The sequence below is a fragment of the Aneurinibacillus sp. REN35 genome, assembly GCF_041379945.2.
Classification (GTDB): Bacteria; Bacillota; Bacilli; order Aneurinibacillales; family Aneurinibacillaceae; genus Aneurinibacillus.
In genome coordinates this window covers 228,035-285,705 of the sequence record NZ_JBFTXJ020000002.1, presented here as the reverse complement: position 1 = coordinate 285,705, position 57,671 = coordinate 228,035, and the positions used below count along the sequence as shown (strand labels likewise).

The following is a 57,671-nucleotide window of genomic DNA, read 5'->3' as shown; positions in this document are numbered from 1 at the left end:
GGTAATGGCATACGTAATCGGCTGCAGTACGACATCGGCTGCTTTCATTGCGGCGGCTACGATGGCGGGCGGCTCAACGCCATGCGTTTTTCGCGGCGTAATCACCGTAAGTACCGGCTCAGCCCCCATCGCCGCCACGCAAGAAGCAAACACCTCTCCAATCTCGGATGTGTTCGTATCAGCAACAATACACACATTCTCTCCTGCCTCAAGCTTCACCGCTTCCGTCAAAATCCGGGTAGCTACCGCATACAAGTTAAAGTTCTCCATCATATCCCTCCATTAGCTTTGTTTCAATTTTCTTGCAACTTGCAGCATTAACGTGGCGGAATCGCGAATATGTTCTTGCGCCCGCTTGTGAGCTAAAGCAGGCTTACGTTCAAGAATAGCCGCCAGAATGTCTTCATGCTGACAGATGGTTACACGCGGACGCTGTTTATCTCTCTCCCATAGCATGATGCGGAGCAGATTGAAGTTCGAGCGCTGTTGTACCAGCGAATCAGCCAGTGCTTGATTGCCGCTTGCCTGAGCAATCAGTCCATGAAAATCATGATTGTGCCGGATCGTATCCAACTCACGCCCGGGTGCACTTGCCATATGCATACGTGCTGTATTCAGCACAGCTGTGAGTGCGGCTAACTGCTCTTCCGTTGCCCTCTTGGCAGCCAGCTTGGCAGATAATCCTTCAAGCTCTGTGCGCAGCTCATAGAAATCCTCAATCTCTTTAATTGAGAGCCGCCGAATCCGCACACCATGATGAGGCACCGATTCAAGCAGTCGCTCCTGTACCAGCATGCGGAGCGCTTCACGAATCGGCGTACTGCTAACGCCAAGAATCTCCCGAATATGCCGCTCCCGAATCCACTCGCCCATCTCAAAATGCCCGGATGCGATCAATTCACTCAAACGGTTGTACACTACGGTGGTTGTCGTTTCTTTTATAAGCTTTTGTGACATGTCAACCATCTCTCTTCTTATGCATAAGCGCACGAAGATAGGAAGGCTTAACCGGAATCTCATTAATTTTTATACCCCACGGCCGCAGCGCATCTTCGACAGCGGATTGAATGACCGCAGGCACAGGAATGGTACCGCTCTCACCCGCCCCCTTAGCACCTAATGGATTTAGCGGAGACGGCGTCTCGATATGACCGATCATCATTTCGGGACTCTCCGTAGCGGAAGGAACCAGGTAATCCATTAACGTACTCGTCAAAAGCTGTCCCTGCTTGTCATAGATGACTTCTTCAAATAGCGCGGTACCCAAGCCATTGATAATACCACCCTGCATCTGTCCGTTGACTACAAGCGGATTCAGCAGACGACCGCAATCATGCATGGATGTATAATGAAGTACGTTGATCCTGTATGACTCCATATCGACTTCCACAACGGCAATATCGGCCATTGACGAAATTGCCGCCGCTTTTGGGGCAAAATAATCCGTTGCTTCAAGACCCGGAGATACGGGAAGTGAATAGGTTGTACCGGGATAGACGCCCCTTGCTTCGCGGGCCACTTCACCCAGCGTAACTTCATCGGAAGGATGATGTTTGCGGCGAATGACGCCACTCTCAAGCTCAAGTTCTTCCTCTTCTGCCTGCAGCATGTGAGCGGCAATCCGCAGCGCCTTTTCTCTCACCGCTTGCGCAGCACGATAGATGGCCGTACCAGTAATCGTTGCGATACGGCTTGCGAACGTACCGGTACCATAGGGAATAAGCTTCGTGTCCCCTTGTCGGACTGTGACCCGTGCAAGCGGTACATCAAGCACTTCAGACGCCACTTGTGCCAACGTTGTCTCATGTCCTTGTCCTTGCGAAGCAGCGCCGGTAATTACCGTGACATCTCCATCCGCCTCCACACGAACCGTGGCGCCTTCAAATGATCCAAATCCTGTGTTTTCAATGGCACATGCTATCCCGATGCCGATATGGCGGCCCTGCTTCCGATACTCCTTCTGCCGTACTCTCCATTCATGGTAGCTGCTGTTGTGTACAACTTCATCGAGAAGCCTTGGATAATCTCCGCTGTCATATACTTGCGGTGTACCATCACGCGATAGAAGGCCCGTGCGATACGGAAATGCATCCGCTTGGATCAGATTCTTACGCCGGATCTCTACCGGGTCCATCCCAAGCTTTTCTGCCGCCTGATCGAGCAGCCTGTTAAGAATCAGCGCAGCTTGCGGCCGGCCGGCGCCGCGGAAAGGAGCATGCGGCATTGTATTGGTGTATAGAACCGTGACATCACACAAATAATTCGGAACTTTATACGGGCCAGGAATGAGCGTAGAGGTCATCAAAGGCACGATAATTCCCCAGGGAACATAGGCGCCTGTATTGGCAAGCATCGTATCTGTTACCGCGACAATTTCTCCGTCCCAAGTAACGCCAAGCGCAGCCTCATGTACCTGCTCCCGCTCATGAATCGATGCCATCATATGCTCCATCCGATCCTCGATCCAGCGCACAGGCATACCAAGCTTGCAGGAGGCCCAACACACAAGAAAGTCTTCTGCATAAAAAGGTGCCTTTGCTCCAAATGCACCGCCCACATCCGGTGCGATGACACGGACTTGATTTTCAGAGAGACCAAGCAGCTTGGCAAGAATGTTGCGCATTTCGTGCTGATTTTGCGTTGTGGCATAAACTTCAAGATGCGACTCCATGCCGCCGCTGTCATGCCAATGGGCAAGCATGCCTCTCGTCTCAATTGGCAGGCAGCTAACCCTGCCGATTTTAAAACGGTGTCGTACAATCACGTCGGCCGTTTTCATTGCCGATTCAGCATCGCCAACCGTCTGAACAAAGTGTGCGGCCTCATTGGAGGGCAGATGCTCATGCGCAAGCGCTGCGTCTTCACGTACAGCATCTTCTAGCTGGGCTATGGCGGGCAGAGCCTTATACGCAATGTCAATCATATCGAGCGCGTCTTCGGCAATATAACGATTCTCCGCAATCACCATCGCCACCGGCTCGCCCACATGGTGCACCGTCCAATTAAACGGCCGCTGTGTAACTGGCGTCAGATTCCCGTGGGGAAAAAGAAGCGGCAGAGATGGAAATGCCTCTCCATCCTCCGGTCCGAATACGGCCACTACGCCTGGCAAATGACGAGCTGCATCCAGCTTCATCTCCGTTATACGTGCATGCGCATGCGGACTGCGTAAAAACGCGACGCTCAACGTACCCGGAATCCGAAGATCGGCGATATAGCGTCCTTCCCCGCGTACAAGCCGCGGATCAATTTTTCGCTTCAGCGGCTGTCCAAGCGTCTTCATGAAATCACCTCCGATGTCTTCTCGCCGCGCTCCATACGCCGAATGGCCGAACGGATGGTCTGTGGCCGAATCGGCAGCGAAGTAATTTTAAAATCGTAAGCGGCAAGGGCATCACATATCGCATTGGCCAATGCAGGCGCTACCGCTACGGTTCCGCCTTCGCCTGCCCCCTTGACCCCGAGCGGGTTGAGCGGGGAGGGCGCATGCTCAAAGATATCCACATCAATATCCGGCACTTCCGTAGCGCTTGGAATCAAGTAATCCATAAAAGTTCCTGCAAGCAGCTGTCCCGCTTCGTCATAGCGGAGATCCTCGTATAAGGCACCCCCCAATCCCTGCGCCATTCCGCCGATAAGCTGCCCTTCTACCAGCATCGGATTAATGGCACGTCCGATATCATAGCCGATGTAATACTTTGGAATCCGAATGCAGCCGGTATCCTTATCGATTTCTACTTCAGCAGCGTGTACACCGTACGGATACGTCATATGAGCGGCAGAAAATGTGTATTCTTCCTGCAAGCTGACACCTTCTTGATAACATCGGGCAACCAATTCCTGATATGAGAGCAATGCGCATCCGCTCTCTCTCTCAATCAATGCATCCTCACACAGCATGAGCTTTTCTACAGGCAGGCTGTACCAGCGGGCGGCTGTGCGCAACAATCGATCCTTCAGGGATGCGGCGGCTAACCATGCAGCTGAGCCTCCCATCACAGTTCCCCGTGTAGCGAAGGAGCCGTTTCCTTTTTTCACCGTATCCGTATCACCATGTACGACGCGCACTCTCGTATATGAAATACCAAGCTGGTCGCCGCACACCTGAGCGATCATCGTTTTCACCCCTTGGCCAACGTCTGCAAGGCCAGTTTTTGCACATACGTCACCATTGCTGAGAATGTCGATGGCCGCATATTCCCACGGACCAAGCCCTGACTTCTCCACAAACATCGCAAGGCCAAGACCCAGCAGCTTTCCCCTTGACGCCGCTTCCGCCTTCCGATGCTCAAATCCCCCCCAGTCTACGGCATGACGCACTTGTTGCAGCAGGTGCGGATAATCGCCGCTATCAAACTCAACAATTTGGCCAAGTGCGGCAATCCCATTCGTATAAGGCATCTGCTCCGGCTGTACGACGTTTCGTTCCCGTACTGTTACCGGATCAAGCTGCAGTTGACGGGCAATCATATCGATAACTCGCTCGCGGACAAATGTCCCCTCAAATCTACCCGGCCCCCGGTAGGTGCCTGTCGGTGTTTTATTTGTTGCAACAACATGTGTGATGAATTCCAACGCTTCGATATCATATGGACCGGGGAGCATCGCCTGGGTCAATGCTGGAACGGTGACGCCGTGCGTGCGGATATACGCGCCCGTATCGACGAAAATCTCATCGCGCAGCGCATGAATGCGCCCCGTGTCATCGAAGCCAACCGTAATATGATGCTTCTGCTCCCTCGAGTGGTTGGTCGCAAGCAAATGTTCGAGTCGATCCTCCACCCAACGAACCGGACGACCAAGCTTTATTGCAGCGTAAGGGATTAAATAGTCTTCTGGATAGAATTCACCGCGCGGACCGAATCCGCCCCCGACATCCGTTTCTACGTACCGGATTTCACTGCTATCCTTCCTAAGCAGGCGACTGAGAATCTGATGGTTAAAATGAACAACCTTCGTCGCCCCATATACCGTCAAACGGCCGTTTGCCTCATAGGAAGCAACCAGCCCTCGCGTCTCTAGCGGCACACCTGTATGGCGCTGCACATACAACTCTTCGCACAAAATATGGGGACACCTCGCAAATACATCATCCACAGAGCCTTTAGTAGAATGAATGCGAAAGATATCGTTGCTTGCGATCAATGGATGGAGGAGTGGAGCCTCACTTGCAAGAGCGCAATTCGTGTCAGCCAACGGTGTAAGCGGCTCATATTCAATCTCAACCGCCTCTGCCGCATCTTCAGCCACATAACGATTAATAGCGACAAGCAGCACCACCGGTTCGCCAACATACCGGACTCGTTCCTTGGCGAGCGGATACTGCAAGGCATGCGCAAGTGCTTCATCCGGTGATAACCGCATGGGGATGGGCTGTAGATCCTTCGGCAAATCGGCAGCGGTCACAACCAATAGAACCCCTGGCATACGAGCTGCCTTATCATATCGAATAGAGCGGACATACGCATGTGCATGGGGACTGCGGATCACGATGGCCTCACATTGATCTGGAAGCTTAATGTCTCCTGCATACCGTCCTTGTCCGGTAAGCAGCGCACGGTCTTCCACTCGCTTTACGCTTGCTCCGATTGCCACACTTTCACCCCTTCCCCTGCCGCATAACTCGCGCGGCATGCTCTACCGCATCAACAATGGATTGATAGCCGGTACAGCGGCACAGATTGCCGGAGATGCCGTCACGAATCTCTTCCCGAGACGGATGCGGATTTTCTTTAAGAAAATGATAGGCTGACATCAGCATGCCCGGCGTACAAAATCCGCACTGCAACCCATGCTTCTCCCAGAAAGCATCTTGAAGCGGATGCAGTGAACCGTCCGCTTGGGCAAGCCCTTCCACCGTCATCACCTCGGCACCGTCCGCCTGTACCGCAAACATCAGACAGGAACGAGCCGGGCGATGATCGACTAGGATCGTACATGCACCGCAGATGCCATGCTCACATCCGACATGTGTACCCGTTAGGCCAAGCTCGTCACGAATTACATCGGAGAGAAGCATACGTGGTTCTACCCAGACGGTATACTCCTCTCCATTAATCGTTAATGTGATGCTTTTGAGTTTGCTGCCTGTACTAGCAGACGTTTTTGTCGTTATCAAATGATCAGCCATGCTTCCACCTCTCTCTATGCGTAGCTGTACTGCTCTTTCGCACGCGCTACCGCTTTTTCGATGACACGCCGACTCAATGTGACGCTCAAATCCTTGCGATACTCCACGCTGGCATGAATATCCGGCTCCGGATCGATCTCATCTCGAATACTTTCACAGCATTCAGCAATCCAATCGCTGTCAGGCTCAGTATCCTCTAGTTCATCCTCTATATCCTCCAAGCGAATGGGCGCACCATCTACACCGCCTAAGCCGATACTCACCGACTTCATCTTGCCCGCTTCATCAAGCGTAACGGAGGCTGCCGCCAGGACAATGGCGAAGTCTCCCTTGCGCAGCGCAAACTCCTCAATCGCATGACCTGTGCGGGGGGTAATTTTCGGAAAGCTAGTAGCTACAAGCATTTCATTGGGCTCGATTGTCGTCGTCATATACGTGAAAAAGAATTCTTCCGCCGCAACCGTCCGCTCCCCTGCAAGCGAGGCTAACGTAACCGCGCCTCCTAACGTACGCAGAATCACCGGAAGTTCCGCCGTCGGGTCCGCATGAACCAGACTGCCGCCGACCGTTCCACGGGAACGAATCTGTGAATGACCAACCAGCCGGATTCCTTCAGACAGCATCGGACATACTCTTGCAATCTCTGCGGACTGCTCGATCTGATAGTGAGGTGTGGTAGCACCCACCTGCACATCGGTATCGGCAGCCCGGATATAAGTAAGATCATGCAGCCTACCAATATCGACCAGCACCTGCGGACGTGCCAGCCGCATATTCATCGTGGGAATAAGACTTTGTCCGCCAGCGAGAATTTTTGCATCATATCCGTACTTCTCTATCAATTCGAGCGCTTCATCCAGCGTATGCGGTGTGTAGTAGTCAAAAGCTGCCGGCTTCATCGGCATTCCCTTCCTTTCGTTCTATGCTTTATATGTCTTCTGAACGGACGGTGCGACAAATTCACCTAGCACACCACGCAGTGCCTCGCGCTGCAAAAAACATATCTGCGTATTGCTAGCACCCGGTCTAGGCTTCGTATCAGTCACAGGAATCCCCTTAGCCAAGACACGATGCCATTCGGTATGCAGATCATCGACAGCAAATGCCAGGTGTTCAATCCCTTCGCCTTGTCGCTGCAAAAAATCCCACGCATCACTGCCCGGCTTTAGAGGCTGGATTAACTCTAGCAGCACATCACCAAGCGGAAGAAACGCAATGGATAGCAATCCTTCTCCATAATCTTCAATACGGTCGACGGTAAGCCCTAGCACGCGTTCATACGTCTCAACCGCTTCATCCAGATCCGATACAATAATTCCAATGTGATCAAGCTTCTTTACTGCCAATCCCATCCCTCCTTGCCCCATATAGCAGACGATCATAAAGGACGGGGAAGCGCGTTCCCCGCTTTCATCTCAGTCACTTGCCCCTTTAACTAATCAGCGTATAGTGTTGCGGACAGCGGTCTCTTAGCAGATCATTATGAGTCCCGACACGCTTGTCTTTAGACAATGACACATCCACATCCGCAAGCAGGCGGTCCGCATCGTATTTTGCGGCCGGTCCTGCTGCTACACGCGACATGGAATCAACGATGATGCTTGCGCCCATGTACCGCACATCCCCTTCTTTACCCGCACGGTCTGCACACGCAATAGCCATCCGGTTACTGTACGTATGAGCCAGTGCCAGATAGTTTGCCAGACAATACCCCTGCTCATCCCACAGCACCGCTTTGCCGATGGAGGTCCATGTAGTCGGGACAAGCAGAAGATCACACTGCGCAAGAGCCATAGAGCGTACAGCTTCAGGAAAGCGCAGATCATAGCAGATCAACATCCCTACATTTATATCCAATTCTCCGATGTGAAAAATCGGAAATCCAATATTACCAGCCGACAGAAATTCTTTTTCCCAGTTAAAACGATGCACCTTGCGATAATGTCCGATGGGTCCATCCGGTCCGACCAATACGGCCGTATTATAGAAAACGCCTTCATCACGCTCGATGATTCCACCGACAATATAGCCCCCATGTGCGGATGCTAAAGCGTGCCATCTACCTACGCTCGGTCCATCCAGCGTTTCCGCATACATACGAACATCCTCTTGGGAGTGCATAACATATTGGTGATTTGAGCATTCAGGCAGTACAATTATCTGGGCTCCATCATTGAATAGAGCTTCGATCGCTTGGTCATTACTCCGTCGATTCGCATCAACAGCGGCCATACCCGGTGCATTGTTCGTCTGAACCACACCAATCCTCATGTCTTCTTACTCCGCCGCGACGGTCAATCGCTGCTGCTTACGGTCTAATATGTCCTTCATCTGCCCGCCGTCAATGTTGACTACTGAGTTATGGACGAAGCTTGCGCGATCTGAGGCGAGGAATACGACAACATCCGCTACCTCTGCAGCTGTAGCAATCCGGCCAAACGGCATGGATTTGCTTGCGGCTTCATTCGCTTCCTCAACGCTAATCTTCACATCCCGCGCATACGCTTCAGTCAGCGTCTCCCAACGACCCGTATCGACAGGACCAGGATTTACACAGTTGATGCGAATATTATCGTTGCCGTATTGATTTCCTAGCGCCGTCATCACTGCCAAATCCGCCGCATTGACTGCCGTACCGGTCAGCTCCCACCAGGACGGTTTAACACCGTCATTTCCAACTACGTTAACAATCACCCCATGTTTTTGCTTAAGGAACTGTGGAATGGTTGCTTTCGCCATACGGACGTACCCACGGAATTTAAGCCCCATGGCAAAATCCCAATCCTCTTCCGTCAGCTCAAGCAGCAATCCACCCGGAGCGGCACCTGCACAGTTGATTAACACATCGATTTTCCCGAAATACTCGACTGTTTTCTGGACCGCATCGACCGCACCGGCCTCCTGCTGCAGATCGGCCTGAATCGTCAATACATCCGCCTGCGGCACTTCGCCTTGCAGCGTGTCCTTGGCTTTCTCCAAATCCTCACCATTGCGCGCCACTAATGCTACCGACGCACCTTCTTTTGCAAATGTAAGCGCCGTCTGGCGGCCAATCCCTTTGCTTCCCCCAGTGATAAGTACCACTTTGCCCTCTAGTCCTAGATTCATTATGCATCGCTCCTTTTATATAATGTATATAGATTACGGCTTCTTGAAGCCGGTATTACTGAACCTGCGTCTTTGTTTCCTTTGCAATTTTTTTGAAGAAATCTTTGACAATCATTTTGGCTACGCCCGAGAGCATGCGCTGACCTACACCGGCCACCTTACCGCCTACCTGTGCTGTACCATCATACTTGATGTATGTTTTAGCATCTTCATACATCAACTCTACAATCGCATCACCCTCGACAAATCCGACAGGGCTGTTCGCATTCATGATAAGGCGGTAGCGGTCTGGCTCAACTTTATCGAGAATTGCGATGGTAGATTCATAGTCGCCCCGCACGGCTGCAATCCCCACACTGATCTCTGCCTTGTAGCGATCTGGCTCCACCTCGGTCAATGATTTACACCCGGGGGTCGCCTTTTTTAATGTTTCCGGATCGTTCAATGCCTTCCATACATTTTCCTTTGGTGCCTTTACAACTACTTCACCAGCCACATTCATGTTATAATCCTCCTCACTCTTCGATTCTCGCCACAACACGCGCCGGAGATCCGTCTCCGCCTACGACAGGCAGAGGCAGCGCAATCAAAGTGAATTCACGCGCATCAATCGCATCTAAATTCACCAGATTCTCAATCAAAGGAATCTCATTGCCTAATAAGATCGGGTGGTTTGGGTACGGAGCGGCACCATCCACCGCAAAATCCAACCCTACGGCTACGACACCCGCGTCGCGAAGCCACGTTGCCGCTTCCTGCGATAAATACGGATTATTCTCATACAACTCCTTCGATTTCCAATGCTTCGCAGCCCAATCCCCCCATAACACGAGCCGCTTTCCCCGTACCAACTCCTCCGTCAGCCCTCCTACAGATTTCAACTCTTCAAGCGTAATCTCATGATTTGGAGCTGCCACCTGCCGCAAATCTACCAGCAAAGCGGGACCAATGAATACATCTAGCGGAATCTGTTCAATGGTTTTTCCATCCGCAAAGAAATGATAGGGGGAATCAATATGGGTACCGGTATGAATACTAAATAACACTTCCGTATTAGAACGCCGCTCTATCTCATGGGTGGTAATCGGTGTAAACGTGATAGCCGGGTGTCCGTCGAGCGGCTGCACGTCCGGCCCCCACGGCATCGTCAAATCAACCAATCTAGCCATGCTTGTCCTCCTTTACATCGTGTTTTTTACCGTTACGATCTCTTTTTCTTCCGTCTGCTCCTGTCCTTCCACCTCTTCAAAGTACGGGGCTCGCACGCGTGTTTCTTTGCCCAGAATCAGGACATTGAGTGCCGCAATCAGACAGGATACGAAGAAGATAGAGAAAATGATCGTAAATGATACTTTAGCTGCTACCATATAACCTACAGCAAGCGGCCCGATAATCGCCCCGATGCGTCCGGCGGCATTCGCCAAGCCTGAAGCTGTGGCCCGAATGTCCGAATCATAGTGATCGGTCGTATATGCATATGTTGTTCCGGTAACACCTAGATAGAAGAAAGACAACGCCATACCGGATGCGATAAGGACAGGAAGCGTCTCTGCCGTTCCGAAGAAAAACGCGCTTATTGCGGCAAATAACAAATACGTAACAAGCACGAATTTACGCCCGATCTTCTCAACCAGCCATGCGGCACTAAAAAATCCCGGAAGCTGTGTAAGCGTCATCAATAAGACATAACCAAAGCTTTTAATCAGTCCAAAGCCCTTCATTACCATAATGGATGGCAGCCACAGAAACATACCATGATAGGAAAACATAACGAACAGCCAGAGAATCCACAGCATCGCAGTAGCACGAGCATATTTAGGCGACCATACAGCTTTTATGTTTTTCCATATTGTAGTTTTCTTCTTATCCCTGTTGTGAAAAGAGGGAGAATCCGGCAGGCCCCAGCGCATGTAGATCGCCAGCAGTGCAGGCAGCGCTCCAATAACCAGCGCCGAGCGCCAGCCCCAATACGGCATAATGAAGTAGGCAATCACCGCTGATAATATCCAGCCAACCGCCCAGAAACTCTCCAGCAGAACGACCATACGGCCTCGCTTATGTGCCGGAACGTGTTCGGATACGAGCGTCGATGCGACAGGAAGCTCTCCCCCCAGACCAAGGCCGATAATAAACCGTAGCACCAAAAACACGGCAAAGGTGGTCGATAGTGCCGCAAGCCCGCTGGCAACAGAAAATAACAGCACGGTGTACATCAATACTTTATTACGTCCAATCCGATCAGCGAGCGATCCAGCTACCACCGCCCCGATCAGCATGCCGATTGCGTTAATACTGCCAATCCAGCCAGCTTCTGTCGGCGTCAAATACCACTCTTCGATCAACGCAGCAGCGATAAAGGAGATAATCCCGACATCCATGGCATCAAATACCCAACTAAGTCCCGCGACGACAAATATCTTGCGAAAGGACACTGGTTTTGTATGATCGGAACTCACATACATCCTCCTTCTTTACTTCCCGACATAAATGGTCTACAAGCCACGCTTCTCCTTCATCACGTCTGCGTCATCTCTGTTCTTTCATCTTCTGTCTGCTTTCATCCCCCTTTATAGGTAATATCTCAAATCTTTCTAAAAAAACTAAATTTTCTATTTGTTAAGAAAAATATAATATACATTCTATATAATGTTAAATATCAGATCTTTATACTTTCATAAATTTGATAAATGTCGGAGAAAAACCAAACAAAAAAAGGCCAAATCCGGCCTTTATCATGTTCCTTGAAATCCTAGCATACGAGAAAGCGACAGACACTCCTGTTTAAGAAGAGACACGGTATCTGAATCATCGGAGGTGTCAAGCACTCCTAGCAGACCAATCACCGTCACCGTCGCCACGATCACTCCTTCTCTATTAAAGATAGGGCAGCCGATCGCAACAATTCCAGGCACAAGACTCTCTGTCGTTCGCGCATATCCCCTCTCTTTAATGGTGGCAAGCACCCTCTTAAAGTCATCTGCACGATCCGGTGCCTGCTGTAGTTCATGCATAATCAACTCCTCCACTTGGGTACCGGGCATATAGGCCGCAAACAACTGGCCCGCTGTCGTATTCAGCATACTGCCGCGCGACCCGACCCGAATGCCGATCGTAATCTGGCGGTTGCTTTCCTCGATGTGAATAAAGTACGGACCTCTCTCGCCCCAAATGGATAGAGCAACCGTCTCATTTAACCTCTCCCGCAGACGTACAAGCGCAGGCTTGGCCTGTTCTTTGATGTCAATACGCTGAGAGGCTTTAAGACCCATTTGGATTAATGCATCACCAACTGTATACCGAAGCGAGTCATCCCGCTCCAAAAAGCCCGTACGCCAAAAACTCGTAAGATAACGGTGCAGCTTGCTTTTTGAGATACCTGCAAGCTCGGCAATTTCTGAGATCGAAAGCGGTTTTTCTGCTTCCCCTATTTTTTTAAGGATATCAATCCCCTGCTCCAATGATTGAATGCCCTGACCTTTCATCTCCACATCGTTTCTCATTGTATCTCCTCCCTCTCACCCTATCAATTCTACTTGATCCACGTCATACCTTTCTTGGTAAGACGCCCCACATAACACGGAAAAAGAAAACACCCGCAAGCACTGCGATGCAGGCTTGCCGGCGTTTTACGATCGTGTGCTGGATTCAATTGAGTGTCCCTGCTGTGTACCATGTGCTTTTTACATAGTCCAGTACTTCTTCGCCCGTGCTCATGGTCATCGCCTTTTGTGCATGCTGCTTCGCCTCTTCCCTTACAAGCCCTTGAATCATGCTGCGCGCTGGCAGTATGGAGGAAGCACTCATACTGAATTCATCAAGGCCTAAGCCAAACAGCAGCGGGATTGCCAGCGGATCACCCGCCATCTCTCCACACATACCTACCCACTTCCCTTGGCGATGGGCCGCTGTGATCACCATATGAATCAGCCGCAGAACAGCCGGATGATACGGTTGATATAGATAGGCTACGTTCTCATTCATTCGATCGGCCGCCATCGTATATTGAATAAGGTCATTGGTGCCGATGCTGAAAAAATCTACTTCGCAAGCCAGCACATCAGCCATAAGCGCTGTGGCAGGAACCTCCACCATAATACCAACATCAATTCTTTTGGCAACCGGAACACCTTCCGCTTGCAGCTTCGCACGCTCCTCTGCCAAAAGCTGCTTCGCCTGCTTTAGCTCTGTCATCGTCGCGATCATGGGAAACATGATTTTTAGCTGACCATATACGCTCGCCCTCAGCAGAGCACGCAGTTGTGTGCGAAATACGTCGACCCGCTCCAGACATAGACGAATGGCGCGAAAACCGAGAAATGGATTCATCTCTTGCGGAAGAGACAAGTACGGCAGTTCTTTGTCACCGCCAATATCAAGCGTACGAATGATAACAGGTTTTCCATTCATGCGCTCAAGCACCGTTTTATAGGCAGCAAGCTGCTCCTCCTCTGAAGGAAGATGACCGCGACCCATATAAAGGAATTCCGTACGATAAAGCCCAATGCCTTCTGCACCGTTCTTCAGCACATTGGCGATATCAGCGGGCGTTCCGATATTTGCAGCTACCTTTACTTGTACGCCATCACGCGAAATTGTCGGCTTATCTACAAGCTCACTCCATGCAGCTCGCTGCGCTCTATACTGAGCCTGCCTTTCCCGATAGACCGCAAGTTCCTTCTTACTCGGATTGATGATAACCTTCCCTTCAATCCCGTCCACAATCAGCCATGCTCCATGCTCTATCGCTTTCGTTCCCTGCCTTGTTCCTACGACAGCGGGAATTTCAAGCGAACGGGCCATAATGACAGCGTGGGAGGTATGAGCGCCGCTATTGGTTGTTACCCCTTTGATATAGCGAACATCCAATTGGACGGTATCAGACGGGGTGATATCCTCTGCCACAATGATCACCTCTTCGGTAATGGCTCCTATATCAAAGCGCTCAATCCCTAACAGATGAGTGAGCACCCGCTGAGCCACATCGCGAATATCCGCTGCCCGCTCCTGCATATACTCATTATCCATGCGCTCAAACATCGCAGCAACTTGATCCGCTACTTTATGCACTGCAAAGTCCGCATTCACATGTTCCGTCAAAATCTTATCTTCAATCGGCCCGATAAACTCTGGGTCCTGTAAGATTAACAAGTGCGCGGCAAAAATATTCGCATACTCCTCCCCCATCACCTTTCGGGTACGCTGTCCAATCGCTTCAATTTCTTTTTTAGCCTGAGTAACCGCCCGCATAAGCCGCGTCTGCTCATCAACAGCCGAATCAATCGTTCGCTTCTCAATCGGAAATGTACGGTCTTTTAGGACAAACGCTTTGGCGATCGCAATTCCAGCAGATGCACCCACACCTTGCAGCGTCCGCGACATTACACCCCAAGCCCTTGACTCTTCATTACATGTTCAATCCCTTCTATCGCTTCCACTTCATCTACACCTTCCGCAGTTACTGTAACGACCGCACCTTTTGAGACCGCAAGCGACATCACACCCATGATCGATTTCAGGTTTACTTTTTTATTCTTATATTCCAATTCAATGTGAGAAGAAAAACGGCTCGCGGCCTGTACCAGAGCGGTTGCAGGACGTGCATGCAATCCGGATTCATTTTTGATTTCAAATGTTTTTTCAACCATGTTCCTCTTCCTTTCTTTGTTTAAGTCTTTCGATCCGCCTCTTCTGTAGGTGGCTGAATCGGCTTTTTCAGCAATCCGACCAGAAGAGCTGTCACACAGGCCCCGGCTACAATGGCCAGCATATAAAGAAGAATACTTCCCTGCACAATCGGAATCACGAAGATCCCTCCATGCGGAACGCGCAGCTTAATACCAAAAGCCATCGCAAGCGCACCTGCAAGAGCCGATCCCGCCATAGCCGCAGGCAGCACACGTACCGGGTCAGCAGCGACAAACGGAATGGCTCCTTCCGTAATGAAGGAGAAGCCTTGTATATACGCAACCTTACCTGTCTCTCGTTCCTTATGGGTGAATCGATTCGCAAAAAACGTTGTAGCAAGCGCCAGTCCAAGCGGCGGTACCATTCCGCCAGCCATAATAGCGGCAAACGGCGCATACTGTCCCGCATCGATCATAGCAAGACCGAACGTATAAGCGATTTTATTCATTGGTCCGCCCATATCGACCGCCATCATACTACCCAGAACCAGCCCGAATACTATCAGATTGCTCGTACCCATATAAGACAGCCAGGCTTTCACTCCCTCATTAACAGCTTGAGCAGGAATAATCACCACATACATCATAAGCAAGCCTGTACAAAGAATACCCAATAGAGGATAGATAAGCACAGGCTTTACATCGTCTAGCACAGAAGGCAGTCCGGCACAGACTTTCTTTACTCCTCTACTAATATAACCGGCCGCAAATCCGGCAAGCAATCCACCAAGAAAACCTGCCTCACCAACCGCAGCCATCAACCCGCCTACCATCCCCGGCGCAAAGCCCGAACGATCAGCGATACTCATTGCGATAAATGCTGCCAGTACAGGAATGGTAAGCGTCAGCACATATTCTGACCCAATCATTTGAAGCGCTGCCGCCACCGGATGCTGTGCAATTGTATTCGGATTCGCCCCCTCAAATCCAAACGCATGCGCAAGAGCGACCAATATGCCCCCGCCAATCATAAAAGGAAGCGTATGAGAGATGCCATTCATCAAATGCCGATAAAGACCATGCATCAGCCCACCCGCCTTCTCCCGGCTGCCCTGTTCCCCGCCGCAGCAAATCGGTCCATCTTGTTTTACCGCTCTCTCCAGCAGCTCCTGCGGCTTATGGATTCCCATTGTGACAGGAACTTGAATCACACACTTCCCTGCAAAGCGGGACAAATCAACCTGCTTGTCCGCCGCTATAATAACAGCAATGGCTTGATCAATCTCTTCCTTGCTCAATTCATTTTTAATGCCGCCTGCGCCACTCGTCTCCACTTTAAGCGGAATTCCAAGCTCTTGTGCTTTTGCTTTCAATGCATCGGCCGCCATGTACGTATGAGCGATTCCTGTCGGACAAGCCGTGACAGCGAGCACTTGAGCTGCAGGTGCGTCTGCTGAAAGTGGATCTGTGGCGGCGTCTGCCGTCTGTTTGTCCCGTTCGTTTTCTTTATCGCTAATTGCGTGCAGCACTTCCTCTTGCGTAGATGCTGTAAGCAGGCGGTGCCGCAGGGCTTCATCCCTGACTAAAGAGGATAAACGGGAGAGGGTCTCTAAATGTACCGTATCTGCGCCTTGCGTAACCGCAATCATAAAGAACAAATGACTGGGCTTCCCATCTAACGCATCGTAAGCCACTCCTTTTGACGAGCGGCCGAATGCAATCGCAGGTGTTTTCACCGCATCCGTCTTGGCATGCGGGAATGCAACTCCTTTGCCGATGCCTGTCGTGCTCTGCGCTTCACGCGCAAAAATCGCTTTTCGAAAGCGCTCTAAATCGTACAGCTTACCCGCCCGCTCCAGCTTCTGGCTTAATTCGTCGATTACCCCCTGCTTTGTGGTGGCGGATAGGTCTAGCACAATCGTATCCGCTTCCAGAAGCTCTGTAATCCTCATCGTATCTCACCTCGCTCGATTGGCGTGAACATTCCGTGCAGCAGCATATGAATAAGCGACGTTTCTTTTGTATACATTACCCCATTAAATATCCTTCAGTATACCGTTCTTTATGTATGTTAGAAAGCGGCATCAGCTTCATGCTGTGCCGCTTCATGCTGTGCCGCTTCACTCGTCTGCCGCTCCCCAGCCTATCTTGGCGAATATGTGGTGAGCGGCGCGGTGCCGCCAAATGGATAACTGTAAGCGATCGGCTCATCGAATGTTATATAATCTAAATACACGGTCAACAGTAAATATCGCTTACCTGTAGATGGTTCACTGAGAATGATATGGTCACGTCCGGCTGCCTCAATTACACCCCGAAATATTTTGGACTGACTGCCGCCTTCATGGTCGAACGTCATATGCACATCAGCCGTCTTGCCACGATTAAGACGAAGAATGTTTTCGATATACGATTGTTCAATCGGAAGCATGGTGCCACCCTGCCCCATAGAAGGTGTAGTCTGCACGGGTTGCGATGTTGAGGGCGTCCCGCTCTGTGTACCCGGCATACTCCATCCATATCCGTACTGCGGAGACTGTACGTTCATTCCACCTGGATTATACATGTAAGACATTGTCATCCTCCCTAATATACTGTAGGACATTCGCCTTGATTTGGTTGGAAAAAGCAGTGCGACTTATACCGACCCGAATTCGGTTGATTGTACCATCTATCCGGACAAGCACCTGATGGTCTGAAAAACCAGAGCGCAAACCGGGCTGGATCAAATCGTTCTCCGTTGATTACTTTTCTTGCTAATCGAATCTCATTCGGCCTTGCCCTCTGGTAGAAATATCCTTTTTGTGTCGCTTCAAACCCTCCTGGTGTTTGAAAGACCATCTGATTCATATTTGTGATGGGCTTAAAATCCAAACAATCGCCCCGAATCCGATTTACCCCTACATTTCCCACCATAAGCATACCCAGATCGCCTTCACCTTCTGCTTCTGCACGCATGAGCCTTGCCAGCAATTTGACGTCGTTCTCCGTTGCACGCACAACAGCCACATCTGCCACCTCCCTGCTCTGTACTTATCATATTGAAGAAGAGAAAAAATGGTGATTCGCCTATGTAAAAAAATAACCTTTCGCCGTGTACTATTTTATACAGCAAGCTGCCGATCTTTGTCATCTTGCTCTTACATTCGCAGAAGCAGACACGTATCAATCATTCGGGTTATACTGTCTGTGGAGGTGATGTTATGGATACCAAAACACTCGATGAAATCGGGGCGCATCCTATACCGGCCGAATGGTGGCAAGCCATTATCCACAATGACGCATCCTATGACGACAAATTCTATTATGCGGTAAAAACCACGGGGATTTTTTGTCGTCCATCCTGCAAATCGAGACCTCCTAACATACACAATGTACGAATCTTTTTGCATGCGCAGCAGGCCCTATCAGCTAAGTTCCGCCCATGTAAGCGATGCAAGCCAAACGGTCTCCAACTCCCCGATGAAGAATGGGTAGCACAAATCATCGACTTCATCGACACGCATTATTACGAGGCACTCACACTGAAAACATTGGCCGATATGTGCCACGGGAGTCCCTATCATTTGCAGCGTACATTCAAACGCATTAAGGGAATCACTCCGATTGACTATATCCAGCAAATAAGAGTTTCCAAAGCCGCTCACTATCTTATGGCTACGAATAAAAACATTACTGAGATCAGCCTCGCGATAGGTATGCCTAATCCGGCTTATTTTGCAACGCTATTCAAAAAGATGACAGGGTATACACCTACAGGCTATCGGCATATAAACGGCGGAAAGCACACGATGGAGGGATTGTCTAATGGAGGGAAATAGCAAGCAACATCTCTATTGGAACTTGTTTGTGTATAATCAGTGGAAGATGTATATGGCTGCAACAGAAGACGGGCTATGTTATGTAGGTTCTCAGAACAAGGGATTTGACGAGTTGGCACAATGGGCTAAGAGCCGACTGCCAACGTATGTTTTGGAACAGGATGCACACAGGCTTCAGCTCTATACGAATCAATTCATCGAATATTTTCAAGGGCAGCGCACCGTTTTTACATTTCCGCTTGATTTCTATGGAACCCCATTTCAAGTAACCGTATGGAACGCATTATGCAATATACCATACGGCTGCACATACTCTTACTCGGATATTGCAACACATATTCAAAAACCATATGCCGTACGTGCTGTTGGATCTGCTATTGGGGCCAACCCCTTGTTAGTTGCGATCCCATGTCACCGTGTCATCGGTAAAAACGGAAAGCTGACAGGCTATAGAGGAGGGCTTCGCATGAAGGAAGATCTGCTGTTTTTAGAGAAAGCAAAACCCGCCGTAAAAACAGGCGGGCTTGATCTGCCTTCTGATCCAAAGGTTCTTATTTGAAATTCTTCGCTTCTTGCGGCACCTCGATATTTATTGCTTCGTTGATGTCATAAAAAGACACATCGCGATCTGTTATGGTTTCACGTACCGGCCCTGCTTTTTTATTGTTTGGATTTACCATTACTTTTTCTTTAATACAGGCCTGTACGATCCGTTTCTTAGACGCATCAAGCGTCAGCGTACCTTCTACCGTAACCGATGCGAGCGATGCTGGGACTTGATCTTTGCGTTGTCCATGAAAAGCAATACGCTGGGGGCTAACCTGCGTAAATCGCAACTGGCTTACATCACTGAATGGAAATGGCAGTACATTTGCCTCAAAAGCAGGTACGGCATAATCCTGAGGCGTTTTCATATTCTTCCACTGCCATCCATCCGCCCCCTTTTCTTGACTGCCCATATAAAGGTGGCTATCTGCATAATAGATTTCCTTGTGCAAGGGTTCTTGTTCTTCATCTAGCAATTGCGATGTTTCATGGTAGCCTTTCTTTGTATATTCACCTGTTGATTTAATGGTCGATCCTTCTTTTTTACCGTCGGTATATACAGATGTAACCAATATGGTAGTGTTGTGGCGGAATGAAGCAAGGGCGGTCTGATTACGCATCGCTTGTACGGCCAGCTGCTTCGCCTCCTCCTGCTGCTGTGGAGAAGGAATGGGACCGGATTTATTCGGAGAAGGTTTAGAAGATACTGGTTCGACAAAGGCGGCACCCTGGCCGCTTCCCAGAGAAAGAGCAAGAACGCCGGCAACAAAAAATTGCACTTTTTGTCTCATATGAAGGTTCCTCCGTTTCTTTTTCCAACTCTACCCTTTTTTACCTCTTTGCTACACTATAACGCAACATTCATTGGAAAAAGCGCACGAGAAGAAAATTCCTCCAATAGTACGGTCATTCTCCTCCTTTTTTCATACGGCTCTACAGCCACCTCCACTAAGCTCTTCCACCAAATATAAGGCGCTGCAACACTTCGGTCCGATATACGTATTCAGCATGAACCAACCTTCCCGGAGCAATCTGCGTGCGGAGCATATTTCCCTTGCGAAACACAGCATGAATACGGCTCCTGTCCTGTTCATGCTTCGATACTGCTTCTTTAATCCAACTCCAATCTATTCCCGCAGCCGGTGTTCGCAAAATGACCGTATACGTTGTCGTGATGTTTTCTATTGCGGCTTTTACGGCGGTATACATGCTGGCATACGGGGTGTTTGCAACGTGTAATATTGTCCCAAACCTCTTTTTTACGGCATCTGCAAGCCGACCCGCATCCCCGTATGGTGAAGCAGAAAGCAGCCATACCTGACTGAATGCAGTAAGTACCGGATACAGTTGAAGGAAGACCTCTACTGTCGGCCTTTCTAGGTCTTCAATAAAATACAGAACGGTTACGTCCACACGTTCTTTCTGTAGCGTATGCGCTACGGATGAAGAGGACTTGGCGGAAGTAACCTCCACAACATGCGTCTTCCCCCATACATTCGATGCGTCCACAAACGGGCTGATCTGTCCTGCTATCAACAAAGACCTGCTCCCCTTCTTTCTGCGTCGTTTTGCTTCAGTCTGCGCTATGCGCATCTCCTTCCAGAGAAATTCTTCCTTCTCTTTCGTCTCCTTTGCCTGGGTAGTAAGACTGTACTTGGATTCTACACGGTAGGCCATTAACTGATCTGGAATGTATCTAATTTCACAATAATCTGTCATGCGCAGCCAATAATCATAATCCTGGACAAGGGTGAAACGATAATCACCGACCATCTTACAGAAGGAAACACGATGCAGAAAGGCAGGGCCGATCGTGCAATGGGAAAGAAGACGTTCTTTCGGCTGATTCTGCCACTGGTGCAGTTCATTTAAAAAAGACGGGGGATGGGCAGGCGAGCCATCCGGGAGAATCCGATTAAAACTGCTGTATACGATTCCTACTTCAGGCGGACAACGGGTTATTTCCCGATGCATACTCTCAAGCATATACGGATAGTGCACATTATCACTCGAAACCCATGTAACATATTCAATATCCGGGTTCTTAAGTATCCGCGCAAATCCTATATTTAGCGCATGAGCTACCCCTTGATTCTGTTCATAGAACAGGATATGTACCCTTATATCCCCCTGCACATATGCTTGAATAAGAGGAACCATCTCTTGCGCCCCGTCTACCACAATAATCAGCTCGAAATTCCGGTATGTCTGATCAAGCACCGTCTGAATTGCCGTACGGAGATGATCCGGATTCTGATAATATACCGGCATAACAATACCTATGTCTGCCATCGGCCACCCTCCCTTTTCTTCCATGCTATTCGCTAGGACGAAACAGAGTGTGTGGACAAAAGCTATAGCTCCATCGAACTTTTGCGTGCGAGAATACGCTTATGGATGGAGGCTGCCATTTTCTTAAACACGTCCGGCATTTCTTTGCCCGCGAACTTTTTGCATAGGGTACCGTACAGCGTAAGATCACGCATTCGCATAAATAACGGAATCGATTCATACCACATATCTTCTAATCGATGCTCGGTTTCATACCCGTTCCGCAGAGCGGCTAGCTGCATGCGGGCAAAGGCGGCTCTCTCCGCTTCCGTTCGTTCCTGTCGAAGCAGCGAATAGTACAGCACAATAGCAATATCGTGAATAAAATAATGATACATCGCATCATCAAAATCAAATACGGTGATGTTTCCGTCCATATAATGAAAATTTCCATGATGAATATCCCCATGCACAAGTCCGAAGGTAGCCTTGGTGCGAGGCAGCTTTTGAATGTCCGCAGTAATCTCCTGGGCAATCTCTCTGATTTCAACCTCTTCCATGCTGTGAACAATGTTCCATTCGTTCTCCTGCCAATCCGGCCGCACTTTCGTTTTTGGATAATCCATTGTGATTCGATGAAGTGCTCCGATGGTTTTGCCCCATGTATAAAACAGTTGCTCATTCCATACCGTCGCATCTCCTTCCTGCACACGCTCTCCCGGGGCAAATTCAAACAAGGCCATAAAAAAAACGGTACCGTCCGCCGCTGCTGCCTCTTCGACCAAGTTGCCATCTCGCGAGCGATGCGGACGCGCTACCCTTGCTCCACGGCTTCCCACATATTCAAGAAAGGATAATTCCGCATCCATCTGCGCAAACGTTCGATGTGATGAATGCGTAAACCGAAGCACATATTTCTGTCCGTTACAATCCCTCGCTTCATACAGATAGTTCTCAAAATCCCCCACCTGCTTCCCGGCTATCACCCCGAAGCACTCCGCCCCTTCCTTTATAATTTCATCTGTAAAAACATTCTCTACCGCCACTTCCATTGCACATCGCTCCTTTTTTTACTGTATATGTATAGTTCCTCTCCTTTCCTGCTATTTCCTTTTCTATCTTACTAAAAAAAGAACTGCCGGCTCTTACCTCCGACAGTCCTTCTGCTGTGTTACGTTACTGGGTAATACCCAGCAGTTCTTCAATTTTCGATTTCACATTCTTGAAGCCTTTATCACCTGCAGCCCGATACACGAGCTTGCCTTCCTTATCAAAAAGGAAGAAAGCAGGAACAAATTGGTTCTCAAATGCATCGGTCATGGCGTGCGTATTATCCACAGCTACCGGCTGCACGATGTTATACTGCTCAATGTCTCTTTTTACTTTCGCGACATCAAGGTCACCTTCCTGCTTTGGCATGTGAATGCCGACGACTTTCAGCCCGTGGTCTTTGTACGCATCCACATAGGATACGACTTCATCCATCACTTCATGGCAAATGTGGCACGATACCGCCCAGAAGTGGATCAGCACAGGATGTCCCGCTAGATCTTCTGGTGTAAAGCCTTCATTATTGAACCATTCCGTTGCCCCGGCAAGCGAAGGCATCGGGGTTTTCAGTCTCATTGGCATACGAATCGCCCTCCCGAATTATAATGTGTTCATGCCTGGTTTCCAGTTGGCCGGGCACAGGCCGCCCGCCTGCAGCGCTTGAAGCACGCGGAGCGTCTCATCTACGGAGCGCCCTACATTATCATCGGTTACAACCTGGTATTTTAATTCGCCTTCCGGGTCGATGATGAATAATCCGCGCTGCGCTACACCTTTATCTTCTACTAAAATACCATAATCACGCGCAACTTTGTGCGTTAAATCGGCTGCAAGCGGGAAATTCAGCACACCCAGTCCGTTGTCGTCGCGGGATGTATTGATCCATGCGCTGTGTGTATATACAGAATCGGTGGAAGCACCGAGAATTTCCGTATCAAGCTCAGCAAATCTTTCATACGCATCGCTGATTGCAGTAATTTCTGTCGGACACACGAATGTGAAATCCATCGGATAGAAAAACAGAATCAGCCATTTGCCACGATAATCAGCAAGCGATGCCTTACCGAATTCTTGTCCGTTCCCAAGTACTGTATCCATTGTAAAGTCTGGAGCTTTCTTACCTACTAAACGTTCTGCCATAATAAAAATCCCTCCTGAAATAATGTATCTGTTCATGCTGTATCCTAAGCCGTAGGCCGGATTAGCGCCATCCCAAATCACAATTCTCTACGTACTGGCGCACCGGCTTCATCTCCGTCTGTTGCACCTTTTTCGTAAGTTTTTCTCTTTATAGTTATTGTTCCTTACATGAAATGATTATAATTTAATAACGAAAACAAGTCAAGACTTCTCCACCTTTTTCTTTTCATTTATAGATAAGGAATATCCTCCGGTTTTATTTTTTACTATAAGGGTAAAATACAGGTGAATTTACAGAGGTAGAGGTGATACGTTCCATGGATGAAAACCGCATTTCATTTCGTTTAAACAACAAAGAAGTGCATGCTAAAAAGGGCGAAACCATTCTGTCCGCAGCCGAAGGACATGATTGTTTCATCCCAAATATTTGCTATCATTCGCAGCTCGGCTCAATGCAAACATGCGACACGTGTCTTGTTGAAGTAGACGGGGAATTAAAACGCGCCTGTGTTACAGAAATAGCGTCTGACATGCAGGTAGCCACTACTTCCTCAATTGTAAAAGAAGCGCAATCCGAAGCGATGTCGCGCATATTAAAAAACCATGAGCTATACTGTACGGTCTGTGATAATAACAACGGAAACTGCAAGGTGCACAACACAACCGAGTACCTGGAGATGGAGCATCAGAAATATGAATTTGAAGCAAAACCGTATGAACCCGACTTCTCCCATCCTTTTTACCGTTATGAGCCTGATCAATGTATTCTCTGTGCGCGCTGTGTAGAAGCGTGTCAGGATTTACAGGTCAATGAGACGCTCAGCATTGATTGGAGCCGCGAGAATCCGCGTGTCATCTGGGATCAGGATGTGCCGATTGATCAATCCTCCTGCGTCTCCTGCGGACATTGCGTCTCGGTCTGTCCGTGCAATGCTTTGATGGAGACATCCATGCTGGGTGAAGCAGGATACTTGACAGGCATTACTGGGAATGTGCTCGCACCAATGATCGACTTAACGAAGGAAGTAGAGCCCGGGTATCGGGAGATCTTCATGGTATCCGAGATGGAAGCATCCATGCGCAAGTCACGTATTCAACGTACGAAAACTGTCTGTACATACTGCGGGGTCGGCTGCAGCTTCGAGATCTGGACCAAAGACCGCCATATCCTAAAAGTCGAACCGCAGGAGGAAGCGCCGGTTAATGGTATCTCTACCTGTGTGAAGGGAAAATGGGGTTGGGATTTCGTCAATAGTGAGGATCGATTGAAAAAGCCGCTCATCCGCCGCGGCGACCGATTTGTCGAAGCGAGCTGGGATGAAGCGCTAAGCCTGATCGCAGAAAAGCTAGGAGGCATTAAAGAACAGCACGGGGCGAATGCGATCGGATATATTGCATCCTCAAAATGCAGCAACGAAGAAAACTACCTGTTCCAGAAATTCGCGCGCGCGATCATGCAAACAAACAACGTAGACAACTGCTCACGCTACTGCCAGTCTCCCGCTACTGCAGGACTTATGCGTACGGTCGGATATGGCGGCGACACCGGAAGCATCCGGGATATTGCAGGAGCGGGCCTTGTCATCATCATCGGAGCAAACCCTGCAGAATCGCATCCCGTACTTGCTACCCGTGTCAAACGAGCACATAAGCTGCACGGACAAAAACTCATCGTCTCTGACCTGCGCAAGAACGAGATGGCTGAGCGTGCTGACATCCACCTGACTCCGAATCCAGGCACGGACCTCGTCTGGCTCTCTGCCGTCACCAAATACATCATTGATCAGGGCTTAGAAGACCGCGATTTCCTGCGCAAGAAGGTAAACGGCTTTGAAGAATACCTCACTTCCCTGGAAACCTATACGCTCGCCTATGCGGAAGAAATATCCGGCATACCCCAAGCTACATTAATTCAGGTTGCAGAAATGATTCATAAAGCCGGATCAACCTGCATCCTTTGGGCTATGGGAGTCACCCAGCACATCGGGGGCACCGATACAAGTACGGCTATCTGCAATCTGCTGCTTGCAACCGGTAACTTCGCCCGTCCGCATACAGGCGCCTACCCGCTTCGCGGCCATAATAACGTACAGGGCGCGTGTGATTTCGGCACCATGCCTGCTTGGTTCCCAGGGTATGAGCTGGTCTCTGATGACAGCGTACGAACGCGGTACGAAAAAGCTTGGGGCGTAAAACTCCCACAGGAGCCAGGTTATGACAACCATCAAATGGTGGAAGCGATTGATAAAGGCGATATCAAAGCGCTATATCTCTTTGGAGAAGACATGGCATTGGTGGATGCCAATGCGAACCATGTAGCCCAAGCGTTTAGCAAGCTGGAATTTTTCGTTGTACAAGACGTATTCTTCTCGAAGACAGCGGAATATGCGGATGTCGTCCTGCCAGCCGCACCAAGCCTTGAGAAAGACGGTACATTCACAAATACAGAACGCCGGATTCAACGCTTCCATAAAATATTCGAACCGCTGGGCGATTCGAAGCCGGATTGGCTAATCATTCAGGAAGTAGCGAATCGACTGGGCGCAAACTGGTCCTATACACATCCAAGAGAGATTATGGCCGAAGCTGCTTCCTTGGCACCCTTGTTTGCCGGTGTCAGCTACGAGCGTCTGGAAGGATGGAAGAGTCTAACTTGGCCTGTACACCCGGACGGAACAGACACTCCGCTTCTATACGAGAGCGGCTTCGCGTTTGCCGATGGAAAAGCCCGTCTTTATCCGGTACACTGGACACCGCCGTTCAAACCGGGAAAACCATTTGATCTGCATATTAATAACGGACGGCTGCTTGAGCATTTCCATGAAGGTAATATGACATATAAATCAAATGGATTGCGCCATAAAGTACCAGGGCCTTGGCTTGAGGTCTCTCCGGAACTAGCACAGGAACGCGGGATCAAAGATGGCGCATTGGTACGCTTAACCTCTCCATATGGCAAAGTGGAGGTACGGGTACTTGTGACGGATCGGGTACGGGGCAATGAACTGTATCTTCCTATGAACACATCGAAGAAAAACGAAGCGGTCAACCATCTAACAAGCAGCTATCATGATAAAGAAACCCATACACCAAACTATAAGGAAATGGATGTAACCCTTGAGGTACTCGAAGCCGAGGGGGAGCCGCCGCTGCCAAGGTACAATCACCGCTTCGCCACACGTAATCCGCAAATGGGCGTACGTGTAGAAGAAAAGTGGGAACGTCCGGATTACGAGCCGATCGCAGAAACACTACGGAAAGAGAGGGATCGTTATGGCGAAGCCGATACGACACATTGAATATGCGACACCTACCGAAGCGGAAAAACAAGCCGAATCATTAACCGAGATTCTACAAGCGATAAGCGAGAGCCGGGAAGCTATTCTTATATTCTTGGATATTCTGCGGGACATGCAAACGTCCGGTGCGCTCGATATCATACAAGGAATGCTCAAAAATAGAGAGGAACTGGGCTCTCTTGGCATTAAGTTCATTAATGTGGCGAACCTGCCGATTATGATGAAAAACCTCATTATCGCCTCACAGTTCCTCGGCAAAATGGATCCGATACAGACCGAGCGAATCTTCAAAGGGCTTCAGCACGGATTAGAACAAGCCGCTAATCCAGAAGATCGACACACCACCGGAATCTGGGGGCTGGCCAAGTCCTTGCGCGATCCGGAGATTAACTCAGCGCTCGTTGCCGGACTTGACTTCTTACGCGGCATGAGCCGAGAGTTGCACAAAGAACGGGAACATATCAAACGCGAAGCGAATGAACATGTCTATCAAGATCCGCTCAAGCAAAAATCTGCACATTGACCGTTCTACCGAAAAGACTGCGGGCCCTCCGCAGTCTTTTTGGTGTATGCAAACAGGCAGCACAACCAGGCCAAATTGTACGCTTGTACCGTTTCCGCTTTCTCCCCTATACCATACAATACTATATCCACAATATTGTATGGGAGTGCAAATCTTATGGACATTAATGCGATTATAAAAATCGTAAAAGAAATTCCACGCAGCCAATGGACGGATGAAAAGGCGGTAAAAGCAGCGTTAAAGAAGGCAGGACGAACTACAGGGAAAACCTTCACAGAAGCGGAGCTGACCAAGTATGCACAACAGTTCAAGCAGTTAGCTAAAAACCCATCGCCGCTTACCCTGATCTCCATGCTGTTAAAAAGCGGTGTCAGCATGAGCCAAATTAACGACATTCAAAGAAAGATGCGTTCGAAGTAATCATATACGAGAGGAAAAGAAACGGTATGCCGAACAGCCACATCCGGTGCTCGGCATACAACTTCCCCTCTTGATCTGCGCGCACATGAAATGTCTCATTCAACGGCAGACGGAAAAGCATACCCGCCACGGCGTAATAAATCCCTTCATCTCCACCACCTTCAGCACGAGGCACACTGGTTAGGATTAAGCCGTCTGATTTGTCATGTCTTACTCGCAGAATTCCCGTCATGTTCCCAAATGGCAGCGGAAGAGCAATATTCATATACCTCTCCTCTTGATCTGTATGGGATGAATACACAGCGACAAAAACGGCTGTACCTGTCTTCTTATCGGTGCGCACCCATGCCCGCACATTTTCCCTACCGTCCCGTGCGCTATGTACAGGAACAATCCTTCCATCCATCACTACTGGACCGTCCGTATGATTCAGCGGAAGGTTAAGCTGCTCCATTCGCTCTGCAAGCGGCTTGTATACCCGTGATAAAATCCCAAACATATTCAACCATCGCACCCACGCTTCAAGTTCATATGCAAGCGTATGCTCATAGAAATGTTGAATGCGGGAATTCAGGCGAGCGATATGAAAGAACCGACTCTCATACACGGAAAAGTCATCAACCAAACCAGTACACTGCGCGCGAGAAGAATCTATCCATCCATTCCGCTCGAGAAAATCAGCACCGATTCGCCCTCTCCCTCGCATGCGGCTGTGCGGAATACTAGAAGCAGGAAAGCGCGCCTCGGGATGGATATAGGCCCAGGCAAGAAAACCAAGAAATACAAAGCCAAATGCATTGCCTGTCCCGTGGACAAGCACCATCGTTGGAATGGAGACCACCTCCATCCCAAATCCTCTTCCCACCCCATACGCTATAGCAAATCCGATTGTAAAAAGAAGTGACAGCGAGGAGAGCAGCAGCAATGCCTTTGCATATCTACTCGCATGTATAGAACGGGTAAGAGCAAACGTATAGTACACATAAATCATAATACAGCAGGCAAAAAACAGCACCGCAAGCCATTCCATTGTACGCGAATACGTAATACCAACCGCGATAAGCAGCGGGCTGATCGTATTGCCTATAGCCATAAAGCGATACAGACGTCCCTTCTCAACCATACGCCCAACAAGTCCACTGCAAATAGGAACCGAAAGCGAAGAAAAGTGAAAATGGATGGCTGTTAATAAAATGATGAGACTGCCAAAGTGCATAATATTCAGTCCGAAGCGTTGTGCCGTAAACCAGAAGCCACCCAGCATCATATACATCAGACCCGCATCAATACAAAATTCCTCCAAAAAATAAAAGCCCCGTTCCAAAAAACGAAGCAGTCCATACCATCCAACTATGCACGTAAACAACAACCACCCCAGCGAAAGCAATCCTGCAATCGGCCCAGCCGGGTAGACAAACGATAGAGCACCAAGCACGGCAAGCGGGATATGCAACCGCCGAATCGTTCGATAGAGTTGAGATGTTTTCCCATATCGACTCCTACTCTTCGTAATCAATAGCGCGAGCGGAACCGTAACAAAAAAAGCAAACAGCAATAATCGCTCGATATACCCTACAGACAGCACAACCCAACTCAAAAGCCATAGCACCATGCCTACTCCGATGCACATCCACGCCCCTCTATTCATCATATCTCTCCTTCTAGACTGCGCTCTTTCACCGGTTTCACACGACCCGGCACCTCGCCTGGCGATATATCAATATAGGATGTGCGGAAGCGGCCTATGTACTCAAATAAAGTTCCAATGAGCGGATTACGCACCCGAACATGGATGGAAAACATATCAGCATCTTCATGATAGCGCTCCGTCACATCCGCATCTGCTCTAAGCCATGCAGGAAGCCGGACAGACGTCTGACCGATAAGCATCCATTGCCCGGTCGATACTATGCGAATTCCGCCATCCTCAAGTATGTTTAACTCTAAATCCGATACAAAATCTTGATGTGAACCGAAATAATCAACAATGCTCTTTTTTTGCCTATTGTAGACCATTACCGCATCAAAATGACGCGTACGTGTTGGAAACTGAAAGGCACGCGCCCAAATGACACATTCCCTTGCATAAGAATCACGATAGGCATAGTTCTCCAACCGAAACGGTATATGCCGCCCCCTCTCTGGAAACACCATCCGTCTCTTCGTTCCCAAGTAAAAAAGCGGACGCAAAAACGCCCAACCCCCGCGAATTTCTTCCATTGTACCGTGTGAGATCGCAGCTCTTCCACAGGTACTCGTCAATCCAAATTTCTCCTGCAGCTTAGGATGCAGGCGCTCATATCGCTCCCCTAAGGCTAGCTGATAGATCGACTTCATGCTCATCCCACCCGTTTTCTTTCTCGGATACACCGCTTCGCATCCGGAAGATGATGCCGATTGATCAAAGCGATGAGTGACAATGACATCATAAGTACATTTAAACTAACTGGATTGAACGGTGCTGTAAAAACAGCTGCATCACCCAAAAATGCACCTGTCCCAAGACCGAGCAGCAAAATAATAGTCAGAAGAAACCACACACGTTGTCTCCAGAATAAGAGTGTACTAATGCCGAATACGATCTCCAATATGCCTGCGCCTATCAGCACAATCGGCCCAACAGAATCGGGGGAAATGCCCAGTCCATGAAGCAGCGCCAATTCACCAGCATCTCGGTATATTACCTTTGGAACCAATCCTTGATAGATCCACACCAACGCAAGCGTCCAGATACTGATCCACTGAACCGCACTGCGGCTAAAGGAAATTTCGGGGGCAATGCCCTTCTCCAGCCACAGACGCAGGCAATCGAAGCTCCAAGCGGTTGCCCATCCGATCAATGGGCGAAAAGCAACTGCGTCCAGCCAGCGCCCACACCAGCCGAAGCGGGTACGATAGTCATATTGCGTCACAAAGCGCACACCGCTCTCATGTGGGCTGTACTTCCAATACCCGCTGCCTTCACGGATCAGCGAGAGCGGATGCCCGGTCCAAAACCTAAGAGACGATGTGCGCTCTCCGGCCTCATTCGTATGGGAGCCAATACTCTCCCCTTCACCGATAATAGAGAGACCGAATCCGATATGAGTCCGGTACAAAAAACGCTGAGGCTTTGTCTCTTCTTCCTTCGGGAGATACGTAATCTGCGAAAAACGCAGATCCCATCTCTCATGCTTATGCGGGTTTTGTGTATACTCCCACAACGTATTGACGTCTGTCTGTATCGCTGCTTCCACATATACCGGCCGTCTCTTGCTCATATTCACGCTCCTTATCCAGTCCTCCTGCCTGTATCGCGTTCCATCCTATTGGGTCATACTAAGACTGTATAGCTTATGCTTTAATTGTAAAAAAAGAAAAAAATGTTAGCAATAAAACAATTTGCTTCTCAAGTGATTTCTTTCTCCTTGTGCTGGGTATGTAGAGTAGTACGGCACTTTTAACAATCTTTATTACATTACACGGGGGGCAGCCAAAGCAATGGAGAGAATAGAGCACGTCTACAGCATAGAATATGAATGTCCGGTATATGGCGTTGTATATTACCGTACGATTCCGGCCCGTACATTTGAAGAAGCAACGTGGCACATTCACAGTACACAACCGGATGCAGTCATTCGCGCAATCTCTCTTTTAGATCCTGAATTGTATATGGACCAAGAGGACACATGCACCCAGACCAGCAGCAGTTTATCTTTTTTCTAGAAAACGCTCAGCTCCCATTCCTCTGCTATGTGCTGCAATAGCTTTACACCTGCCGCGCTGTTGCCGGCTTCATCAATGGCGGGTCCGTACACCCCGATGCCGCAGCCGTTGTGAAACGGTGTTACCTTATGCTGCCTTGCAGGCACCGCAGTCATGATACCGCCTGACACACCGCTTTTTGACGGCGCTCCCACGAATGCCGCAAACTTCCCTGACGCATTGTACATGCCGCACGTCAGCATGACAGCTTTGGTCAGCCGTGCCAGATCAGCAGGCAAAAGCTGCTTTTTATGCAGCGGATTATATCCATCACAGGCAAGCACAAGACCGATCTTCGCCAGATCCTCTGTCGTAACCTCGATAGCGCACTGGCGCAGATAGACATCAATCGCACTGTCAACCCCGCAGGCAAGATAGCCTTCCGCTTTCAAGAAATGGGCGAGCGCAAAATTATAGTGTGCGGTTTCTTTTTCTGAAGCGAACACAGCTTCATTCACTGTCGGTCGCCGGTCAAGCAGGCGCTCCATCATGTCAAGTAGCCCCGCAAACTTCTCCTCACGGGTGTCACCAGGCAAAAGGGACGCCACCACAATCGCACCCGCATTAATCATCGGATTGAATGGCCGGGCGGGCTTTTTTAATTCAAGGCGCATAATGGAATTGTATGGATCTCCCGTAGGCTCTACATCGACATGATCAAGCACATAGGGCAGTCCTCTTGTCATACACGCCGTAATGAAGCTAATAACCTTAGCAACACTCTGCATGGTAAAGGTATCATGCGCTTCGCCGCCCGTAATTACCTCTCCGTCATACCCCATAATACAGACACCGAGCGCTGTCGGATTCGCCTCTTTAAGAAGCGGAATATACGCTGCACACGCCCCCTCCCTCGTATATTTGCGATGCTCCCTCACCCATCGTTCCAAATGTCCTGCACATATATTTTTTGTCTGAAACGCTTTTCGTTCGTCCATGTTCATCGCTGCTCATCCTCCCATGTCACTCACGCTTCTTAATGCAGGTAGTATTCCCTACCGAAAAAAAAAGAGACGCCTCCACGGATTCGCCTCCCTTTCCCATCATGTTTTTTGTCTTCTCCTTATATATAACATCATCAAAAATACCATATAAAACAAACACAACAGCAGTACAGTAATGGTGGAGGGGTGATGCTTGGACACATAAAGCAGCTCATCCAACTGCGAAGCTCCCTCCATACTTCCTCTCTCCCATAACGCTTGCTGCTGCCAAGCGCTTCGCTCCCAGAATTCGCTTGCCTGCCAACGGGCAATGCTATATGTTATCATCAATCCGAATCCTGCGAGTATCATTTGAATTCCATATATCGCGCCTCGCATCCTACTTCCCTCTTTCTTTTTCAATTTCGCCCATTTTCTTATAAAACTATCATACCAGTATTTTATTTCCATTTTATTAACATTTATAAAATTTTTCAAAAAAATTTCATGCTTCCAAATCATGCATGATCGCTTATGAGCACGAACATTTCTATTTCCCTACGCATATTACATGTAATAAGAGTGGATGTCTGCAAGGTTGCTGACAAGGAGGAATGCACTATCAGCCGGGAGAAAAGCGGTATTATTACTATTCCTGTTCGCTGTTCCACGCTTTGGACGCTTTGTGTCCATGTATATGCCTATCTAAAGATTTGCCTTCATCAGGCTGCGAAAAAATAAACAGGAAGAATTCGCTTACAGATGAACTGCGTGTTTATCTGTATTTTTTCGTTCACATTTTTGACACATTCGACAAAAATAGAAGGCGCTTCCACGGAATAGACTCCTATCGTTTGACAAAATTCATACGTCTTACATGGGATAATTAGAAACGAAATTTTAATTCTAGAATCTATACAAACGGAGGTTTTTATGAAAGTGGAATGTCCAGTATGCTACAAACAATCGTACGCAGTGCAGACAAACGCAAACAAAGGAATATGTGAAGTATGCAGTGATACCATTGAATTTGGCTACCCTTCTTTTCCTGCCTATCGACTGGAGGAGAATACCGCGGTCATTCACCAGCATCATAACCGCTATAGCAGGCAGGAGAAGGCAGCGGTAAGTTAACCCTTTATTACATAGGAAGTACGCGAAGAGTCTTTCGCTAGAATAGGAATGAGAAGACATACACCCCCTCTCCCGCAAGCGCGGAGGAGGGGGTGTGCTTCTTTATGTCACAAATTTCGTGCTGGCGGTGTCTTTCCTATGCAGGAGAATATATTCTACAGAACTCGGAACCTATATGAGTGCTGGTACGTATATTATAGAGGAGCAAGGAGGACACAACTATGCATTCATATTCATCCCCCGCCGCGCGTACCAATACGAGGCGGCCAAAAAAAACAAGAAAAAAACACAAGACATCCGCTTTTAAAAAATTCGGACGAGCCTGTATAGCCGTCCTTCTCGTATCCATCATTGGTTGGATAACAATAAGTTCCATCGGAGAACACTGGGTCCGCAAGGAAAAATTAGCAGCGTTTGAACATCCCAGCGCTACGTATGTTGAGGTCGAAAAGATGCCTGATTATGTATGGCAGGCATTTACAGCAATTGAAGATCACCGCTTTCCCTATCATCCAGGCGTCGATCCGCTCTCCATTGGGCGTGCTCTCTGGGTAAATCTCTCCACAGACAGCAAGGCACAGGGTGCAGGAACGATCACAATGCAGCTTGCACGCAACTTGTTTCTTACCCACGATAAAACAATGGAGCGCAAGCTAAAGGAAGCGGCCATCGCGGTCTATTTAGAACAACGATATACAAAGCAAGAGCTGCTTGGCATGTATCTGAATACGATTTATTTCGGTCATGGAACGTACGGTCTTGAAAAAGCATCCCAATACTATTTCAGCAAAACGGTACGCAAGGACGGAGAAGATGCAACCATCAGCTTAGGCGAAGCCGCGCTGCTGGCCTCCCTGCCTAAAGCGCCTGAATCTTACTCTCCTGTCAAGCACATGAAAAAGGCTAAGCAGCGGCAGCAGTTGGTTCTGAATAGAATGGAAGAACTCGGCTTTATTACCAAGAAAGAAAAAGAATACGCGCTGAAACAGCCTATTGTTATAAGCAAAAAGCCACCGTTCATCTAATTGAACGGTGGTAACTATTCTACGTTCATCCACTTCTCCTCGAGCTGATCGGCAATAAAGGAAAGACGATAAATCTGTCGTGGTCTTCCCTTCGCTGAAATCTTCTCTACTCCGACAATCTCCACCAGTTCCGCATCCAGCCACTGCAGCAGGATTCTATGTGTGCTTCGCAAAGTTACGCCTATAATTGAAGCAAGTTCCTGCGCCGTGTATTCAAGCTTCCCCTGCCGGGCTACCTGTGCCATCAACCGGCTCATGTATGCGGCTGTCATGCCCGCCTTCTCTGCTTTATCTAACAGGTCAAGATCTGTAATGGACAGCTCATATACCATCGGATGGCCGAATTCCACCGGACCGATGACACTTCGATCTTCTCGCACAATAAAGCAAATATTCCCTCCGGCTTCCGCTGCCTGGCGCAGCGCTAGACGCGCATGCGTTCCCGCCTCATTTGCCGATTTACCAAACCCGATTCCCATGCTGAGGGATACCCCTAAAGAAGTCTTGGAATCCTGTAGTAATGGAATCGTTTTGTAGCCTCTCGTCTCTCGTTCAAAAATACCGCGCGTTGTAAAAAACAAATACTGCGCCTCACCGAGCGTCGTCAAATAGCCGTCCAAACACTTTACATAATCAAGCAGCATCCGGTGCGTATCAAGCTTCAGCCGTTGAATGTCATGCTCAGACCCAAGCCGTTCCGATACGCGACCGAAGCCGTCCACCTGCACAATTCCGACCACAATCTGTGTTTCCTTTTTCCTTCTTGTCTCGGTTGATAATAGCGCCCGCTCCAACGCATTTGTAATATCCTGCTGTGCAGGGATGACCCATTCATACGGAATATCAGCTTCCATTAAGCGACAAGCTACGGAATGCATACCTGTCAGTACCGCTGTCTTCTCACCGCTATGAACATTCTCTTTATGGAAGCGGATCACTTCTTCCGCGGCAGCAATCGACGCACCTTCAAAATACGTGGCAGGCGGCAGAACTTCATCCAGTTCTTGAAATACTTGCGCGACAAAAGATTGTGATATGCTGTCAATGGACAGCGCATGAATACCATACGCTTTCTTCAAACGAAACAATGCACTAAATAACCCTGAGCCTGTAAGCGGAATGTAGTGAACAGGAATGGCGAAATCCATCGTGCCTTTCATTACTCTATATACATGGTACTCGCAGATAAGCAGCACTTCGGCTGTCTGCATCACTTTCTCGGCCAGCACAAGGGCTTGTGTTTCATTCTCATATATATGAAAGGAGGGCGCAAAGGATGGAAAGGCTTTTAATGTATGCCTTACTTTGTGTACAATTGCCTGCGGTCCAATAACTCCGATCGCAATGCCTTCATGAATGTGAATCGGCAGCTTCATAAGCATATTCTCTTCCTCCCTGATGATAAACATCTACCTTTTTTATACGGAAGGAAGCGAATCCGCCAGCCACTTTGCGCGGTATCTTTTGACGAAAGCATCATCATGAAGATGAGGATACATTCGATAGACCCGATCGATTTCCTCCATCTGCCCTTCCGATAGATCCTCATCCGGATTAAGACACCACCGCCCTGCTAGCAGACCCTGCCGCCGCAGCACCTCATGGATGCCCGCAATGCATCCAGCAAAGTCATGACCTGGATCAAAAAAGGCCGCATTCGCATCTGTAACCTCAACGGCTCGCGTCAAAAGTTCGGCCGGAACGGCGCCGCTCTCTCGCACAAGCTTAATCTCTTGTAAAAGCGCTACCGCTTTCTCGGTCCATACCGCCCAATGCCCAAGCAAGCCACCGACGATCCGTTTTTTTACTTCCCGGCCATCTATCGTAAAGGAGAACTGTGTAAGCAGATCTACGATAATATTGTCATCATTTCCCGTATACAGGGCAATGTCTTCACAGCGTACAGACGAGCAGACCGCCCGTACCACATCAAGCGTCTGGTAGCGGTTGAACGGCGCCATCTTAATCGCCATTACACCGGGAATATCGGCAAATGCCTTCCAAAATGCAAAGCTTAAGATGCGCCCGCCAACAGACGGTTGAAGATAGAAGCCGAAAACCGGAATTACCTGCGCGACCCGTTCGATATGACGCAAAAGCTCTTCTTCCGAGAAATCGGATAATCCGCCTACGCTTACCAGACCAAGATCATAGCCCAGGCTCGCAGCCAGCTCGGCTTCACGCACCGCCTGATCCGTCGCTCCGCAAATGCCTGCTACTTTTAGAAATGGACGATTGAGACGAGCCCGCTCCACCTCTTCCGCCGCCAACCGCAGAACCGTTTCATACAGCGCAATTTCCGGATCACGTATTTCAAATTGGGTCGTATGCACACCTACCGCAATCCCCCCTGCTCCCGACGCCATGTAATAACGGGTTAACGCCCGCTGTCTGTGCTCATCAAGCGTACGCGCCTGTGTAAGCGCAAGGGGATGAGCGGGAATGACCGTTCCTTCATGCAGCAGGTTGTATCGTTCTTCAGATAATGTGTGATTCTTCATTAAAAAGCTCCCTCCCTTTCCTGGAAGTGTGTCGGCTTCTGAATCGTCTCGCCTCCGAGTTGTACCCACTCTGCCGTCCAATCGATCATCTGACGCAGGCTTACTTTAGGATATCCGAACAAACGGTGGCTCTCCGATGCATTACTTAGAAGCGCTGTAGTCTCCTCTTGATTAATAAATTGCGGGGCGACGCCAAAGCGCGTACCGAATTGCTCTGCCAGCCAGCGAACGGATACGGTTTCAGGTCCGGTGACGTTCAGCACACGAGGCGGCATGTCACAGATAAGTAAGGATCTAAGCGCATATTCATTCGCATCTCCCTGCCAGATCACGTTGGCATGCCCCATCCGTAAATCAATCGGCTTCTGCTCATACACTGCACGCGCAACCTCAAGCAGGACGCCATAACGCATATCGATCGCATAATTTAAACGGAACTGTACAAGCGGAATGCCGAATTTGCGTGAAAAATGTTCAAAAATCCGTTCACGTCCTAGGCAGGATTGCGCATATTCTCCAACCGGTCCTACCGGATGCTCTTCTGATGCTCCCTGCATAGCCAGCGGGGTCAGCGGATATATGTTTCCAGTTGAAAAGGATACGATACGCGACCGTTGGAACCTCTCTGCAACTCGACCTGGCAAATACGCATTCATCGCCCAGGTGAAGTGCTCATTTCCTTTCGTTCCGAACTTGGTTCCTGCCATGTATATAATATTTTTCGTCTCCGGTACAAGCGCAAGACCGCTTTCTTCTAACAGATCAGCCGCGATGGTTTCTATGCCTGCACGCTCTAGCTCTTCACGCAGACCACCGGAAGAGAAACGCGATACGCCGATGACCCGCTTGTGTATTCCTGCCGCTTCGATCGCACGTTTGGCCAAGACGGCCAGACTCGGTCCCATCTTCCCACCGACACCTAGAATCAGAATATCCCCCTCAATTTTTTGGATATCTCTTACTAACAAATCGGAAGGTTCTGTTAATTTTCGTTCGACTTCTTGTATGGTTTTCAAGCGTATCATCCTCTCTATCCTGTTCTTACTCCCATCTTATGGGGCTGTCGATTAAAAGACAAGTCGATAAACTGTCTATAAATCTGTACGTTTCCCACAAATCGTCTGAATCATTTAATTTGATTGACGAATCCAATCCATCAACTTTATCATGGGAGGTATCCGATCACCTTACATATGTATAAAGGAGGCAGCAAGATGAATATGGAGCCAACCACCATGATGGAGCAGATCATAAGCTCGATCAATCAGGAAGTCATCGGATGGAGACGCTATCTTCATCAGCACCCAGAGTTATCCTTTCACGAACAGAATACAGCACAATTTGTCTATGAGACACTTGAATCATTCGGTCATTTGATTCTCTCGCGCCCGACCCGAACGAGTGTAATGGCCCGCCTTATCGGCATGAAGCCTGGGCCGGTCATTGCGCTGCGGGCCGATATGGATGCCCTGCCAATCCAAGAAGAGAATACTTTCGATTTCACGTCTCAAAATCCTGGTGTCATGCATGCCTGCGGTCATGACGGCCATACGGCTATGCTGCTTGGTACGGCCAAAGCCCTTACCCAGTTGAAAGAACATCTTCACGGAGAAGTCCGATTTTTGTTTCAGCATGCTGAAGAGACATGGCCAGGCGGTGCTCAGGAGATGGTGGATGCCGGTGTTTTAGAGGGCGTAGATGCCGTCTTCGGCACTCACCTATGGTCTCCGCTTGATGTCGGTAAAATCGGGATTGTTTACGGACCGATGATGGCTTCGATGGATAAGTTTACACTAACGATTCAGGGACAAGGCGGGCATGCCGCCCTGCCGCATCAGACGATTGACAGCATCGCTGTCGGCTCCCAAGTCGTGACAAACCTTCAGCACATCGTATCACGAAACACCGACCCGCTTGATCAAGTCGTTGTCTCGGTAACCCAATTTACGGCGGGTACCACGTTCAATGTGATTCCTGATACGGTGCTGATTCGCGGGACTGTGCGTACGCTTGATCAAAAGGTCCGCACCTCCCTGCCTGTATTGATGGAGCGAGTCATTAAAGGGATTACAGATGCACACGGTGCTACCTATAACTTTGATTATGTATTTGGCTATCACCCAGTTATCAACAATCATCAGACTACTGCTTTTATTGAGGATATCGTTCTGGATGCATTCGGCGAAACTACGATTGATCGAATGAAACCGAATATGGGCGGTGAAGATTTCTCCGCTTTTCAGCAGCACGTACCGGGTACATTCTTTTATGTAGGAGCCGGAAACAAACAGAAAGGCATCATTCATCCTCATCACCACCCAAAGTTCACCATTGACGAAGACGCGCTGACAACCGGTGTTAACCTATTTGTGCGCATCGCTTTGTCTTTTGCCGAAAAAGCACAGACCATGGGGCTTGCGGAGACGAAACCACAATCCTCATTATCCTAACGCAAAAAAAGCCCTCACGTCCGGTATGAAAACCTGACATGAGGGCTTTTGATCATACTATAGCAGTTCGATAAGCGTCTTACCTGCAAGCACAACGAGGAAAAGCAGGCCGCACAATACAATCGCATTTTTTCCTGTCGTATTCTTCAACTCACCCATCAGTTTCTTATCGTTAGCCAGCATAAATAACGCAAGCCCGATCAGCGGAACAACCAGAATGGTAATGGGCTGCACAAGCAGGATCAACTGCACCGGAACCTTGCCGAAGGTTACGCCAATAATACCGCCAAGCGCCATAACCCCCATAATGAAAAGCCTCACAACTTTCGTATTCAACCGACTGCCGTAGCCAAGGGCATCTGAAAGCATAACGCCTCCAATAATTGCATTCCCTGTTAAGGAAGAGAAGGCGGCTCCCCATAATCCGATCATGAATACCGCTGTCGCCCAACTGCCAAAAAGCGGTTCAAGCGCCTTTCCCATATCCGCTGCTGAATTCACTTTAATCCCCTGCGGAGCTAGAACAGCCGCCGCACTGACCATAATAAGCAGGGAAATTAACCCCAATAGAACGATTCCTGTATAAGTTTCACGAGAACCCTGCTTCGCATCTGATGCTCGCCATCCTTTTTCCTGTACCAAATACGACTGATACAACGCTCCAACTACTGTGAAGGTCGTAGCTACCAAACCAATAACCATCATAATCGATCCGTCCGGAACAATAGGAACAAGCCCGCCTACCATACCGGATAGACTCGGTTGCACTAAAAGCACGGTAAAAAGAAAAGATAAAAGCATAATACCGACCAACACCAGCATCACTTTCTCTAACACTTTATAGAAGTTAGCAAAGAAAAGCAGCGAGATGCTCAACAGCGTAAAAATTGCGCCCCATACCTTAGCTGATGTACCGGTTAGAGCCGCTACCGCCATCCCTGCTCCGATCACATTGGCACCCTGAAATGTGGATGTCACCAGAAAACAACTGACACCAATCACGATGCTCGCCCAGGCACCCCATTTCGTCCGAATTGCCATCAATAACGACTGTGAAGAGGCCATACCAATACGCGCACTCATCTCCGTAAACGCCGCCATAAAAATAACAGAGAGAACCACAACCCATAATGTCTGGTAGCTATACATCGCACCCATCTTCGATGTTAATGTCACGCTTCCCGGCCCAACGACCAGTGCCGCTGTGATAATCGCGGGACCCAGAGAGGAAAGCCAGCTTCTCTTGCCAAGCTGCGGTTGATATGCTTCTCCGCCTTGTGCAGGCTGTACTCCTTCTTCAAGCTGCTTCATTTCCATACGCTATTCCTCCTCATACTTGTTGTCATCTTCAACTGCCGGATACGTTTCTCGTCATTAAAATACCGTTTTGTCTGCACCCCCTCCATTTTCTGTTTGTTAATTTTCATAATTTTCTATGTTTTATTAATATGATTAGTTAAATCTTATGCAGGCAATCCATAAAAGACAAGTCGATAAAGCGTCTATAAATCCAGGCAGCTCCCTACCTGCTCTTCATTCACACAAAAAACCCCTTGCAGCAATATGAGTTTCCTTCTGCTGCAAGGGGTATCGTTTTTTATCCGGTGCAGAAACATTACCTTCTGCGCCCCATCATTTTGTATACGGCATAAATAGCTACCACAATAACAATCGCAATCAAAATCCCCTTCATCTTCAGCCCTCCACAACTTCGTTTCCTTCCTTTACCCGGATTCGTGTCTTTTCAATCGAATCTATCTCTCTATCGAATTACTCTGGCTTATCCACATATTTGCCGTCCTTTGGAATCTCAGTACGAGCAAAATTCGCTGCCAACTCCTCCAATCCTCGTATAAGGCGCTCGCCTGACATCGGAATGCCATGACCCGGCACGGCTAACGATGGTTTCAAGGCGGCAAGACGCTTTACAGAATCCCAAGCATCCTGCCAATTCGTAGTGAAATATGCAGGCGGTCCGTTCAATTCCTGCTCCTGCGTAAGCACCTTATAGAGGGATTCCTGCTTTACAGTGGTAAACGCATCACCGACAATCAGCGTGCGGTCCGCCCCTCGAAAAAGAGAGATGTGTCCATGCGTATGACCGGGCGTATGAATCCAGCGCCATTCCGGCATCGCAGGTATGCTTCCATCCAGCGGAAGCGGCTTTACATGCGGACTTATATCTATTCCGTGACGTGGAAGCAGCGGGGACATTTTAACCATGAGACCATGATCTGCGGATGGATCTGCCGGCGGATAATCTGATTTCCCTGTTACATATGGCATTTCCAACTCATGTGCATACACCGGTACCTGCCAATGCTCTACCAGCTCACGCAGCGCACCTACATGGTCAAAGTGTCCGTGCGTAAGAACAATCGCCTTTGGCCTGCTTCCTGCCCCAAATCGTTTCTCTGCTACTTTCATAATTGTATCTGCCGATTTTGGCATACCGGCATCCACTAACACCCATTCGCCCGGATTGTCTCTATTACCTACAAAGCATACATTCACAATCTGTATCGAAAGAAAGTATACGTCTCTACCCACTTCCTTCCCTTCACCACTCGTTATTGAAGTGACTGGAATATAAGGAAAATCATCCATCAAATACCTCCTTTACCCTTACTTCCTTTATACCCAAATCTTATTTCCCTTATCACGAGCTGATGGTTTCCTTATACTTTGAATTCTCCAGCAGTACTCTTAAGTTCCTGCGCCAGTTCGCTTAACGACACGGATGAAGCGGTAATCTCCTGCATAGAAGCAAGCTGCTCTTCTGACGAAGCAGCGATTCCATGCACACCCACTGATGCTTCTTTAGATGCTTGCGACAGCTGTGCCACAGATGCCGTAATTTGTTCCGTGCTTGCAGAGATTTGCTCTGTTGCAGCAGAGACCTCCTGCGCCTGATCGCTTACCTGCTGCACCGCCTCTAGAATGCGTTCGAAAGCTTCTCCGGCTTCGTGTACAACAAGCGTACCTGACTCTACCTGCTTCGTGCCGTTCTTCATTACTTCTACCGCATGGGTCGTACCTTCCTGAATCCGTTCAATTAACACGGCAATCTGCTCAGACGAACGACCGGATTGCTCCGCTAACTTTCTTACTTCATCAGCGACCACAGCGAACCCACGGCCATGCTCTCCCGCCCGCGCCGCTTCAATGGCCGCATTGAGCGATAAGAGATTTGTCTGATCGGCAATGTCATGAATCACTTCGAGAATCTGTCCGATTTCTTTAGACCGCTCACCTAATTCTCCAATCACAGCTGCTGTCTGTGTAACAGATGCAGTAATATTGTCCATCTCCTGTACTGTTCGCTGGATCACTTCATTCCCCTGCAATGACTCCTTAAGCACATCCCCCGCTGACTCAGACATTTGACCTGCCGACTCTGCAATGCGCTGAATAGCTACCGCAATCTCCTCTACACCTCGTCTATTCTCTTCCACTCCCTGAACTTGAATCTCAATATTGGCAGCGATATCCTGAATAGAGACCGTTACTTGATTGGTCGCTTGTGTTGATTGTTCCGCACCGGCAGATACTTCTTCAGAAGCCGCAGCCACCTGATCCGCCCTCGTATTTACCTGGTGAATAATATGCCGCAGGTGTGCTTTCATTTCATTAAAGGAGTCCGCCATCTCACCCAGCTCGTCCCTATTTTTCACTTCGATATTCTCTATGGTAAGATCACCTGCCGCAATGCGTCTCGCCGCTTCAGAGACAGCGGTCACAGGACGCGAAATCATGCGTCCACTAAAAAGAGCCGTGAATATCCCCACCGCTACAGCAAATGCACTGGTAAATACAACAACGTACTTAATGAAGTGCACTTTGTCAGAAATCACAGCGCTCTCCGCATCCAATTTCTTGTGCTCCTGCTCTTCGATTATTTGGGCCTTGGCTATAAAAGATGTAATGATTTTATTGCCCTTGGCTCGAACCAACCGTATATCTTCAGTTGTATAATTTTTCTTTTTCAGCTCAAGCATTTGATCGGCCACAACAATATATTGCTTTTGCAACGCTGTTAGAGCGTATACCTGTTCTTTTTTCTCCCCTGCCATCAGCTCGCTCATCTGCTGAGCCAGCTTCTCATACTGCTGTTTTGTCTCTTTATATTCATCCAGCGCTGCCTGATCACCTGAAATTAAAAATCCGCGGACCGCTTTTGCTTGCTTATGCCCCAATCCTACCATTTGTGTTGCCAACAACGCACTTTCTGCCTGCTGACTAATCAGATTGCTATACTTTTCGTCAATGGATGTAATTTGATATAGCCCAATGCTTGCAACTGTAACCAGAAGAAGCACAACTACAAAAAAAGCAGTGAAAAGCTTCCTTCCTACCGTCATTTTCATATATACTCCACTCCTCTTTTTATTTGTAGTAAAATGTACCTTTCTCTTACTTTATCGGCTGTTCCACCTACTTATATGAATACAAGACAAAAAAACACAGCTATGCATAAGCGCAATAGCTGTGCTGTAGTCTCTTTTATTATTCTTATAACGCTGCACTTTGCCCGGCTTCTTTTTGCCCCAAAGGTGCCAGAAGTCTGCGAAATAGCATCAGTGCATATTGGAACACAGGACTTTGAATAAACGTATAAATAAATGTAACGATAAACACCGGACCACCCAAGCCGAAACCGATAAGCAATACAAGGCTTTCCACGACAATGCGAGCCCGGCTCACCGACAGCCCTGTCTTATCCGCAATCGACAGCATGAAGCCATCTCGTGGACCCGCGCCGATGCCTGCCGCTACATACAGGCCCCCTCCGATCCCTGTAATAATAATCGCCGTTAAAATAATTACATAATCCGTCCATGTATTCGTCGCTTGGGGAAGAATATGCAGCCAGAGAAAAAAGTCCATAATCGGCCCAATCAAAAGCGCGTTTAAAAACGTACCGATATTTATATATCTACGGTCTATAATCAGCGACAGAAGCACAAGCATCAATCCGCAAAAAACAGACCACGTACCGATACTTAGACCGTATCGCTCATATAGCGCGACATTTAACACTTCCCACGGATGCAGACCAAGGTACTGCACCTTGACCGCCATTGCATTGCCCAATCCGAAAAATAACAATCCCAAAAAGAAAAAAAGATACCGTATTCCCCTCATGATTCTACTCCTATCTGAAATTATACTCAGTAAATTTATAATCACTGTAGTATATGTATCAGAAAAGAGCAAATACAACTTGCAATATTCTGCATATTAAATAAGTATATTACTTACTTTTTTGACTACACATTTGTTTACATAATAATTTTATGGTTTTGAACGTTGTTGCTATCAAGAATTAACACGTAATTTTATCTCCCTTATTTGTTCTATATGTCGCTGTTCATGCAAATATATCTGCTCAATCCATTGATCAAGGGGTAATTCACCAAGAGCAGGATGCTTAACTGATTTTTCCGCCAGTATAGATTTATCTTCTATAGTACTTAGAAAAGCTATCAATTTTTTTCTAGAATCGTTTAACAAATCAATTATTTGCTGAACGTTAAATGGTTCTGTATCCGGTTCAACGATTTTTGGAGCCTTAATACTTTTCGTTCTATCTAATATAAGATGAATGTTTTTACGTTCTTTTTGAGTACGATCCGTCTCTTTTATTCCCCATGCAATCGCCTTTATAGATGCCTCTTCCACTAAAAATAAGTGATGGCAAACCTGTGCTATACTCCACTTATTTATATCCGGCTTGCTATTAAATTGAGCATCACTTAATGAAGTAATCTCCTTTACTAGGTTATTTCTTGTTTGATACAGATTATCATTTACTAATGTATTCATGAGTGTTCTCCCTTCATCAGAAAGTATGTACTTACTTTTCTATTTTTTATAATTATGAATAAATAAACAATTTATGATATACGGTTTCAAAAGACTTATATCCATCATTTCCTCCCAATTCAGCGAAAAAGCGATGGTTAAAACCTGATGGTCTTCCCATTTGCCGTTTATCTTAACATTTTTTTGGCTATCCCTTCTTTATGAAAATCTGCTTTTTCTAATACGCGAATGGATCCAATATTGTGAGGCATCACTCCTACTTCTATACGATGTAACTACAAGTCATTAAATGCATATTGTACAATCAGCTGCACTGCTTCTGTGTGGGAGACGAACCGACTTTGAGGCATGGTAATGAAAGGCTTCGTATTGAATATTACTTCCCTTGCTATTAAAGGAATTTTATTACTAATTTGTATTTGAAATGCCGTATACTTATGATAGCTTACACTTATCAAAATTCAATGTGCAGCGCGAGATTTTTATAGTTATAAGGAGGGCTAGCTTTTGAATATAGTGTTTTTTATTATCATCCTATTTTCTTTATTCGCTTCTACAACCATTTCCTGTTGGATATTAAACAAAAAGAAAAACAAATGGTTCGGATTATTAACTGCCTTTATTGTTAATATGCTTATTCTATCCATAGCGACAATGTCCCTTTACAAATTAGATGCTCAAACATTTCATAAACAGACAGACGGATTATTTGATAGCTTAGGTATAGTGGTGTTAGTACTTCTTATCCCAATCATTACATTCTTTAACTATTTTATTATGGAATTAAAAAGAAGCATACTTCCATAACAAAATGTAACGGCCCTTCTGCTAAATAATCCATTACATAAAAGGAACCTTGTTATCTAAAGTCGAATTAACGTATCAAGGGTGCTGATGATCCAATAGGATCCATGGTGAATCATCACCAAATCCTTAGTATCCATAAACGGATACTAAACAGGCGTGTTAACGTATAGTATCTTTTCTCAAAGGAAAATCCATAATGATAATAATAGAAATGTTTTGTTACAATTTACTAAAATATACGATCATTATTTTCTCTGCTGCATTCCTGTTTTTCCTATACGATGTACGATCTAAGAAAGACACGTACCTTTATTTTAAAATGAAAACCTGGCTTCTTTATTTCAGTATGGCCATCGTATTTGCTGTCGTTGTAACTATAGTTAATTTAATAGAGAGCTTAGGTAAACATTAATTATACTCACTTCACCTACTTTCTAAGATGAGATGATTGACGTTGGGTCTTCAACTATGTTGGGACTTTCATGCATTCTGTTTATACACTGATTTGTTTGTTATCATGGGTTTGATAAGAAGAAAAAATTAGGGATAAGGAAGTTCATCATTACAGCGCATCAATTAAATATACAACAACAATATCCCTTGTCGTTTTATCCAGTAAGTATACCTGGCTTAAGCAATGACTTTCTCAACAATATGATGGTCGTTCTTTCCTATAAGACACTATCCTTTTTGAACCTGTTCAATTTTTAGGCCAAAAATTTGCGGCGGCTCGATGCCATTCATTTGAAGGTATGTTGAGAGCTGGCCCCGATGATGCATCTCATGCTCTACCAATGCCATCATAATCCTCCACGAGCTTACCTCATGTCCATGCAGTGTAGGCACTTTTTTTGCCAACAGCTCATTTCCTAAAGCCGACAATCCGTTCATCAGTTGGCTATGACAGGCTTCAAGGTAGCGAGTAATTCCTTCTATATCTTCTCCTTTACTACTGTCATGACCGGGGTAGTTCCATTCCCCGTGCTCCAATACAGATAAAAACATGAGTTGAGAGGAACCCAGATGGCGCAGAATATCCCCTGTCGAAAACTTTCCTTCCGCCGGCTTCCATTCCAGAATCGAATTTGGAACTGTGCCAACATACTGCATGGTGCGTTTACGCACGCCATCCAAAAACTTCGCAAACTCCCCCACATCATGAATCACACCCATCCCCCGCTTTCCAAAATTTTGATTCCATGTACAACTATATTTCGTATTTTGTATTGCAAAATCCTTTTTTCACCTACTTCACCGCTCTATGGCAGCACCGCAAAGGAACGCACCGGAAACCCTGATGCTTTCTTCGGTTTGGGAACAATATTAAAAATCACTGCCCCTTTTGCCGGTACCTTGTCTAAATTCGTTAACAATTCCACCTGATATGTATCCTGTTCCAATACATAATACTCTCCTAGAAGCGACCCGTTCTTTTGAAAATCAACAGCCGAGTCCGTATCAAATGTTTCATGGCCTATTGCTTTTACTTTTCTTTCTTCAAATAAAAAGGTTAACGCTTCCACCGACCAGCCAGGCGCATGGTTATTACCGTCCGTATCCTTATTTTCAAAAGCTTCCTTATCAGGCCAGCGCTTGCTCCAGTCGGTACGCAGAGCAACAAATGTCCCCTCGTCAATCCTTCCGTATTCCTCTTCAAATGTCACAATATCGTCCACCGTCAGGGTAAAATCATGATTTTTTTCCGCTTCCTTTGATTTATCAATCACAACGAGCGGCAGAACCAGCTCCTTTAATCCCAGTTCATCTAGATATCGTGTATTTCTGACAAAATGAATCGGTGCGTCAAGATGAGTGCCATACTGTCCCGCAAATGTAAAGCTTTGTGCAAAGAATCCATCATCGTGCGTAAATAATGTCTTGAATTCAGCGGAAGGAAATGCCGAAAAATGCGGTGAATCCGGACCGAATGTATGGGTTAAATCCACCCACTCCTTTTCTTTTAGCAGCTTCAATGCGTTCATTACATCGTTTGACATACCGCTCACCCCACTATATTTTTTATACTAAAAAACCCCTTCCTACCAAAATGAGAAGAGGTGCCAGTATCACATTAAATGACTCTTCTTATCTTCAGCCTGCATGCTTCTGGAGTTAGCACAGTACTTCCAAAGTCTGTTGCTGAGGCTTCCTCGGGCCAGTCCCTCTGCCTCTCTTGATAAGAATGCTATAAAGTTTATTTACTATTAAACATCGCTACGACTTTAAAAGTCAATAACGAATAGGAAAATTAAAGAAATACCTTCACTTTTTTCTTTTTATGTTTTATTTGCGTAGACAGGGGGTAATATAAAAGTACAAGCTAGTACACTCCTAACAGAAGGGACTGAGGAAGTATGGCATACTTATCAGCGACTTTGAAGGAAAGAATAGGGCTTGCGTTGAACGGAGGGTTTACTGCGCTGGCGATTGGAACGCACGCCAGAAACCGCTTCACTACTGAATAGCACCACCCCATAGCAGAGTAAAAAACAGTCGGTTCCGCTAGGAACCGGCTGTTTTCGTTTCGCTGTACCTTCTTATGGCGTAAAATTTCGTACACCGATGTAGATCTCCCAGAAAAACGAGAGACATTCCCAGGCGATCCACCATAATAAGACTGTACCAAGACAGGGCAGCCAGTTCTTTTTCCGTAAGGCTCGATGAACCAAGTACCCGCCAACAATCAGACAGCCCAAACCAAACAATCCAATGCCAAAGGCAATCAAAAAAATAAAGCCCATCTCCAACCTCCTATGAAATGCACTTGCGCCCAAGAAGTAAGCCGAAGAAAACAACCGGAAGCAGCACAATGCTTAAAGGAACGGCAATCCAGATTAGCGACCATGTAATATACCCTTCTGCAAGCAGGCGGCTGTACATATATAGAGTGTATGGAAGAGCGAGTATGACTGCCGTTACTACGCCCGGTGTATACCCGCGCAGCACCACACTCTGGATTACATGCGTCCACACATTGCCGAACAATACGTGCAGGGCAGCAACATAAAACAGGAAAGAGCCACCATACGCTAGTGTCTGGCTCGTATAAAACGTAATCACCGAGAGAAGGACAAAAATCCAGGCCACCGCAAACGAAAATTGCGCTGTCTTCATGGCAAACCGTCGTTCAAACACTGCTTGATACCGTGTGACAAGCGAGGGAAACCGATGAAGCACCTTCGTTTTGTTTTTGGTAAGCCATGTCTCCACGGTAATAATTTCTTCAAAATCATGCAGCATGAACACAATGAGAAACAGCCAAATCCATGTATACATATTAATGCTATCGAGCAGCATCCCCTCATCCTCCTCTTTTACCGCTGAAGTCCGCGCACAAAAGTATGAATGCTCGCATCCAGGAATTCCTCCGGCTGCATAGACATCATTCTTTCTCCTAGAAGACGCTGCGACATAAACATCCCCATGTTCATCCATAAAAATGCCAGAGCCTGTGCCTCTAGATTCGTATCTATAATCTCTTCTCTCGCCTGCATCTCTTGCAGATATTCAAGCAGAAGCTGCTTCAGCAATCCCGGCACCGCAGCCCACTTCTCATCAAGCCCCGGAAAGGAGCTGATCTCTTTGATGATAATCATAATGATTTCTTGATGCTCACGGACAAACTTCTGGTAAGCGGATGCAAATAAATGCAAATCCTTTTCAAGCTCCCACGAAATCTGCTGCTTTACCTGCTCCAGCACACTGCGGTCTAACGTCCACTGTTTGATAATTGCTTCAAGAATCGCTTTTTTGCTGCCGAAATGACGAAATAGTGTAACCTCATTGACGCCTGCCTCACCAGCGATTGCTTTGGTTGTCACCCCTTTAAAGCCGTGCACCTTCATCAAGGCAGTAGCCGCCTGCAAAATTCTCTCTCTTGTATCCTGTATATCCTTTTCCATCAACACTCTCCTTAATGCAAGTACTTACTTACATTATAAGTTGATAAAATAAAAAAGCAAGATATGAAAAGACCCTGCAGCGAAATTATTTCATAATGAAAGAAATTTTGTGAAAAGGAGCAAGAAGATGATTCGTTTATACAGCACTTTACTCGGCCTTAGCTTTATCTGGGGATTATCATTTGTGTTTATGAAGTGGTTGCTTGAGCCTGCGGGCGTATGGGGAACCGTGTTTTTGCGGTGTCTGGCCGGTGCTCTTATTCTTTTGCCAGCGGTTTGGTGGAAGCGGAGGGAATTTCCTACAAAGCTGCCCTGGGGATCTATAGCGGTAGTGGGAATTTGTAATGCAGCCTTCCCCTGGGGAATGATCTCGCTAAGCGAAACCCAAATAGACAGCAGCACCGCCTCCGTGCTTAATGCGACGACACCGCTTTGGACAGGATTGCTCGGTTTTTTACTGTTTTCGGCCACGCTTACCAAAAAACAGTGGGTCGGTATTTTCGTTGGTTTTTTCGGTATTGTAACATTGATGAATTTCCAGATTGGAGACCTGTTGGGACAACGCTTCATTGGTGTCGGAACCATGGTACTGGCAACGTTAAGCTATGGTTTTGCTTCGCACTATACGAAGCGGTTCTTATCCGGCATCAGCGTGCTGGCGATCACGTTTTACTCCCTGCTGTTCGGCGCGGTCGCAGGTATTGTGGGAATGCTTATAACAGAGCCCCTCACTCCTATGCTGCTGCTCGATCCTCTTTCTATTTTTGCTGTCATCGGACTTGGATGCTTCGGCTCCGGCATTGCTCACCTTCTCTATTATGATTTGATGATGCGCGGTGGACCGGAATTTGCAAGCACTGTCACTTACGTTATTCCGGTAACCGCCATGGTGTGGGGCTATCTCTTATTAAATGAGCCGATTACTCCAAACCTTATCATCGGTCTTCTCATTATTTTCACGGGGGTGTATTTATCTTCACGGTCCGCTAAGAAGCAGCCGGATAGGGATATTACATATCATCAGCAAGATAAATTTTATCACCTACGCTAATTTTTCCGGTTCGCTGTACGGATGCATACACACCAAAATAATTGCTTCTTTGCTGTGCTACTGTTTTCAAAAGGGAGGGCGACCTGTCGCCTGTATCCGGATCAATCGTGATAATCATACACCGTTCACAGTGCCGCTTGACTATGATCTCTGCTTCTCCTACGATTAGATGCTTGCCAAACCATGTCTCTTCAAGAAAAGGAATCGGCTCATAAAGGGATAGGCAAATATTGGGGCGAAAACGACGGTTATCTGCCCGCTCGCCCCAAAGCTCTTCTAGCTTGGCGAGCGATGCATCTGTCGTCAGTAAAAGGTGTTCTTCCTCGATGGCACCGATTGGAACGTGGTGCGGCGCATACTGAATCGCCGAAAGCTCTCTACCTGATGCCTCCGCAAGCCTCTTCCGGAGGGCATCACTCCCCCACATATACGTCTCCTCATTTGGAGTTGTAACCATAATATCAGGAAACCTCTCTGTGCTTTCCGGTCCGGTAAACCGAGCGCGGTATGCGACCATTTCTGGAAGCTGGGTCGCCGTCAGGAACTTCCCCGGTCTTGTCAGATCGAGGAAAGCATGACTGCGATCGCCATATAAACCATAGGACTCTATTGTTGTATTTTGAACGCTCTCCCCTTGAAATGACTTGATTGGATATCGAATGATCTCACCAATTTCTCCAATTACCATATGTCCTCTCCCCTATCTGACTATTTTATATCCTACAAAATTGACTAGATAAAGCCCCACAGCTATGATAAGCGTAAAAGGAGTTTTTGCCTATGTATTTTGAACAGTTTGAAATCGGCCAGCGTTTCACATTGGATGCCGTACTTATTACCGCTGAGGAAATCGATGAATTCGCCCGTAAATATGACCCGCAGCCGATTCATATCGATAGCGAATTTGCTGAAAACGGTCCGTTTAAAGGCATCATCGCATCCGGTCTTCACACCGCAAGCGTAATTTGGAATAAATGGGTACAGAGCAACCGATTCAGCACAGAAATCCTCGGCGGAACCGGATTGGATCATCTGCAGTGGCCCGCTCCGGTACGCCCAGGGGATCGGCTATACACCGAGGTGGAAGTTGTCGGTCAAAAACGCTCTTCCAGCGGAAAAAGAGGTCTGCTGACGTTGCAATTCACGGCATCGAATCAGGACGATACCGTCGTTCTGAAAATGCAGTGCAATGCCTTTTTGAAAACGATGCCGCAATAGAACATACATATCATTTCTTGCTGCGGTTATTTTTCTCCTTATCATCACCCTGGCCGTCTTCTTCTTCCTTTTCTTCTTTTTCTTCATGAAATTCAACAGCAGACTGAGCGGTAATATGATCAAAAGGAGTATAGTAGCTATCCGGTATTTCTTTTTTGCTGAGCATCTTCCCGATAATAATGCCAATCAGCAAAACCACGGCTCCTGTGAAGAAGACGGTAAACACAAGAAAACTATTCATTATTTACTCCTTTTCTCTCGATACTCTTCCGGTGACAAGCCCACAATCAATCGAAAATCTCTGATGAAATGCGAATGATCGTAATAACCGAGCGCTGCTGATAGATCCAGCCAATCCGTTACAGTCCCCTCGTCGATCAGTGCGGCTGCTTCATGGAGCCGATAGCGCTGAATGACCGACTTGGGTCCGACTCCGACATAGCGCTCAAACAACCGCTGCAGCATTCGCTTGTTGATCCCGGTTATACGGACTACATCCTCTACCTTACTGATTGTTCGATCATTTTGAATCGTGCTGACGAGATTACTAACAAGCTCCACATTCGCGTCCCGCTCAGGCAGATGCTCCAGTATAAAGGCTTCCACCCGGCTCACCATCTGTTCGTCATCCGGCTGTGAAAGAATCGCTTCCTCAAGAGAAACGCTGTCACTTTCGAGCACTTCCTCCACACAAAGAGAACGATCGGTCAATTCGGATACAGACTTTTGGAAAAACGGATAGAATCCCCCGGGCTTAAATTTTATGCCGATCACCCACCCATACCCTTCCAGCAGATGAGTAGATATTGATTTTGCCACACCGTAAATCCGGGTGCGGTGTTTTTCAAAAACAAGATTGACGTTGGGGTAAGGAATCAGCGTTTGAAGATGAGAGGTTTGATCCGGCAGATTCCATCTGACGATCCAATAATGCTGTATGAAATAGCCCGCATCAGAGGAAGGACCAAATCTTTTTAGCGAGAATTTCTTTTCGTTAGCCGTCGGATGAAGCAGCCCTTTTGGCAGCTTATTCTGCTCGTTTTTCATAAGCAGCCCTCCTGTCGCGTTTTTACAATACAGCTTTCCACTTTTTTCTTATAGTAAGAGTAACAGCCAGAACATCTCTTTACAATTCCAAATCTCGCACCATACAGGAGGCATACGCATGGACTTGAGTTATGAGTATTATATCGCAGTCCCACCCCAGGACGTGTGGAACGTTCTCATTTCGGATGAGGGGGTCTCACAGACGATGTACGGCTGCACCATTCGCTCGACCTTTCAGGTCGGAGACGAGCTGGCATACGTAGGCCCGGGACCGGAGGGTGACGATACAGTACATGTATACGGCAAGCTACTGGCGTTTGAACCGAACCGGATATTCAGCTATTTGGAGCATCCGGGACCCGCTTATTACCCTAACCACGCCGAGCTTACAACGCGCGTGACCATTACTCTAGAGCCGATCGGCGCTTGCACGAAGCTGAGCCTGGTCAATGACCAGTGGCCGGCCGATCACCCATCCTATGACAACACCCGGCAAGCCTGGCCAATGATTCTAAGCAATATCAAAACGTATGCAGAAACCGGGAAAACATTGGATCTGGGCAGCTAAGACGATGAAAAGCCACCTCGCAGCAGGTGGCTTTTTGTGTGGGGTCGTACGTTGCTGTCACAGAAAGGATTATGGTGTACGCAAAGCCAGCTCCACTGCCGTCTCCGCATGAATGTATGTCGTATCAAACAGAGGGACAGGAGAATCCCCATCCTTTATCAGCAGCGTAATTTCCGTGCAGCCCAAGATGATTCCCTCGGCTCCTTCCGCAACAAGCCTGCCGATGATTTCCTTATATTTCTCTTTCGATTCAGGCAAAATGGTGCCTTTACAGAGCTCATCATAAATAATATGGTGTATAGCCTCTCTATCCTCTTCTTGCGGAACAAGCACCTCCATTCCCCTGTTGAGTAATCTGCCTTTATAAAAATCCTGTTCCATCGTATATTTGGTTCCTAAAAGGCCGATTTTTGTTATGTCCTGGGATGCAATACGGTCAGCGGTAGCTTCAGCGATATGCAGAAGCGGAATTGCAACCGCAGCCTGCACTTCATTGGCCATTTTGTGCATCGTATTGGTGCAAATCACAAGAAAGTCAGCGCCCGCTCCCTCTAATTTGACGGCAATATCCGTCATCATAGCAGTCGCTTCTTCCCACTTACCTGTCCGTTGGTATTGTTCAATTTCCTCAAAGTCAACACTATACATCATGCTCTTAGCTGAATGAAGGCCGCCCAGGTGCTGCTTCACCAATTGATTAATCAAACGATAATATTCAATCGATGACTCCCAGCTCATTCCGCCAATTAAACCGATTGTTTTCATATTTTCTTCCTTTCTCTCTATCTTTTCTTATTTTTAATACAAAGGAGCGATTCGATCAATCCGATTCGTCCAAATCCCACCACTATAGTTGGGAGGTAGGCGCTTTATATCTTCTGGCGTGTCAAACCCGCTGGAAAAATCACTCCCATCTCCCCCTACGACGATGACACGAGTATCCGCCTTATCCATCCGATTTAAAAAACGGTCCGGCCAACCCCACAACCACGGCGCTATTTTTTCAGGAATATGCAGCTGTGTATGCTCCAATGCTGCTGGAACGTACCCTGTCCAGCCTACAATCAGATAAGGAAGTAAGCCGCTTTTCATCGTGGACTTTGACATCACCCGAGCCTGGGGGAGCTTTTCCTTTACGGCAGAAATCGGCCGGTCCCCACCGTATATGGTCAGCTGACGCAGGCGCTTTTCTGATAGGGTAGAGAGATACTGTGCAAGCTGTTCTCCTTCCCTCGCATCATTGCTTTTTATATGCAGCAAAAAGGATCGCTCCGGAAAATGGGCGAGAACTTCGCTCATAGACGGCATGAGCCCGATGCCTTTGCCCCGGAAAGGATACGTGTTTCCATGATCAAACGTATAGCCATATCCAATGTCTAATTTTTTCAGCTCCGCCATGGTATAGTTTTTTGGCTCGCCTTTTCCATTTGTTCGACAATCAAGAGTCCAATCATGAAACACTGCGAATTGCCCATCTTTTGTCGGTCGTATATCGAATTCAACGATATCAGCGCCAGCTCGAAAAGCAGCTTCCATGGAGGGAATCGTATTCTCTATGTACGGATGTTCCGGTTTGTATATACGCTCCGCTGTACACGTATCATTGGTTACACCTTCTATAGAAAACGTTTGCGCAAGGCCGCGATGTGCTAAAAGCAGCGGCTCGCCGGTACGTCGATCTGCAAAAAAAGAACTGTTATTTACATACATGAAAACAGCAATGATCACAAAAAACAAAAACCATTTGCGTTTCACTTTCCCCCCTCCCCTTTTACCAATTAAATGTATGTTATACATTCCACAAAACCGAAAAATCCCCTGCACCACTGAAAAAAATAGTCTGTCACCTCCTGCAGTAGAAACTGGACGAGAGAAACTGGTACAATCATAAGGAACAGGCAGTTCGTCTGCCTATGATTCAGGAGGAGCTATGCTGCAGAAATTCGGTTTTTCCCAATATGAAAGTCAAGTATATCAAACGCTAGTTACAAGCGAGGAACCTATGGACGCGACGCATATCGTTACATATTCCGGCGTGCCAAAAGCCAAAGTATACGAAGTGCTATCCCGCATGATTGAAAAGGGGATGATCCTTGATACTGTCTCAGAGAAAAAGAAGCTGTATTCCGCGCTCCCGCTATCGATCGCCATCAAGAAGCTCACAAAAGAATTTGAAGCAAACATCCAGGCCCTGCAGGCCGCAAAGCCCAAGCGAACCATCGCAGATGACCGCGTATGGAGCTTAAAAAACGGAGCATCCATTCACGCTCAATGCAAGCAGATGATTGCGGAAGCAAGCGAGTCCATTTTCATTTCGGCATGGCACGATACGTTCGCTGACTATGTACCGCTCCTAGAGGAAAAAGAGCGGCAGGGCATTGCCGTTACCGCGCTTGTCGTCGGGGAGATGGAGGCCGACCTTGCGAACGTGCACGTTCTTCTACCCGCGGATGAGCACCATAAGTTAGAGCAGTTCCAGCTCATCATCGTCGATGAGAAGACCGGTCTGTTTGCCGGAGGAGAACACGGCCGTTGGCAGGCAATGAAAACGATGTCGCCGCCGTTTGTGAAATTCTTCATCGAGTTCTTCTTTCATGATCTGGCTCTGGCAAAGATCGCCGAGAAATACGGGGATCAATTCATGCGGGATGAGGAGATACCAAGCATTTTGCTGCGCTTGCGTTATTAAAAAAAGGATGCGTCCTCATCGGACACATCCTTTTTTTTACAGCTATTGGCGTCAGTACGCCTGCTGCGACGCGGGCGCCGTCTCCGCTTGGCGAGCGGGGGAGCGGGTAATCGAATACCAGGCAAAACCGAAAGCCAGCAGCACAAAGACAACACCTGCCCACGCATTGTATACCACCGAACTTTTTTCCAGCACAACGCCGCCGATCATGGAGCCAAACGCAATGCCCAGATGGGTAGCGGATAGATTCAGACCAAGCTGAATGTCAGACGTCTCCGGGGCATTTGCAATTAAGTACGTCTGCTGCGCGGGAGAAAATGCCCAGCTCAATGCGCTCCACACGATCACTACCGCCAAAAATACGTACAGGGGCACATGGGTGGTAAGCGGCAGCACAAGCATGGAAAGAGCAAACAGCGGAATCATCGTCAAAATGGAGCGGCCTGCACCCCATCTATCCGAAATCCAGCCTCCGATGCCGCCGCCCATGACAGCCGCAATCCCAAAAATGAAATACACGACGCTAAGCATGCCCTGCTCCATATGAATGGCGGACTGCAAAAACGGCGTAAAATATGCATACAACGTTAAATGTCCGGTCAGCATAAGAAAGGATACGAGCTGGGCACTGGCGATTTTCGAATGTTTCAGCGCACTGAATTGCTGCCGCAGCGGCACCTGCTCACCTGCCGCCTCTGTTTTTGGCAGCAGGATAGACATGCTGAGCAGAACGAGGACCGTCAAAATCGAAATGGCCACAAACGGCGCCCGCCAGCCATATGCTTCTCCAATCACCATGCCGAGGGGAACGCCCAGCACCAGTGAACCGCTGATTCCCATAAAGATAATCCCCA

General features: G+C 47.9%; 60 protein-coding genes, 1 pseudogene and 1 riboswitch (2 of these 62 running past the window's edge). Of the genes and pseudogenes, 13 read left to right on the top strand and 48 right to left on the bottom strand.

The window, feature by feature from the left end:
- The 18 genes from AB3351_RS04655 to AB3351_RS04570 all read right to left on the bottom strand — a co-directional run.
- Positions 1-273 carry the 5' portion of an aminopeptidase gene (locus AB3351_RS04655; RefSeq protein WP_373270226.1) on the bottom strand. 726 nt of this gene lie to the left of the window's left edge, so the window shows 273 of its 999 coding nt (coding positions 1-273); the start codon lies at positions 271-273; the stop codon falls past the left edge of the window.
- A gap of 9 nt (positions 274-282) precedes the next feature.
- Positions 283-957, bottom strand: a complete 675-nt coding sequence (locus tag AB3351_RS04650) for a GntR family transcriptional regulator (protein ID WP_371145958.1) — start codon at positions 955-957, stop codon at positions 283-285.
- Between the two features lies 1 nt (position 958).
- The gene (locus AB3351_RS04645) at positions 959-3,283 is read right to left on the bottom strand and encodes a xanthine dehydrogenase family protein molybdopterin-binding subunit (RefSeq protein WP_371145957.1); all 2,325 of its coding nucleotides are present in this window, start codon (positions 3,281-3,283) and stop codon (positions 959-961) included.
- Entirely contained in the window at positions 3,280-5,595 is a 2,316-nt protein-coding gene (locus AB3351_RS04640; protein ID WP_371145956.1) for a xanthine dehydrogenase family protein molybdopterin-binding subunit, read from the bottom strand. The genes AB3351_RS04645 and AB3351_RS04640 overlap by 4 nt, the downstream gene beginning before the upstream one ends.
- A 4-nt stretch (positions 5,596-5,599) precedes the next feature.
- Positions 5,600-6,130 carry a (2Fe-2S)-binding protein gene (locus AB3351_RS04635; RefSeq protein WP_371145955.1) on the bottom strand — a complete coding sequence of 177 codons (531 nt, stop codon included), beginning with the start codon at positions 6,128-6,130 and terminating at the stop codon, positions 5,600-5,602.
- Positions 6,131-6,144: 14 nt separating this feature from the next.
- Positions 6,145-7,029, bottom strand: a complete 885-nt coding sequence (locus AB3351_RS04630; RefSeq protein WP_371145954.1) for an FAD binding domain-containing protein — start codon at positions 7,027-7,029, stop codon at positions 6,145-6,147.
- 21 nt (positions 7,030-7,050) lie between these two features.
- Positions 7,051-7,476 (bottom strand): VOC family protein, encoded by a 426-nt coding sequence (locus AB3351_RS04625; RefSeq protein ID WP_371145953.1) that lies wholly within the window; start codon positions 7,474-7,476, stop codon positions 7,051-7,053.
- Positions 7,477-7,561: 85 nt separating this feature from the next.
- Entirely contained in the window at positions 7,562-8,401 is an 840-nt protein-coding gene (locus tag AB3351_RS04620) for a nitrilase-related carbon-nitrogen hydrolase (protein WP_371145952.1), read from the bottom strand.
- Between the two features lie 6 nt (positions 8,402-8,407).
- Complete coding sequence (locus tag AB3351_RS04615) at positions 8,408-9,238, bottom strand: SDR family oxidoreductase (protein ID WP_371145951.1); 831 nt, start codon at positions 9,236-9,238, stop codon at positions 8,408-8,410.
- Between the two features lie 55 nt (positions 9,239-9,293).
- Complete coding sequence (locus tag AB3351_RS04610; RefSeq protein WP_371145950.1) at positions 9,294-9,740, bottom strand: SRPBCC family protein; 447 nt, start codon at positions 9,738-9,740, stop codon at positions 9,294-9,296.
- Between the two features lie 13 nt (positions 9,741-9,753).
- A complete protein-coding gene (locus AB3351_RS04605) occupies positions 9,754-10,407 on the bottom strand; it encodes a cyclase family protein (protein WP_371145949.1) in 654 nt (217 codons plus the stop codon).
- A 12-nt stretch (positions 10,408-10,419) separates the two neighbouring features.
- Positions 10,420-11,694: an MFS transporter gene (locus tag AB3351_RS04600; protein ID WP_371145948.1), complete on the bottom strand. Its 1,275-nt coding sequence runs from the start codon at positions 11,692-11,694 to the stop codon at positions 10,420-10,422.
- A 276-nt stretch (positions 11,695-11,970) separates the two neighbouring features.
- Complete coding sequence (locus AB3351_RS04595; RefSeq protein ID WP_371145947.1) at positions 11,971-12,738, bottom strand: IclR family transcriptional regulator; 768 nt, start codon at positions 12,736-12,738, stop codon at positions 11,971-11,973.
- A gap of 145 nt (positions 12,739-12,883) precedes the next feature.
- Complete coding sequence (gene ptsP / locus AB3351_RS04590; RefSeq protein WP_371145946.1) at positions 12,884-14,617, bottom strand: phosphoenolpyruvate--protein phosphotransferase; 1,734 nt, start codon at positions 14,615-14,617, stop codon at positions 12,884-12,886.
- Complete coding sequence (locus AB3351_RS04585) at positions 14,617-14,883, bottom strand: phosphocarrier protein HPr (protein WP_371145945.1); 267 nt, start codon at positions 14,881-14,883, stop codon at positions 14,617-14,619. Before AB3351_RS04585 ends, ptsP begins: the two co-directional genes overlap by 1 nt.
- A 20-nt stretch (positions 14,884-14,903) precedes the next feature.
- On the bottom strand, positions 14,904-16,814 hold the full coding sequence (locus AB3351_RS04580; RefSeq protein ID WP_371145944.1) for a PTS fructose transporter subunit IIABC: 1,911 nt from the start codon (positions 16,812-16,814) through the stop codon (positions 14,904-14,906).
- 191 nt (positions 16,815-17,005) lie between these two features.
- Positions 17,006-17,437, bottom strand: coding sequence for a spore coat protein GerQ (gene gerQ / locus AB3351_RS04575; RefSeq protein ID WP_371145943.1), 432 nt, complete (start codon positions 17,435-17,437; stop codon positions 17,006-17,008).
- Positions 17,438-17,448: 11 nt separating this feature from the next.
- On the bottom strand, positions 17,449-17,820 hold the full coding sequence (locus AB3351_RS04570) for a cell wall hydrolase (protein WP_371146264.1): 372 nt from the start codon (positions 17,818-17,820) through the stop codon (positions 17,449-17,451).
- A 245-nt stretch (positions 17,821-18,065) separates the two neighbouring features.
- Here AB3351_RS04570 and AB3351_RS04565 point away from each other — a divergent pair, with 245 nt between their 5' ends.
- Together AB3351_RS04565 and AB3351_RS04560 are read left to right on the top strand one after the other, a co-directional pair.
- On the top strand, positions 18,066-18,683 hold the full coding sequence (locus AB3351_RS04565; RefSeq protein ID WP_371145942.1) for a bifunctional transcriptional activator/DNA repair enzyme AdaA: 618 nt from the start codon (positions 18,066-18,068) through the stop codon (positions 18,681-18,683).
- Positions 18,670-19,242 (top strand): methylated-DNA--[protein]-cysteine S-methyltransferase, encoded by a 573-nt coding sequence (locus tag AB3351_RS04560; protein WP_371145941.1) that lies wholly within the window; start codon positions 18,670-18,672, stop codon positions 19,240-19,242. The genes AB3351_RS04565 and AB3351_RS04560 overlap by 14 nt, the downstream gene beginning before the upstream one ends.
- Here the strand turns inward: AB3351_RS04560 and AB3351_RS04555 are convergent.
- The 5 genes from AB3351_RS04555 to AB3351_RS04535 all read right to left on the bottom strand — a co-directional run bounded on the left by AB3351_RS04555 (position 19,235) and on the right by AB3351_RS04535 (position 23,690).
- Positions 19,235-20,020, bottom strand: coding sequence for a hypothetical protein (locus AB3351_RS04555; protein ID WP_371145940.1), 786 nt, complete (start codon positions 20,018-20,020; stop codon positions 19,235-19,237). The two genes, AB3351_RS04560 and AB3351_RS04555, sit on opposite strands and share 8 nt — an antisense overlap.
- A 157-nt stretch (positions 20,021-20,177) precedes the next feature.
- Entirely contained in the window at positions 20,178-21,521 is a 1,344-nt protein-coding gene (locus AB3351_RS04550; protein WP_371145939.1) for a glycosyltransferase family A protein, read from the bottom strand.
- A gap of 62 nt (positions 21,522-21,583) precedes the next feature.
- Complete coding sequence (locus AB3351_RS04545) at positions 21,584-22,552, bottom strand: phosphotransferase enzyme family protein (RefSeq protein ID WP_371145938.1); 969 nt, start codon at positions 22,550-22,552, stop codon at positions 21,584-21,586.
- A gap of 124 nt (positions 22,553-22,676) precedes the next feature.
- Positions 22,677-23,132 carry a redoxin domain-containing protein gene (locus AB3351_RS04540; RefSeq protein WP_371145937.1) on the bottom strand — a complete coding sequence of 152 codons (456 nt, stop codon included), beginning with the start codon at positions 23,130-23,132 and terminating at the stop codon, positions 22,677-22,679.
- An 18-nt stretch (positions 23,133-23,150) separates the two neighbouring features.
- A complete protein-coding gene (locus AB3351_RS04535) occupies positions 23,151-23,690 on the bottom strand; it encodes a peroxiredoxin (protein WP_371145936.1) in 540 nt (179 codons plus the stop codon).
- 317 nt (positions 23,691-24,007) lie between these two features.
- Between AB3351_RS04535 and fdhF the strand changes: the two genes are divergently transcribed.
- The 3 genes from fdhF (at position 24,008) to AB3351_RS04520 (ending at position 27,932) form a co-directional block, all read left to right on the top strand.
- Positions 24,008-26,989 (top strand): formate dehydrogenase subunit alpha, encoded by a 2,982-nt coding sequence (gene fdhF, locus AB3351_RS04530; RefSeq protein ID WP_371145935.1) that lies wholly within the window; start codon positions 24,008-24,010, stop codon positions 26,987-26,989.
- Positions 26,964-27,512, top strand: coding sequence for a helical membrane plugin domain-containing protein (locus AB3351_RS04525; RefSeq protein ID WP_371145934.1), 549 nt, complete (start codon positions 26,964-26,966; stop codon positions 27,510-27,512). The genes fdhF and AB3351_RS04525 overlap by 26 nt, the downstream gene beginning before the upstream one ends.
- Before the next feature lie 156 nt (positions 27,513-27,668).
- Positions 27,669-27,932: a hypothetical protein gene (locus AB3351_RS04520; protein WP_371145933.1), complete on the top strand. Its 264-nt coding sequence runs from the start codon at positions 27,669-27,671 to the stop codon at positions 27,930-27,932.
- On the opposite strand, the gene AB3351_RS04515 is transcribed toward AB3351_RS04520, so the two are convergent.
- From AB3351_RS04515 to AB3351_RS04505, 3 genes are read right to left on the bottom strand one after another with little or no spacing between them, the layout of a single operon-like run.
- A complete protein-coding gene (locus AB3351_RS04515; RefSeq protein WP_371145932.1) occupies positions 27,898-29,583 on the bottom strand; it encodes a YndJ family protein in 1,686 nt (561 codons plus the stop codon). The two genes, AB3351_RS04520 and AB3351_RS04515, sit on opposite strands and share 35 nt — an antisense overlap.
- The gene (locus AB3351_RS04510; protein ID WP_371145931.1) at positions 29,580-30,269 is read right to left on the bottom strand and encodes a DUF4166 domain-containing protein; all 690 of its coding nucleotides are present in this window, start codon (positions 30,267-30,269) and stop codon (positions 29,580-29,582) included. Before AB3351_RS04510 ends, AB3351_RS04515 begins: the two co-directional genes overlap by 4 nt.
- A 2-nt stretch (positions 30,270-30,271) precedes the next feature.
- On the bottom strand, positions 30,272-31,192 hold the full coding sequence (locus AB3351_RS04505; RefSeq protein WP_371145930.1) for a DoxX-like family protein: 921 nt from the start codon (positions 31,190-31,192) through the stop codon (positions 30,272-30,274).
- Positions 31,193-31,412: 220 nt separating this feature from the next.
- Here AB3351_RS04505 and AB3351_RS04500 point away from each other — a divergent pair, with 220 nt between their 5' ends.
- Positions 31,413-31,637 carry a hypothetical protein gene (locus AB3351_RS04500; protein ID WP_371145929.1) on the top strand — a complete coding sequence of 75 codons (225 nt, stop codon included), beginning with the start codon at positions 31,413-31,415 and terminating at the stop codon, positions 31,635-31,637.
- Here AB3351_RS04500 and AB3351_RS04495 read toward each other — a convergent pair.
- The gene (locus tag AB3351_RS04495; RefSeq protein WP_371146263.1) at positions 31,634-32,614 is read right to left on the bottom strand and encodes a glutaminase; all 981 of its coding nucleotides are present in this window, start codon (positions 32,612-32,614) and stop codon (positions 31,634-31,636) included. The two genes, AB3351_RS04500 and AB3351_RS04495, sit on opposite strands and share 4 nt — an antisense overlap.
- 105 nt (positions 32,615-32,719) lie before the next feature.
- Positions 32,720-32,998 (bottom strand): DUF4306 domain-containing protein, encoded by a 279-nt coding sequence (locus AB3351_RS04490; protein ID WP_371145928.1) that lies wholly within the window; start codon positions 32,996-32,998, stop codon positions 32,720-32,722.
- A 534-nt stretch (positions 32,999-33,532) separates the two neighbouring features.
- Here AB3351_RS04490 and AB3351_RS04485 point away from each other — a divergent pair.
- Both AB3351_RS04485 and AB3351_RS04480 read left to right on the top strand, forming a co-directional pair.
- On the top strand, positions 33,533-33,733 hold the full coding sequence (locus tag AB3351_RS04485; protein WP_371145927.1) for a hypothetical protein: 201 nt from the start codon (positions 33,533-33,535) through the stop codon (positions 33,731-33,733).
- A 221-nt stretch (positions 33,734-33,954) separates the two neighbouring features.
- Entirely contained in the window at positions 33,955-34,758 is an 804-nt protein-coding gene (locus AB3351_RS04480) for a transglycosylase domain-containing protein (RefSeq protein WP_371145926.1), read from the top strand.
- Positions 34,759-34,772: 14 nt separating this feature from the next.
- On the opposite strand, the gene AB3351_RS04475 is transcribed toward AB3351_RS04480, so the two are convergent.
- From AB3351_RS04475 to AB3351_RS04465, 3 genes are read right to left on the bottom strand one after another with little or no spacing between them, the layout of a single operon-like run.
- Positions 34,773-36,140: a hypothetical protein gene (locus AB3351_RS04475; protein ID WP_371145925.1), complete on the bottom strand. Its 1,368-nt coding sequence runs from the start codon at positions 36,138-36,140 to the stop codon at positions 34,773-34,775.
- A gap of 36 nt (positions 36,141-36,176) precedes the next feature.
- Complete coding sequence (locus AB3351_RS04470; protein WP_371145924.1) at positions 36,177-37,259, bottom strand: dihydrodipicolinate synthase family protein; 1,083 nt, start codon at positions 37,257-37,259, stop codon at positions 36,177-36,179.
- Positions 37,259-38,275 (bottom strand): NAD-dependent epimerase/dehydratase family protein, encoded by a 1,017-nt coding sequence (locus AB3351_RS04465; RefSeq protein WP_371145923.1) that lies wholly within the window; start codon positions 38,273-38,275, stop codon positions 37,259-37,261. Before AB3351_RS04465 ends, AB3351_RS04470 begins: the two co-directional genes overlap by 1 nt.
- Before the next feature lie 204 nt (positions 38,276-38,479).
- Here AB3351_RS04465 and AB3351_RS04460 point away from each other — a divergent pair, with 204 nt between their 5' ends.
- Positions 38,480-39,709 carry a M20 family metallopeptidase gene (locus tag AB3351_RS04460; protein WP_371146262.1) on the top strand — a complete coding sequence of 410 codons (1,230 nt, stop codon included), beginning with the start codon at positions 38,480-38,482 and terminating at the stop codon, positions 39,707-39,709.
- Between the two features lie 57 nt (positions 39,710-39,766).
- Here the strand turns inward: AB3351_RS04460 and AB3351_RS04455 are convergent, their stop codons facing one another.
- The 11 genes and pseudogenes from AB3351_RS04455 to AB3351_RS04405 all read right to left on the bottom strand — a co-directional run bounded on the left by AB3351_RS04455 (position 39,767) and on the right by AB3351_RS04405 (position 50,244).
- Complete coding sequence (locus AB3351_RS04455) at positions 39,767-41,026, bottom strand: Nramp family divalent metal transporter (RefSeq protein WP_371145922.1); 1,260 nt, start codon at positions 41,024-41,026, stop codon at positions 39,767-39,769.
- A 453-nt stretch (positions 41,027-41,479) separates the two neighbouring features.
- A complete protein-coding gene (locus AB3351_RS04450; RefSeq protein ID WP_371145921.1) occupies positions 41,480-42,316 on the bottom strand; it encodes an MBL fold metallo-hydrolase in 837 nt (278 codons plus the stop codon).
- A gap of 71 nt (positions 42,317-42,387) precedes the next feature.
- Entirely contained in the window at positions 42,388-44,076 is a 1,689-nt protein-coding gene (locus AB3351_RS04445) for a methyl-accepting chemotaxis protein (protein WP_371145920.1), read from the bottom strand.
- A 145-nt stretch (positions 44,077-44,221) separates the two neighbouring features.
- Positions 44,222-44,854, bottom strand: coding sequence for a YczE/YyaS/YitT family protein (locus tag AB3351_RS04440; RefSeq protein ID WP_371145919.1), 633 nt, complete (start codon positions 44,852-44,854; stop codon positions 44,222-44,224).
- Between the two features lie 174 nt (positions 44,855-45,028).
- Entirely contained in the window at positions 45,029-45,535 is a 507-nt protein-coding gene (locus AB3351_RS04435) for a DinB family protein (RefSeq protein WP_371145918.1), read from the bottom strand.
- A 39-nt stretch (positions 45,536-45,574) separates the two neighbouring features.
- Positions 45,575-45,858, bottom strand: a pseudogene (locus AB3351_RS04430) (GNAT family N-acetyltransferase); the annotation flags it as partial.
- Positions 45,859-47,023: 1,165 nt separating this feature from the next.
- The gene (locus AB3351_RS04425) at positions 47,024-47,509 is read right to left on the bottom strand and encodes a DinB family protein (protein WP_371145917.1); all 486 of its coding nucleotides are present in this window, start codon (positions 47,507-47,509) and stop codon (positions 47,024-47,026) included.
- A 92-nt stretch (positions 47,510-47,601) separates the two neighbouring features.
- A complete protein-coding gene (locus AB3351_RS04420) occupies positions 47,602-48,339 on the bottom strand; it encodes a cyclase family protein (RefSeq protein ID WP_371145916.1) in 738 nt (245 codons plus the stop codon).
- Between the two features lie 85 nt (positions 48,340-48,424).
- A riboswitch (SAM riboswitch) is annotated at positions 48,425-48,525 on the bottom strand.
- Positions 48,526-48,879: 354 nt separating this feature from the next.
- Positions 48,880-49,083: a hypothetical protein gene (locus AB3351_RS04415; RefSeq protein WP_371145915.1), complete on the bottom strand. Its 204-nt coding sequence runs from the start codon at positions 49,081-49,083 to the stop codon at positions 48,880-48,882.
- A 10-nt stretch (positions 49,084-49,093) separates the two neighbouring features.
- Positions 49,094-49,639, bottom strand: coding sequence for an HXXEE domain-containing protein (locus AB3351_RS04410; RefSeq protein ID WP_371145914.1), 546 nt, complete (start codon positions 49,637-49,639; stop codon positions 49,094-49,096).
- A gap of 17 nt (positions 49,640-49,656) precedes the next feature.
- Complete coding sequence (locus tag AB3351_RS04405; RefSeq protein ID WP_371145913.1) at positions 49,657-50,244, bottom strand: TetR/AcrR family transcriptional regulator; 588 nt, start codon at positions 50,242-50,244, stop codon at positions 49,657-49,659.
- Positions 50,245-50,371: 127 nt separating this feature from the next.
- On the opposite strand from AB3351_RS04405, the gene AB3351_RS04400 reads away from it, so the two are divergent.
- On the top strand, positions 50,372-51,295 hold the full coding sequence (locus tag AB3351_RS04400) for a DMT family transporter (RefSeq protein ID WP_371145912.1): 924 nt from the start codon (positions 50,372-50,374) through the stop codon (positions 51,293-51,295).
- Here AB3351_RS04400 and AB3351_RS04395 read toward each other — a convergent pair.
- Positions 51,255-51,983 (bottom strand): MOSC domain-containing protein, encoded by a 729-nt coding sequence (locus AB3351_RS04395; protein WP_371145911.1) that lies wholly within the window; start codon positions 51,981-51,983, stop codon positions 51,255-51,257. The genes AB3351_RS04400 and AB3351_RS04395 overlap by 41 nt on opposite strands.
- A gap of 92 nt (positions 51,984-52,075) precedes the next feature.
- Here AB3351_RS04395 and AB3351_RS04390 point away from each other — a divergent pair, with 92 nt between their 5' ends.
- Positions 52,076-52,513: a MaoC/PaaZ C-terminal domain-containing protein gene (locus AB3351_RS04390; RefSeq protein ID WP_371145910.1), complete on the top strand. Its 438-nt coding sequence runs from the start codon at positions 52,076-52,078 to the stop codon at positions 52,511-52,513.
- 10 nt (positions 52,514-52,523) lie between these two features.
- Here AB3351_RS04390 and AB3351_RS04385 read toward each other — a convergent pair whose 3' ends face one another.
- Both AB3351_RS04385 and AB3351_RS04380 read right to left on the bottom strand, forming a co-directional pair.
- Entirely contained in the window at positions 52,524-52,754 is a 231-nt protein-coding gene (locus tag AB3351_RS04385) for a DUF3951 domain-containing protein (RefSeq protein WP_371145909.1), read from the bottom strand.
- Entirely contained in the window at positions 52,754-53,560 is an 807-nt protein-coding gene (locus AB3351_RS04380; RefSeq protein WP_371145908.1) for a DUF6597 domain-containing transcriptional factor, read from the bottom strand. The genes AB3351_RS04385 and AB3351_RS04380 overlap by 1 nt, the downstream gene beginning before the upstream one ends.
- Positions 53,561-53,678: 118 nt before the next feature.
- Here AB3351_RS04380 and AB3351_RS04375 point away from each other — a divergent pair, with 118 nt between their 5' ends.
- Entirely contained in the window at positions 53,679-54,128 is a 450-nt protein-coding gene (locus tag AB3351_RS04375; protein WP_371145907.1) for an SRPBCC family protein, read from the top strand.
- Positions 54,129-54,197: 69 nt separating this feature from the next.
- On the opposite strand, the gene AB3351_RS04370 is transcribed toward AB3351_RS04375, so the two are convergent.
- Positions 54,198-54,893, bottom strand: coding sequence for an aspartate/glutamate racemase family protein (locus AB3351_RS04370; protein WP_371145906.1), 696 nt, complete (start codon positions 54,891-54,893; stop codon positions 54,198-54,200).
- Positions 54,894-54,926: 33 nt separating this feature from the next.
- A complete protein-coding gene (locus AB3351_RS04365; RefSeq protein WP_371145905.1) occupies positions 54,927-55,925 on the bottom strand; it encodes a glycerophosphodiester phosphodiesterase family protein in 999 nt (332 codons plus the stop codon).
- 133 nt (positions 55,926-56,058) lie between these two features.
- Between AB3351_RS04365 and AB3351_RS04360 the strand changes: the two genes are divergently transcribed.
- Positions 56,059-56,817, top strand: a complete 759-nt coding sequence (locus AB3351_RS04360) for a TrmB family transcriptional regulator (RefSeq protein WP_371145904.1) — start codon at positions 56,059-56,061, stop codon at positions 56,815-56,817.
- Between the two features lie 51 nt (positions 56,818-56,868).
- Here AB3351_RS04360 and AB3351_RS04355 read toward each other — a convergent pair whose 3' ends face one another.
- Positions 56,869-57,671: the 3' portion of an MFS transporter gene (locus tag AB3351_RS04355; RefSeq protein WP_371145903.1), read on the bottom strand. The gene runs 385 nt beyond the window's last position; the window shows 803 of its 1,188 coding nt (coding positions 386-1,188); the start codon falls outside the window, past its right edge; its stop codon occupies positions 56,869-56,871.

Coding starts and splice junctions, on each gene's coding strand:
- AB3351_RS04650 (WP_371145958.1), bottom strand. CDS start 957: ATGTCACAAAAGCTTATAAAAGAAACGACAACCACCGTAGTGTACAAC.
- AB3351_RS04645 (WP_371145957.1), bottom strand. CDS start 3,283: ATGAAGACGCTTGGACAGCCGCTGAAGCGAAAAATTGATCCGCGGCTT.
- AB3351_RS04635 (WP_371145955.1), bottom strand. CDS start 6,130: ATGGCTGATCATTTGATAACGACAAAAACGTCTGCTAGTACAGGCAGC.
- AB3351_RS04630 (WP_371145954.1), bottom strand. CDS start 7,029: ATGAAGCCGGCAGCTTTTGACTACTACACACCGCATACGCTGGATGAA.
- AB3351_RS04620 (WP_371145952.1), bottom strand. CDS start 8,401: ATGAGGATTGGTGTGGTTCAGACGAACAATGCACCGGGTATGGCCGCT.
- AB3351_RS04615 (WP_371145951.1), bottom strand. CDS start 9,238: ATGAATCTAGGACTAGAGGGCAAAGTGGTACTTATCACTGGGGGAAGC.
- AB3351_RS04610 (WP_371145950.1), bottom strand. CDS start 9,740: ATGAATGTGGCTGGTGAAGTAGTTGTAAAGGCACCAAAGGAAAATGTA.
- AB3351_RS04605 (WP_371145949.1), bottom strand. CDS start 10,407: ATGGCTAGATTGGTTGATTTGACGATGCCGTGGGGGCCGGACGTGCAG.
- AB3351_RS04595 (WP_371145947.1), bottom strand. CDS start 12,738: ATGAGAAACGATGTGGAGATGAAAGGTCAGGGCATTCAATCATTGGAG.
- ptsP (WP_371145946.1), bottom strand. CDS start 14,617: ATGTCGCGGACGCTGCAAGGTGTGGGTGCATCTGCTGGAATTGCGATC.
- AB3351_RS04585 (WP_371145945.1), bottom strand. CDS start 14,883: ATGGTTGAAAAAACATTTGAAATCAAAAATGAATCCGGATTGCATGCA.
- AB3351_RS04580 (WP_371145944.1), bottom strand. CDS start 16,814: ATGAGGATTACAGAGCTTCTGGAAGCGGATACGATTGTGCTAGACCTA.
- gerQ (WP_371145943.1), bottom strand. CDS start 17,437: ATGTCTTACATGTATAATCCAGGTGGAATGAACGTACAGTCTCCGCAG.
- AB3351_RS04570 (WP_371146264.1), bottom strand. CDS start 17,820: ATGCGTGCAGAAGCAGAAGGTGAAGGCGATCTGGGTATGCTTATGGTG.
- AB3351_RS04565 (WP_371145942.1), top strand. CDS start 18,066: ATGGATACCAAAACACTCGATGAAATCGGGGCGCATCCTATACCGGCC.
- AB3351_RS04560 (WP_371145941.1), top strand. CDS start 18,670: ATGGAGGGAAATAGCAAGCAACATCTCTATTGGAACTTGTTTGTGTAT.
- AB3351_RS04555 (WP_371145940.1), bottom strand. CDS start 20,020: ATGAGACAAAAAGTGCAATTTTTTGTTGCCGGCGTTCTTGCTCTTTCT.
- AB3351_RS04550 (WP_371145939.1), bottom strand. CDS start 21,521: ATGGCAGACATAGGTATTGTTATGCCGGTATATTATCAGAATCCGGAT.
- AB3351_RS04545 (WP_371145938.1), bottom strand. CDS start 22,552: ATGGAAGTGGCGGTAGAGAATGTTTTTACAGATGAAATTATAAAGGAA.
- AB3351_RS04540 (WP_371145937.1), bottom strand. CDS start 23,132: ATGCCAATGAGACTGAAAACCCCGATGCCTTCGCTTGCCGGGGCAACG.
- AB3351_RS04535 (WP_371145936.1), bottom strand. CDS start 23,690: ATGGCAGAACGTTTAGTAGGTAAGAAAGCTCCAGACTTTACAATGGAT.
- fdhF (WP_371145935.1), top strand. CDS start 24,008: ATGGATGAAAACCGCATTTCATTTCGTTTAAACAACAAAGAAGTGCAT.
- AB3351_RS04525 (WP_371145934.1), top strand. CDS start 26,964: ATGGCGAAGCCGATACGACACATTGAATATGCGACACCTACCGAAGCG.
- AB3351_RS04520 (WP_371145933.1), top strand. CDS start 27,669: ATGGACATTAATGCGATTATAAAAATCGTAAAAGAAATTCCACGCAGC.
- AB3351_RS04515 (WP_371145932.1), bottom strand. CDS start 29,583: ATGATGAATAGAGGGGCGTGGATGTGCATCGGAGTAGGCATGGTGCTA.
- AB3351_RS04510 (WP_371145931.1), bottom strand. CDS start 30,269: ATGAAGTCGATCTATCAGCTAGCCTTAGGGGAGCGATATGAGCGCCTG.
- AB3351_RS04505 (WP_371145930.1), bottom strand. CDS start 31,192: ATGAGCAAGAGACGGCCGGTATATGTGGAAGCAGCGATACAGACAGAC.
- AB3351_RS04500 (WP_371145929.1), top strand. CDS start 31,413: ATGGAGAGAATAGAGCACGTCTACAGCATAGAATATGAATGTCCGGTA.
- AB3351_RS04495 (WP_371146263.1), bottom strand. CDS start 32,614: ATGGACGAACGAAAAGCGTTTCAGACAAAAAATATATGTGCAGGACAT.
- AB3351_RS04490 (WP_371145928.1), bottom strand. CDS start 32,998: ATGCGAGGCGCGATATATGGAATTCAAATGATACTCGCAGGATTCGGA.
- AB3351_RS04485 (WP_371145927.1), top strand. CDS start 33,533: ATGAAAGTGGAATGTCCAGTATGCTACAAACAATCGTACGCAGTGCAG.
- AB3351_RS04480 (WP_371145926.1), top strand. CDS start 33,955: ATGCATTCATATTCATCCCCCGCCGCGCGTACCAATACGAGGCGGCCA.
- AB3351_RS04475 (WP_371145925.1), bottom strand. CDS start 36,140: ATGCTTATGAAGCTGCCGATTCACATTCATGAAGGCATTGCGATCGGA.
- AB3351_RS04470 (WP_371145924.1), bottom strand. CDS start 37,259: ATGAAGAATCACACATTATCTGAAGAACGATACAACCTGCTGCATGAA.
- AB3351_RS04460 (WP_371146262.1), top strand. CDS start 38,480: ATGGAGCCAACCACCATGATGGAGCAGATCATAAGCTCGATCAATCAG.
- AB3351_RS04455 (WP_371145922.1), bottom strand. CDS start 41,026: ATGGAAATGAAGCAGCTTGAAGAAGGAGTACAGCCTGCACAAGGCGGA.
- AB3351_RS04450 (WP_371145921.1), bottom strand. CDS start 42,316: ATGGATGATTTTCCTTATATTCCAGTCACTTCAATAACGAGTGGTGAA.
- AB3351_RS04445 (WP_371145920.1), bottom strand. CDS start 44,076: ATGAAAATGACGGTAGGAAGGAAGCTTTTCACTGCTTTTTTTGTAGTT.
- AB3351_RS04440 (WP_371145919.1), bottom strand. CDS start 44,854: ATGAGGGGAATACGGTATCTTTTTTTCTTTTTGGGATTGTTATTTTTC.
- AB3351_RS04435 (WP_371145918.1), bottom strand. CDS start 45,535: ATGAATACATTAGTAAATGATAATCTGTATCAAACAAGAAATAACCTA.
- AB3351_RS04420 (WP_371145916.1), bottom strand. CDS start 48,339: ATGTCAAACGATGTAATGAACGCATTGAAGCTGCTAAAAGAAAAGGAG.
- AB3351_RS04415 (WP_371145915.1), bottom strand. CDS start 49,083: ATGGGCTTTATTTTTTTGATTGCCTTTGGCATTGGATTGTTTGGTTTG.
- AB3351_RS04410 (WP_371145914.1), bottom strand. CDS start 49,639: ATGCTGCTCGATAGCATTAATATGTATACATGGATTTGGCTGTTTCTC.
- AB3351_RS04405 (WP_371145913.1), bottom strand. CDS start 50,244: ATGGAAAAGGATATACAGGATACAAGAGAGAGAATTTTGCAGGCGGCT.
- AB3351_RS04400 (WP_371145912.1), top strand. CDS start 50,372: ATGATTCGTTTATACAGCACTTTACTCGGCCTTAGCTTTATCTGGGGA.
- AB3351_RS04395 (WP_371145911.1), bottom strand. CDS start 51,983: ATGGTAATTGGAGAAATTGGTGAGATCATTCGATATCCAATCAAGTCA.
- AB3351_RS04390 (WP_371145910.1), top strand. CDS start 52,076: ATGTATTTTGAACAGTTTGAAATCGGCCAGCGTTTCACATTGGATGCC.
- AB3351_RS04385 (WP_371145909.1), bottom strand. CDS start 52,754: ATGAATAGTTTTCTTGTGTTTACCGTCTTCTTCACAGGAGCCGTGGTT.
- AB3351_RS04380 (WP_371145908.1), bottom strand. CDS start 53,560: ATGAAAAACGAGCAGAATAAGCTGCCAAAAGGGCTGCTTCATCCGACG.
- AB3351_RS04375 (WP_371145907.1), top strand. CDS start 53,679: ATGGACTTGAGTTATGAGTATTATATCGCAGTCCCACCCCAGGACGTG.
- AB3351_RS04370 (WP_371145906.1), bottom strand. CDS start 54,893: ATGAAAACAATCGGTTTAATTGGCGGAATGAGCTGGGAGTCATCGATT.
- AB3351_RS04365 (WP_371145905.1), bottom strand. CDS start 55,925: ATGTATAACATACATTTAATTGGTAAAAGGGGAGGGGGGAAAGTGAAA.
- AB3351_RS04360 (WP_371145904.1), top strand. CDS start 56,059: ATGCTGCAGAAATTCGGTTTTTCCCAATATGAAAGTCAAGTATATCAA.